A 57,671-nucleotide genomic window follows, 5' to 3' on the forward strand; every position below is an offset into this window, starting at 1 on the left:
GCCCGAGGTGCTCGACCGGCTGGGCGTCCCCGAGGTCCAGGGCATCCTGTTCGACCTCGGCGTCTCCTCCATGCAGCTGGACGAGGCCGACCGGGGATTCGCGTACGCCCAGGACGCACCGCTCGACATGCGGATGGACCAGACGACCGGCATGGGCGCCGCCGAGGTGCTCAACACCTACCCGCCGGGCGAACTGGTGCGGATCCTGCGTGCGTACGGCGAGGAGAAGCAGGCCAAGCGGATCGTCTCCGCCGTCGTCCGCGAGCGCGAGAAGGAACCCTTCAGCAACAGCGCCCGGCTCGTCGAGCTGATCCGCGACTCGCTGCCGCAGGCGGCCAAGCGCACCGGCGGCAACCCCGCCAAGCGCACCTTCCAGGCCCTGCGCATCGAGGTCAACGGCGAGCTGACCGTGCTGGAGCGGGCGATCCCGGCCGCAGTGCGCAGCCTCGCCGTCGGCGGGCGCATCGCCGTCCTCTCGTACCACTCGCTGGAGGACCGGCTGGTCAAGCAGGTGCTCGCGGCGGGCGCCGCCAACACCGCCCCGGCCGGGCTGCCGGTCGTCCCCGAGCGCTACCAGCCCCGGCTGAAGCTGCTGACCCGGGGCGCCGAGCTGCCCACCGAGGAGGAGGTCGCCGACAACCGGCGGGCCGCGCCCGCCCGGCTGCGCGGCGCCCAGCGGATCCGGGCGGAGGAGCGATGAGCCCCCGGGGCCCCGGCGGGCGGACGCGGGCGAGGGACGGGGCGGTGCGGTGAGCAAAGCGGCCGGGCAGTTGAAAGGACGTGCGGCACGGCTCAGCCGGCTGATGCCGGCCGGGCCGAGCAAAGCCGCCCGGACCCCCTTCGTCCTGCTGGTCGTCCTGCTCCTGGGCGGCGGCCTGATCACCCTGCTCGTGCTGAACTCCGCGCTCAACGAAGGATCGTTCCGGCTGAGCGAGCTGAAGAAGCGGACCACCGACCTCACCGACGAGCAGCAGGCCCTCCAGCACGACGTCGACAGCTCCGCCGAGCCCGACGCGCTGGCCCGCCGGGCCCGGGAACTGGGCATGGTCCCCGGCGGCAGCCCCGTCTTCCTCGGCCCCGACGGCAAGCTCCGGGGCGTGCCCTCGGCCGCCACCGCCGAACCGGCCCCCGCGCCGCCGCCACAGAGGACCACCGCGCCGCCGCAGGCCCCCGCGAGCGCGCCGCCGCAGCCCCCCGCCACGTCCGGCCCGACCCCCTCGGGCAGCACGTCAGCCCCGGCCGGCACCACCACCGCCGGACCGGGCACCTCCGCAGCCACTCCCGACGCGGCCGGACCGGGCGCACCGGCGGCCCCGCGAACCCCGTCAGACCAGCCCTCCACGAGCCCCGGCAGGTGACGCAGTGCCTTCCAAGGAACCACCGCGCCGCCGGGTCCCCGGCCCGGCGCGCCCCCGCTCCGCGGCCCCCCGTACCGGCCGCCCCCGCCCCGACGCGCGACGGCGGCCCTCCTCCTCCCCGGCCGCGCGCAGGCCGGTGCCGCGCGGCCGCTCCGGCCGTCCGCTGCGGCTCGGCAGCCCGCGCCCCCGGCTGCGGCTGGTCAGCCTCGCCCTGACGCTCGTCATGATCGCGTTCGTCGTCCGGCTCCTCCAGGTCCAGGCGGTCGACGCCAACGCGTACGCGGCCAAGGCCGACAAGAACCGCTACCTCAGCTACACCGTCGCCGCCGAGCGCGGGGAGATCACCGACCGCAGCGGCATCGCGCTGGCCACCAGCGTCGACGCGTACGACATCACCGCCGACCCCAAGATGTTCACCCCGGCCGACAGCAAGGCCCCGGACGCCCCCCAGCAGGCGGCCGCCCTGCTCGCGCCCATCCTCGGCGCCGACGCGGCCGAGCTGACCAAGAAGCTCGCGAAGCCGAAGAGCCGGTACGCGGTGCTCGCCCGCCGGCAGACCCCGCAGGTCTGGAAGCAGATCAAGGACCTCAAGTCGGTCTTCGCGGAGAAGGCCGCCAAGGACAAGGCGGCCGGCGGCCCCGGAGCCAACGTGCTCGCCGGTGTCTTCCAGGAGTCGACCACCAAGAGGGTCTACCCCAACGGCGGCCTCGCCGCCGGGATACTGGGTTACGTCAACGCCGAGGGCAAGGGCGCCGGCGGCCTGGAATCGCAGCTGGACAAGGAGCTGGCGGGCGAGGACGGCACGATCAAGTACGCCCAGTCCGGTGGCCGCCGGGTGCCCACGGCCGGCACCAAGGAGGTCCCGGCCGTCGCGGGCTCCGACATCGAGCTGACCATCGACCGCGACATCCAGTGGGCGGCCCAGAAGGCCATCTCCGAACAGGTGAAGAAGTCCAAGGCGGACCGGGGCTACGTCGTCGTCCAGAACACCCGGACCGGCGAGGTCCTCGCCATGGCCAACGCGCCCGGGTTCGACCCCAACGACCTCTCGCAGGCCGACGCGGCGTCCCTGGGCAACGCGGCCCTCCAGGACGTGTACGAGCCCGGCTCCACCAGCAAGGTCATGTCCATGGCCGCGGTGCTGGAGGAAGGCGCCGCCACCCCCGGCACCCACGTCACCGTCCCCAACCGGCTGCACCGGGGCGACCGGCTCTTCAAGGACGACATCGACCACCCCACCTGGTACCTGACGCTCAACGGCGTACTGGCCAAGTCCAGCAACATCGGCACCATCCTGGCCGCCGGACAGCTCGGCAGGACCCAGGCCCAGGCCAACAAGACGCTCTACTCCTACCTGCGCAAGTTCGGCATCGGCTCACCGACCGGACTCGGCTACCCGGGTGAGACCCCGGGCATCCTCGCCAAGCCGCAGGACTGGTCGACCTCGCAGCAGTACACGATCCCGTTCGGCCAGGGGCTCTCGCTCAACGCCATGCAGGCCGCCTCGATCTACTCCACCATCGCCAACGGCGGGGTCCGGATCGCCCCGACCCTGGTGCGCGGCACCAAGGGGGCCGACGGCCGCTTCACCGCCGCCGACGCCCCCGCACAGTCCCGGGTGGTCAGCGAGAAGACGGCGAAGACACTCGCGAAGATGCTGGAGTCGGTGGTCGGCGACCAGGAGGGCACCGGCACCAAGGCGAAGATCCCCGGCTACCGGGTCGCGGGCAAGACCGGTACGGCCAACCGGGTCGATCCGGTACGCGGCGGCTACCACGGCTACACCGCCTCCTTCGCCGGCTTCGCCCCCGCCGACAACCCCCAGATCACCGTCTACTGTGCGATCCAGAACCCCACCAAGGGCGGCTACTTCGGCGGCCAGATCTGCGGACCCATCTACAAGCAGGTCATGGAATTCGCCCTCAAGACCCTTCAGACCGCGCCCTCCGGCAGCGAGCCGGCCAGGCTGCCGGTGTCCTTCAAACCCGGCGAGTGAACTCGGGGAGACCATCCGTGACAACCATCACCCCTGATCCCGGGAACCGGAACGGGAACCACCACGACCCCGGCCCCTCACTTCGCGAGAGGCCGGGTGCTCCCGGTACGCTCACCGCCGTGCCCCACGCTGAACAGTCCCGAACCACCCAGAAGGACGCCCCTGTGAACTACCCGGGAGCGCCCCGCCCGGATCGGCTGCGGCCGACCACCCTGGCCACCCTGGCAGCCCGGCTGGGAGTCGAACCGCCCGGCACCGGCGAAGTCACCGGCATCACCCACGATTCCAGGGCCGTACGCCCCGGAGACGTGTACGCCGCTCTGCCGGGTGCCCGCCTGCACGGCGCCGACTTCACCGCCCAGGCGGCCGGCCTTGGCGCCGCCGCCATCCTCACCGACCCGGCGGGCGCCGAACGCGCCGCCGCCACCGGCCTCCCGGTGCTGGTCACCGAGGACCCGCGCGGCCGGATGGGCGAACTCGCCGCCGAGATCTACGGACAACCCGGCACCGACCTGCTCCGGATCGGCATCACCGGAACCTCCGGCAAGACCACCACCGCCTACCTCATCGAGGGCGGCTTCCGCGGCGCAGGGCGCAGCACCGGTCTGATCGGCACCGTGGAGATGCGCATCGGCGACGAGCGCATCAAGTCCGAACGGACCACCCCCGAGGCCACCGACCTGCAGGCCCTGTTCGCGGTGATGCGCGAGCGCGGCGTGGACGCGGTGACCATGGAGGTCTCCAGCCACGCCCTGGTGCTCGGCCGGGTGGACGGCTGCACGTTCGACGTGGCCGTCTTCAACAACCTCAGCCCGGAGCACATGGAGTTCCACTCCGGCATGGAGGACTACTTCCAGGCCAAGGCGCGGCTGTTCACCCCGCAGCGCAGCAGGCAGGGCGTCGTCAACTTCGACGACGAGTACGGCCGCAGGCTGATCACCGAGGCCTCCGTGCCGATCACCACCTTCTCCGCCGAGGGCCACCCGGACGCCGACTGGCGGGCCGAGGACGTCGAGGTCGGCCAGCTCGGCTCCACCTTCACCGTCATCGGCCCCAAGGACGAGCGGGCCACCGCGAAGGCCCCGCTGCCGGGACCGTTCAACGTCGCCAACACCCTGGCCGCGATCGTCACCCTCGCCGTCGCGGGCATCGACCCGCAGATCGCGGCCGACGGCGTCGCCGCCGTGCCCGGGGTGCCCGGCCGGCTGGAGCGGATCGACGCCGGACAGCCGTACCTCGCACTCGTCGACTACGCGCACAAGACCGACGCCGTCGAATCGGTGCTCCGCTCCCTCCAGAAGGTCACCGAGGGCAAACTGCACATCGTCCTCGGCTGCGGCGGCGACCGCGACACCACCAAGCGCGGCCCGATGGGAGCGGCCGCCGCCCGGCTCTCCGACACCGCTGTCCTGACCTCGGACAACCCCCGCTCCGAGGACCCGCTCGGCATCCTCGCGGCCATGCTCGCGGGTGCCGCGGAAGTGCCCGTCCACGAACGCGGCGACGTCCTGGTCGACGCGGACCGGGCCGCCGCCATCGCGGCCGCGGTCGGCCGGGCCGGCCCCGGCGACACCGTGATCGTCGCGGGCAAGGGCCACGAGCAGGGCCAGGACATCCACGGCGTCGTGCGCCCCTTCGACGACCGGGTGGTCCTGCGCGAGGCCATCGAGCGGTCCCTGGGACACGAGAGCGCCGCCCACCGCGCCCCCACCCACGAGAACAACAGTCAGGGATGACCAAGTGATCGCCCTTTCCCTCGCCGAGATCGCCGAAATCGTCGGCGGGCAGTCGTACGACATACCGGATCCGGCAGCAACCGTCAGCGGGCCAGTCGTCATCGACTCCCGGGCGGTGAAGCAAGGCAGCCTCTTCGTCGCCTTCGCCGGCGAACGCGTCGACGGCCACGACTACGCGCGGCGCGCCGTCGAGGCGGGCGCGGCAGTCGTGCTGGCCGCCCGCCCCGTCGGCGTTCCCGCGATCGTCGTGGACGACGTGGTGGCGGCGCTCGGCGCGCTCTCCCGTGCCGTCGTCGGACGCCTGGGCACCACCGTGGTCGCCCTCACCGGCTCCGCCGGCAAGACCTCCACCAAGGACCTGATCGCCCAGCTCCTGGAGCGCAAGGGCCCCACCGTCTATCCGGAGGGCAACCTCAACAACGAGATCGGACTGCCGCTCACCGCGCTGCGCGCCACCGAGGAGACCCAGCACCTGGTCCTCGAAATGGGCGCACGCTACATCGGCGACATCTGCTACCTCACCGGCCTGGTCCCGCCCCGGATCGGCCTCGTGCTGAACGTCGGCACCGCCCACATCGGCGAGTTCGGCGGCCGCGAGCAGATCGCCCAGGCCAAGGGCGAGATGGTCGAGTCCCTCCCCCCGGAGGGGCTCGCCGTACTCAACGCCGACGACCCGCTCGTCCGCGCCATGTCCTCCCGCACCAAGGCCCGGGTGCTGCTCTTCGGCGAAGCCGCGGAAGCGGACGTACGGGGAGAGAACGTGCGGCTCACCGACGACGGCCGCCCCGCTTTCCGCCTCCACACACCCACCGGGTGCAGCGATGTGACCATGCGCCTGTACGGTGAGCACCACGTGTCGAACGCGCTCGCCGCGGCCGCCGTCGCCCATGAGTTGGGCCTGTCCGCAGACGAGATCGCCGATGCGCTCTCCGAGGCGGGCACCCTCTCCCGCTGGCGCATGGAGGTCACCGAGCGTCCGGACGGCGTGACGTTCGTCAATGACGCCTACAACGCCAACCCCGAATCCATGAGAGCCGCGCTGCGCGCGCTGGCCGCCATGGGGAAGGGGCGTCGTACGTGGGCGGTGCTCGGCCAGATGGCCGAGCTCGGCGACGCCTCGCTCACCGAGCACGACGCGGTCGGACGGCTTGCCGTCCGGCTCAACGTCAGCAAGCTCGTCGCGGTCGGGGGCAGAGAAGCCTCCTGGCTGCAACTGGGCGCATACAACGAGGGTTCGTGGGGTGAGGAGTCGGTGCATGTGTCCGACACACAGGCTGCCGTCGACCTGCTGCGCAGTGAACTGCGCCCGGGAGACGTCGTGCTGGTGAAGGCTTCCCGGTCGGTCGGCCTGGAGCAGGTCGTCACGGCGCTGCTGGACAGTGCGGCCGAGGGCGAGGTCGCCGGCCGATGAGGCAGATCCTCTTCGCGGGGGCCATCGGGCTCTTCCTGACCCTGGTCGGTACCCCGCTGCTGATCAAGCTGCTGGCCCGCAAGGGATACGGGCAGTTCATCCGGGACGACGGCCCGCGCAGCCACGGATCGAAGAAGGGCACGCCCACCATGGGCGGCATCGCCTTCATCCTGGCGACGATCATCGCGTACGTGGTCTCGAAGCTGATCACCGGCGAGGACATGCGCTTCTCCGGCGTGCTGGTCCTCTTCCTGATGGCCGGCATGGGACTCGTCGGTTTCCTCGACGACTACATCAAGATCGTCAAGCAGCGCTCGCTGGGCCTGCGGGCCAAGGCCAAGATGGCCGGCCAGCTGATCGTCGGCATCGCCTTCGCGGTGCTCTCGCTCCAGTTCGCCGACGCCCGCGGCAACACCCCCGCCTCCGACAAGCTCTCGTTCGTCGAGGACTTCGGCTGGTCGATCGGCCCGGTGCTCTTCGTGCTCTGGGCGCTCTTCATGATTCTCGCCATGTCCAACGGCGTGAACCTGACGGACGGTCTGGACGGCCTCGCCACCGGTGCGTCGGTGATGGTCTTCGGCGCGTACACCTTCATCGGGCTCTGGCAGTTCCAGGAGTCCTGCGCCAACGCGGCCACCCTCACCAACCCGAGCGCCTGTTTCGAAGTACGAGATCCACTCGACCTCGCGGTCGTGGCCTCCGCCCTGATGGGCTCCTGCTTCGGCTTCCTGTGGTGGAACACCTCGCCCGCCAAGATCTTCATGGGTGACACCGGTTCGCTCGCCCTCGGCGGCGCGCTCGCCGGTCTGGCGATCTGCTCCCGCACCGAGTTCCTGATGGCGGTGCTCGGCGGCCTCTTCGTGATGATCACGATGTCCGTCGTCATCCAGGTCGGCTCGTTCAAGATGACCGGCAAGCGGGTGTTCCGGATGGCGCCGCTCCAGCACCACTTCGAACTCAAGGGGTGGTCCGAAGTCCTTGTCGTGGTCCGCTTCTGGATCATCCAGGGCATGTGCGTGATCGTCGGACTCGGCCTCTTCTACGCAGGATGGGCAGCCAAGAAGTGAGCAGTACGGACTGGCGGGGCAAGCACGTCACGGTCGCCGGACTCGGGGTCTCCGGGATCCCGGCGGCCCGGGTGCTGCGCGGTCTCGGCGCCGTCGTCACCGTCGTCAACGACGGGGACGACGAGCGCTCCCGCACCCAGGCCGCGGAGCTGGAGGCGCAGGGCATCACCGTGCGCCTCGGCGACGGGGCCACCCTGCCCGAGTCCACCGAGCTCATCGTCACCACCCCGGGCTGGCAGCCCGACAAGCCGCTGTTCGCCGCGGCCGCCGAGGCGGGCGTCCCGGTCTGGGGCGACGTCGAACTCGCCTGGCGGCTGCGCGGACGGGACGGCAGGGAACCGGCACCCTGGCTCGCGGTCACCGGAACCAACGGCAAGACCACGACCGTCCGGATGCTCGCCTCGATCCTGGAGGCGGCCGGGCTGCGCACCGCCGCCGTCGGCAACATCGGCGTCTCGCTGCTGGACGCGGTCCTCGGCGACCAGGAGTACGACGTCCTGGCCGTCGAGCTCTCCAGCTACCAGCTGCACTGGTCGCCCTCGCTGCGCGCCCACTCCGCCGCCGTGCTCAACCTGGCCCCCGACCACCTCGACTGGCACGGCTCCATGGAGGCGTACGTCGCGGACAAGGGCCGGATCTACGAGGGCAACGGCGTCGCCTGCGTCTACAACGTGGCGGACCCCGCCACCGAGGACCTGGTGCGCGAGGCCGACGTCGAGGAGGGCTGCCGGGCGATCGGCTTCACCCTCGGAACCCCCGGGCCCTCCCAGCTCGGGGTCGTCGACGGCATCCTCGTCGACCGTGCCTTCGTGACGAACCGGCAGAAGCAGGCGCAGGAGCTGGCCGAGGTCGGGGACGTGAACCCGCCCGTCCCGCACAACATCGCCAACGCGCTGGCGGCCGCCGCGCTCGCCCGCGCCTTCGGCGTCGCCCCGGCCGCCGTGCGCGACGGGCTGCGCAACTTCCGCCCCGACCCGCACCGCATCGAGCATGTCGCGGACATCGCCGGGGTCGCGTACATCGACGACTCCAAGGCCACCAACACCCACGCCGCCGAGGCCTCCCTGGCCTCCTACGACCCCATCGTCTGGATCGCCGGCGGGCTGGCCAAGGGAGCCACCTTCGACGAGCTGGTGACCGGGTGCGCGAAGCGCCTGCGGGGCGTCGTACTGATGGGCGCCGACCGCGCCCTGATCCGCGAAGCCCTCGCGCGACACGCGCCCGAGGTCCCGGTGACCGACCTCGACCGGACCGACACTGGGGCGATGTCCGAGGCGGTCCGCGAGGCGGCACGGCTCGCCCGGCCGGGAGACACCGTACTGATGGCCCCGGCCTGCGCCTCGATGGACATGTTCACCAACTACAACAAGCGGGGCGAGGCCTTCGCGGACGCCGTCCGCGCACTCGCCGCCGAGAGCGCCTGACGGGCCCGGCCTCCGCGCCGTAACGTCCCGGAACAACCGGGTCGTACGGCAGTGCCGCGGGCGCGGGCCCTCGGCGCCGAAGCCCCGGGCACGAGCAGTGGAGGGGACAGGACCATGCCGGCCGAAGAGAGCCCTGCCGCACGCGGCAGGGACCGCTCACGGGCGACCGCGGCGATCAGCCGGGCGCTCCGTCCACCCCTCCCGGCGACCGCCGGCGCCCCGCTGCCGGACGGACTCGCGCTCCGTGTCCGGTCGGCTCCCGGCTCCCGGCGGCCCCCCGCCGTCCGCTCCAGGAGCACGGGCGGCCCCCGCACCCCGCGCGGCGGCGGTGTGCGCCGGCTCTACGAGCAGGCACGCCGGGCCTGGGACCGGCCGCTGACGGCGTACTACCTGATCCTGGGTGCCGGGCTGCTCATCACCGTGCTCGGGCTCGTCATGGTCTACTCCGCCTCGATGATCAAGGCGCTGGAGCTCGACAAGCCGGGCACCTACTTCTTCCGCAAGCAGTTCCTGGCCGCCGTCATCGGGGCCGGACTGATGGCGATCGCGGCCCGGATGCCGGTGAAGCTGCACCGTGCCATGTCCTACCCGCTGCTGATGGGCGCGGTCTTCCTGATGGTGCTGGTCCAGGTGCCGGGGATAGGGATGTCGGTCAACGGCAACCGCAACTGGCTCTACCTGGGCGGCCCCTTCCAGCTCCAGCCCAGCGAGTTCGGCAAGCTCGCCCTCGTCCTGTGGGGGGCAGACCTGCTCGCCCGCAAACAGGACAAGCGGCTGCTCAACCAGTGGAAGCACATGCTGGTGCCGCTGGTGCCGGTCGCCTTCATGCTGCTCGGGCTGATCATGCTCGGCGGTGACATGGGCACTGCGATCATTCTCACTGCGATCCTGTTCGGGCTGCTCTGGCTGGCCGGAGCCCCCACCCGGCTGTTCGCCGGGGTGCTCGCCACCGCCGGGCTGATCGGTTTCGTACTGATCAAGACCAGTCCGAACCGGATGGCCAGGCTCGACTGCATGGGCGCGAGCGAACCGGGGCCCGGCGGCTCGTGCTGGCAGGCCGTGCACGGTATCTACGCTCTGGCGTCCGGCGGCTGGTTCGGATCCGGGCTCGGTGCGAGTGTGGAAAAATGGGGGCAACTCCCCGAACCCCACACCGACTTCATCTTCGCCATCACGGGGGAGGAACTGGGGTTGGCGGGGACGCTGTCGGTACTCGCCCTCTTCGCGGCTCTAGGCTATGCGGGTATCCGCGTGGCCGGACGCACGGAGGACCCCTTCGTGAGGTATGCCGCGGGAGGTGTGACCACCTGGATCACGGCTCAGGCAGTGATCAACATCGGTGCGGTGCTCGGTCTGCTTCCGATCGCCGGTGTCCCGCTCCCGCTGTTCTCCTACGGAGGGTCGGCCCTGCTGCCGACCATGTTCGCTGTCGGGCTGCTGATCGCGTTCGCGCGGGAGGATCCCGCCGCGAAGGCCGCCCTGGCCATGCGGAGGCCCGGGGTGAGATGGAAGACGATGAGACGGCGCATCAAGAAGCGTTCGTCCGGAGAGCGGTGAATTTCGGTGCATGTCGTACTCGCCGGTGGGGGGACCGCCGGCCACATCGAGCCCGCGCTCGCCCTCGCGGACGCCCTGCGCAGGCAGGACCCGAGCGTGGGAATCACCGCTCTCGGCACGGAGCGCGGACTCGAGACGAGACTCGTACCCGAGCGGGGGTACGAACTCGCCCTGATCCCGGCCGTCCCGCTGCCGCGCAAGCCCACCCCCGAACTCATCACCGTCCCGGGCAGGCTGCGCGGCACCATCAAGGCGGCCGAGCAGATCCTGGAGCGCACCAAGGCGGACTGTGTGATCGGGTTCGGCGGCTACGTCGCGCTGCCCGGCTACCTCGCCGCCAAGCGCGCCGGGGTGCCGATCGTGGTGCACGAGGCCAACGCCCGGCCGGGCCTGGCCAACAAGATCGGCTCGCGGTACGCGCACGGGGTCGCCGTCTCGACCCCCGACAGCAAGCTCCGCGGTGCCCGCTACATCGGTATCCCGCTGCGCCGCACCATCGCCACCCTGGACCGGGCCCGGGTCCGTCCCGAGGCGCGTGCCGCCTTCGGGCTCGATCCCAACCTGCCGACGCTGCTGGTCTCCGGCGGCTCGCAGGGCGCCCGCCATCTCAACGAGGTGGTCCAGCGGGTCGCCCCGCTGCTGCAGCGCTCCGGAATCCAGATCCTGCACGTGGTCGGCCCGAAGAACGAAATGCCGCGCGTGGACAACATGCCCGGTATGCCGCCCTATATCCCGGTACCGTATGTGGACCGGATGGACCTCGCGTACGCCGCGGCCGACATGATGCTCTGCCGCGCGGGCGCGATGACCGTGGCGGAGCTCTCCGCCGTCGGGCTGCCCGCCGCCTATGTCCCGTTGCCGATCGGCAACGGCGAACAGCGGCTCAACGCCCAGCCGCTGATCAACGCCGGCGGCGGTCTGCTGGTGGACGACGCGGCGCTCACCCCCGAGTGGGTGCAGGGCAACGTCCTTCCGGTACTGGCGGATCCGCACCGACTGTATGAAATGTCCCGCGCTGCCGCCGAGTTCGGCCGCCGGGACGCCGACGACCTGCTGGTCGGCATGGTGTACGAGGCGATTGCCGCACGCCGAGGCGCGTGAGGCGGACGGGTCCGGGGGCGGCGCCCCCGGACCCGGCATAAGGAGCGAGCGTGGCCGGACCGACGACCGCCCAGCGCGGTGCAGGGCAGCAGGAGGACACCCCGGACCGGCCGCCGCGCCCGGGTGCCGAAGGGCGCCGGATGTCCCGGCGGACCAGGCTGATCGTGATCGCGGCGGCCGTGCTGCTGCTCGGCTCGGGCGCCGTCTGGGCGCTCTACGGCTCGTCCTGGCTCCGGACCGAACAGGTCCGGATCACCGGTGTCGACGTACTGTCACCGGCCGAGGTGGAGTCCGCCGCCGCGGTGCCGATGGGGGCTCCGCTGGTCTCCGTGGACACGGACGCCATCGCCGGCAGATTGCGCCAGAAGTTGCCTCGTATCGACTCGGTGGATGTCGTACGGTCATGGCCGCACGGCATCGGACTTAAGGTGACCGAACGAAAGCCGGTCCTGTTGGTGAAAAAGGGCGCGAAGTTCATCGAAGTGGACGCCAAAGGCGTGCGCTTCGCCACGGTGGACAAAGCACCCGGGCGCGTACCCCTGCTGGAACTGACCCCTGGTCAGTCGGCGAGCCTGCGCCGCTTCGGCAGTGACCGGCTGGTGCGGGAGGCGGTCCGGGTCGCGGGCGATCTCCCGGCCGGTGTCGCCGGGGACACCGAGGTCGTGCGGGTCACCTCGTACGATTCGGTCTCCTTGCGGCTCACCGGGGACCGTGAGGTGATCTGGGGGAGCGGTGAAGAAGGTGCTGTGAAGGCGAAAGTCCTCACCGCGCTCATGAAAGCCGCTCCCAAAGCAGGACACTTCGACGTGAGTGCACCCACCGCTCCTGCGGTGTCGGGCAGTTGACGCACATTCGGCCTGGCCAGCACCCTGGTTGGTCAGCGCTACGGGTGATCACATAGGGTGAAAAGAAAAACGGGAGGTTCGGCGTGTTCGTTGAACGTGCGCCACTTGTCGACTTAGTGTCCTGTTCGGAAGAGTCCATGAAGCAGACACACTGGTAACCCTAAACTTCAACGTTAGGGTTTGGGTCGGCGTTCGGACCGTCCCAATCGGCATCCGTCGTCGCGGCGGGACTACCGCCAAGCGACGACACGTAACTCGAGGCGAGAGGCCTTCGACGTGGCAGCACCGCAGAACTACCTCGCAGTCATCAAGGTCATCGGTGTCGGCGGCGGTGGTGTCAATGCCATCAACCGAATGATCGAGGTCGGTCTCAAGGGCGTCGAGTTCATCGCGATCAACACTGATGCGCAAGCCCTGTTGATGAGCGACGCCGACGTCAAGCTCGACGTCGGCCGTGAACTCACCCGTGGCCTCGGCGCCGGGGCGAACCCGGCCGTCGGTCGCAAGGCGGCAGAGGACCACCGTGAAGAGATCGAGGAGGTCCTCAAGGGGGCCGACATGGTCTTCGTCACCGCAGGCGAAGGCGGTGGCACCGGCACCGGTGGCGCCCCCGTCGTCGCCAATATCGCGCGCTCGCTCGGCGCCCTGACGATCGGTGTGGTCACCCGCCCGTTCACCTTCGAGGGCCGGCGTCGCGCGAACCAGGCGGAGGACGGCATCGCCGAACTCCGCGAAGAGGTCGACACCCTCATCGTCATCCCCAACGACCGACTGCTGTCCATCTCGGACCGCCAGGTCAGCGTGCTCGACGCGTTCAAGTCGGCCGACCAGGTGCTGCTCTCGGGCGTCCAGGGCATCACCGACCTCATCACCACCCCGGGCCTGATCAACCTCGACTTCGCCGACGTCAAGTCGGTCATGTCCGAGGCCGGATCGGCGCTCATGGGCATCGGCTCGGCGCGCGGCGACGACCGTGCGGTGGCGGCGGCCGAGATGGCGATCTCCTCGCCGCTCCTGGAGGCGTCCATCGACGGCGCCCGAGGTGTCCTGCTCTCCATCTCCGGCGGCAGCGACCTCGGTCTCTTCGAGATCAACGAGGCCGCCCAGCTGGTGAGCGAGGCGGCGCACCCGGAGGCGAACATCATCTTCGGTGCGGTCATCGACGACGCACTGGGCGACGAGGTACGGGTCACCGTGATCGCCGCGGGCTTCGACGGCGGACAGCCGCCGGCCCGCCGCGAGAACGTCCTGGGTGCGAACTCCGCCAAGCGCGAGGAGTCCGCCCCGCCGGTCCGGGCCGCCGAGCCCGTGCGCCAGTCGGGCGGACTGGGCTCCGTGCCCCCGCGCGAGGAGACCCCGGTCCAGGCCGATCCGGTGCCGGTGGCCAACGAGAGCCACCTTCCGCCGGTCGCTCCGCCGCACGTCCCGCCGGCCCGTCCCTACCAGGACTCCCAGGCCGAAGAGCTGGATGTTCCGGATTTCTTGAAGTGATAGATCCGCACGACGCAGTGAGCGAAGAGAATTCCGTCTCTTCGGGGGGCGGCGCCCACTTCTCCTTCACCGACAGGTGGGGAGGGGTGAGCGCCGCCCCGTATGCGGAGCTCAACCTCGGCGGCGCGGTCGGTGACGACCCCGCCGCCGTTCTCGCCAACCGGGAGCGCGCCGCCCGCGGTCGCGGGCTCGACCCGGCCCGGGTCGTCTGGATGAACCAGGTCCACGGCCGGGACGTAGCCGTGGTCGACGGACCGTGGGGCGCCGCCGCCCGGATTCCCGCCGTGGACGCGGTGGTGACCGCGCGGCGCGGGCTCCCGCTCGCCGTCCTCACCGCGGACTGCACCCCCGTACTCCTCGCCGACCCGGTCGCCGCAATCGCCGCGGCGGCGCACGCCGGCCGCCCCGGCCTGGTCGCCGGAGTGGTGCCCGCCGCGGTCGGGGCCATGGTCCGGCTCGGCGCGGACCCCTCACGGATCGTCGCCCACACCGGGCCGGCCGTCTGCGGACGGTGTTACGAGGTCCCGGCCGCCATGCGGGACGAGGTCGCCGCGAGCGTCCCCGCCTCCTGGTCCGAGACCAGCTGGGGAACCCCGGCCGTGGATGTCACCGCCGGAGTCCATGCCCAGCTCGAAGCCCTCGGAATCACGGACCGGCACAAGTCGCCCGTCTGCACGATCGAGTCCGGCGACCATTTCTCGTACCGACGCGACCGCACCACCGGGCGGCTCGCCGGATATGTCTGGCTGGACGGATAGGGCATGACAGACCGTAAGGCTCAACTCGCAGCGAATCTCGCACAGGTGGAGGAACGCATCGCTTCCGCCTGCGCCACCGCCGGTCGCAAGCGGGAGGAGGTGACCCTCATCGTGGTCACCAAGACCTACCCCGCGAGCGATGTGCGGATCCTGCACGAACTCGGCGTGCGGCAGGTGGCGGAGAACCGCGACCAGGACGCGGCCCCCAAGGCCGCCGCATGTGCGGATCTGTCCCTCACATGGCATTTTGTCGGCCAATTGCAGACGAATAAGGTTCGTTCTGTGGTGAGTTATGCCGATATCGTACAGTCGGTGGACCGGGCCAAGCTGGTGACGGCACTCTCCGCACCGGCCGCGCTCGACGCGCGCGACGGGCGTGAACTCGGGTGTCTCATCCAGGTCGCGCTCGACGCGGAGAGCGGTGAACGGGGCGAGCGGGGCGGCGTCGCCCCCGACGGCGTCGAGGAGTTGGCCGCCGCGATCGAATCGGCCCCGGGGCTGCGGCCTGCCGGTCTGATGACCGTCGCGCCGCTCGCCGGACCGTTCGCCGGTAGGCAACGGGCGGCGTTCGACCGGTTGATGGAAATCTCATCCCGGCTGCGCGGGAACCATCCGGCTGCCACCATGGTCTCTGCAGGGATGAGTGCGGACCTCGAGGACGCGGTCGCGGCCGGAGCGACACATGTGCGCGTCGGTACTGCGGTACTCGGAGTCCGACCCGGGCTCGGGTAACGTCGCCAAGCAAGTCGGACCACAGCAGAAAATATGGTCATTACCGCCCACGGCGGATAGACCACAGTGGATCGCGGGCACTTGGTGACAGATGCCGATCCACCACAGAGCGGAGGACTCAGAGCATGGCCGGCGCGATGCGCAAGATGGCGGTCTACCTCGGCCTCGTGGAGGACGATGGGTACGACGGTCCGGGGTTCGACCCCGACGACGAATTCGAACCCGAGCCGGAGCCCGAGCGGGACCGGCGCCGGCACCAGCCCGCGCATCAGGTGGAGCGGGAACGGGACGAACCGGTACGAGCGGTACAGCCTCCGGCGCAGCGGGAGCCGGTTCAGATCCCGGCCGAGCGAGAGCGACCCGCCCGAATCGCCCCCGTGGCATCCATCACACCTGAACGCTCGAACTTGGAGAAGAACGCACCGGTGATCATGCCCAAGGTTGTGTCCGAGCGGGAGCCCTACCGCATCACCACGCTGCACCCCAGGACCTACAACGAGGCCCGTACCATCGGGGAACACTTCCGTGAGGGCACTCCGGTGATCATGAATCTCACGGAGATGGACGACACGGACGCGAAGCGACTTGTCGACTTTGCCGCGGGACTCGTCTTCGGTCTCCATGGCAGCATTGAGCGAGTGACGCAGAAGGTCTTTCTGTTGTCGCCTGCTAACGTCGATGTCACGGCGGAGGACAAGGCCCGCATTGCAGAGGGCGGATTCTTCAACCAGAGCTGAGAACACGACACCGGGAACAACCCGGCCGAGAGGCCGGAGCTACGAGAGCCAGGGGAGAGGGAAGCGCGAGGATGGGCGTCGCTCAAAGTGTTGTCTACATCGCGTTGATGTGTTTCCTCATCGTGCTGATCTTCCGGCTGGTCATGGACTACGTCTTCCAGTTCGCACGTTCATGGCAGCCGGGGAAGCCGATGGTGGTCGTCCTTGAGGCCACTTACACGGTCACTGACCCACCACTCAAGCTCCTGCGGCGGTTCATTCCGCCGCTGCGTCTCGGGGGCGTGGCACTCGACCTGTCCTTCTTCGTTCTGATGATCATCGTTTCCATCCTGATCAGCGTCGTGATCAGGTTGTGAGCGATACGGTCTTGCCGACTGCCGACGACTACGTAGAGGTGAAGAAGAGATGCCGCTGACCCCCGAGGACGTGCGGAACAAGCAGTTCACGACGGTCCGCCTCCGAGAAGGCTATGACGAGGACGAGGTTGACGCCTTCCTTGACGAGGTCGAATCGGAGCTGACCCGCCTGCTCCGTGAGAACGAGGACCTGCGCGCCAAGCTGGCCGCCGCCACGCGTGCCGCCGCGCAGAACCAGCAGCAGCAAGGCATGCGCAAGCCGGAGCAGCAGGACCGGCCCGGCGCACCGGTGCCGGCCGCCATATCTGGTCCGCCGGTCCAGCAGCAGCAGCCTCCGCAGATGGGTCCGCCCCAGCTGCCCGGTGGCGCTCCGCAGCTGCCCGCCGGTCCCAGCGGCCACGGACCCCAGGGTCAGCACGGCCCCGGTCCGCAGGGCCAGCACGGCCCCGGCCCGATGCAGGGCGGTCCCATGGGTGGCCCGATGGGCGGTCCCATGGGCGGTCACAACCCCCAGCAGCAGATGCAGCAGATGCAGCAGCAGCCGCCGCAGATGCAGCAGCAGCAGGGCCCCGGCGGCGACAGCGCCGCCCGTGTCCTCTCCCTGGCGCAGCAGACCGCCGACCAGGCGATCGCGGAGGCCCGTTCCGAGGCCAACAAGATCGTCGGCGAGGCGCGCAGCCGTGCCGAGGGCCTGGAGCGCGACGCACGTGCCAAGGCGGACGCCCTGGAGCGGGACGCGCAGGAGAAGCACCGCGTGGCGATGGGCTCCCTGGAGTCGGCCCGCGCGACGCTTGAGCGCAAGGTCGAGGACCTGCGCGGCTTCGAGCGCGAGTACCGCACGCGTCTGAAGTCCTACCTGGAGAGCCAGCTGCGTCAGCTGGAGACCCAGGCGGACGACTCGCTCGCCCCGCCGCGGACCCCGGCGACCGCTTCGCTGCCGCCGTCGCCCTCGCTGGCTCCGGCCGGTGCGGGCGCCATGGGCCACACCATGGGCGGCAACCACGGCGGTCACGGCGGCCCGCAGATGGGCGGCAACCCGTCCATGGGCGGTGCGCCCTCGTACGGTGGCCAGCAGCAGATGTCACCGGCGATGACCCAGCCGATGGCGCCGGTGCGGCCGCAGGCGCCGCAGCCGATGCAGCAGGCGCCCTCGCCGATGCGCGGGTTCCTCATCGACGAGGACGACAACTGAGCGGCTGTCGCGCGCTGAGCGCGTAGCCGTCGGCAGGCTGAGGGCCGGGCCCCGGGGATTTCCCCGGGGCCCGGCCCTTTTCCGTACCGGGCCGTCCGTACCCGGGGGCTCAGCCCCCGGACCTCCGCGCCTCAATCGCCGGCGGGGCCGGAATGCGGGCTGAGCGCCCGGGGTACGGAGCCGGGTACGCGAAGGGCCCGGCCGGAGCGGTCCGGCCGGGCCCCTTCGTCGGGAGGGTCAGTTCATGCGGCGGAGGCGGAACGTGAGGGACAGGCCCTCGTCCTCGAAGGGCTCGCCGTACGCTTCGTCCGCCTCGCCCTTTGCGTAGTCCAGGGCGAGGACCTCGTCCGCGATCAGGGAGGCGTGCTCGGTCAGCGCCTCGGCCGTCGCGGGCGATGTGGACGTCCAGCGGACGGCGATGCGGTCCGCCACGTCCAGGCCGCTGTTCTTGCGGGCCTCCTGGATCAGGCGGATCGCGTCACGGGCCAGGCCCGCACGCCGCAGCTCCGGGGTGATCTCCAGGTCCAGGGCGACCGTGGCACCCGAGTCGGACGCGACCGACCAGCCCTCGCGCGGGGTCTCCGTGATGATGACCTCGTCCGGGGCCAGCGACACCGTCTCGCCGTCGACCTCGACCGAGGCCGTGCCCTCGCGCAGGGCCAGCGACAGTGCGGCGGCGTCGGCGTTCGCGACGGCCTTGGCCACCGCCTGGACGCCCTTGCCGAACCGCTTGCCCAGCGCCCGGAAGTTGGCCTTCGCCGTCGTGTCGACCAGCGAACCGCCGACCTCGGAGAGGGAGGCCACCGAGGAGACGTTCAGCTCCTCCGTGATCTGGGCCTGCAGCGCGGGGGACAGACGCTCGAAGCCCGAGGCCGCGACCAGCGCACGGGACAGCGGCTGGCGGGTCTTGACGCCCGACTCGGCACGTGTGGCCCGCCCCAGCTCGACCAACCGGCGCACCAGTGCCATCTGCGTCGAGAGCGCGGGGTCGATCGCCGACAGGTCGGCCTTCGGCCACTCGGAGAGGTGGACCGACTCCGGGGCGTCCGGGGTGACCGGCGCGATCAGGTCCTGCCAGACCCGCTCGGTGATGAACGGCGTCAGCGGGGCCATCAGCCGGGTGACCGTCTCGATGACCTCGTGCAGGGTCCGCAGCGCCGCCTTGTCGCCCTGCCAGAAGCGGCGACGGGAGCGGCGTACGTACCAGTTGGACAGATCGTCGACGAAGCCCGAGAGCAGCTTGCCGGCGCGCTGGGTGTCGTAGCTCTCCAGCGCCTGGGTGACCTGGTCCACCAGGGCGTTGAGCTCGCTCAGCAGCCAGCGGTCCAGGACCGTGCGGTCGGCCGGGGCCGGATCGGCCGCAGAGGGAGCCCAGTTCGACGTGCGGGCGTACAGCGCCTGGAAGGCGACCGTGTTCCAGTACGTGAGGAGCGTCTTGCGGACGACCTCCTGGATCGTGCCGTGGCCGACGCGCCGCGCCGCCCACGGGGAGCCGCCGGCCGCCATGAACCAGCGCACGGCGTCGGCGCCGTGCTGGTCCATCAGCGGGACGGGTTCGAGGGTGTTGCCCAGGTGCTTGGACATCTTGCGGCCGTCCTCGGCGAGGATGTGGCCGAGGCAGACCACATTCTCGTAGGACGACTTGTCGAAGACCAGGGTGCCGATCGCCATCAGCGTGTAGAACCAGCCGCGCGTCTGGTCGATGGCCTCCGAGATGAACTGCGCCGGGTAGCGGCTCTCGAAGATCTCCTTGTTCTTGTGCGGGTAGCCCCACTGCGCGAACGGCATCGAGCCCGAGTCGTACCAGGCGTCGATGACCTCGGGGACGCGGTACGCCTCCAGTTGGCAGCTCTCGTGCGAGCAGGTGAACGTGACCTCGTCGATGAACGGCCGGTGCGGGTCCAGGTCCGAGAGGTCGGTCCCGGTCAGCTCGCTCAGCTCGGCGCGCGAGCCGACACAGGTGAGGTGGCCCTCCTCGCAGCGCCAGATCGGCAGCGGCGTTCCCCAGTAGCGGTTGCGGGACAGCGCCCAGTCGACGTTGTTGTTCAGCCAGTCGCCGAAGCGGCCGTTCTTGACCGACTCGGGGAACCAGTTGGTCTTCTGGTTCTCCTCCAGGAGACGGTCCTTGACGGCCGTCGTGCGGATGTACCAGGACGGCTGCGCGTAGTAGAGCAGCGCGGTGTGGCAGCGCCAGCAGTGCGGGTAGCTGTGCTCGTACGGGACGTGCCGGAAGAGCAGGCCCCGGTCGGCGAGGTCCTCGGTGAGCGCCTCGTCGGCCTTCTTGAAGAAGACGCCGCCGACCAGCGGCACGTCCTCCTCGAAGGTGCCGTCGGGGCGGACCGGGTTGACCACCGGCAGTCCGTACGCCTTGCAGACCAGCAGGTCGTCGGCGCCGAAGGCGGGGGACTGGTGGACCAGACCCGTACCGTCCTCGGTCGTCACGTACTCGGCGTTGACGATGTAGTGCGCCGGGGCCGGGAAGTCGATGAGGGCGAACGGACGCTCGTACGTCCAGCGCTCCATCTCGCGGCCGGTGAACGAGTCGCCGGTCAGCTCCCAGCCCTCGCCGAGGGCCTTCTCCACGAGCGGCCGGGCGACGACGAGCTTCTCCTCGCCGTTCGTCGCGACGACGTACTCGACCTCGGGGTGCGCGGCGACGGCGGTGTTGGAGACCAGGGTCCAGGGGGTCGTCGTCCAGACCAGGAGCGCGGCCTCGCCGGCCAGCGGGCCGGAGGTGAGCGGGAAGCGTACGAAGACGGACGGGTCGACGACCGTCTCGTAGCCCTGGGCCAGCTCGTGGTCGGACAGGCCGGTGCCGCAGCGCGGACACCAGGGGGCGACGCGGTGGTCCTGGACCAGCAGGTCCTTGTTGAAGATCTCCTTCAGCGACCACCAGACCGACTCGACGTACTCGGGGTCCATCGTGCGGTAGGCGTCGTCCAGGTCGACCCAGTAGCCCATCCGGGTCGTGAGCTCGGTGAAGGCGTCGGTGTGCCGGGTCACGGACTCGCGGCACTTGGCGTTGAACTCGGCGATGCCGTACGCCTCGATGTCCTTCTTGCCGTTGAAGCCCAGCTCCTTCTCGACCGCGAGCTCGACCGGCAGTCCGTGGCAGTCCCAGCCGGCCTTGCGGCCGACGTGGTAGCCCTGCATGGTGCGGAAGCGCGGGAAGACGTCCTTGAAGACGCGGGCCTCGATGTGGTGGGCGCCGGGCATGCCGTTGGCGGTGGGCGGGCCCTCGTAGAAGACCCACTCGGGGCGGCCCTCGGACTGCTCCAGGCTCTTGTCGAAGACCTTGCGCTCGCGCCAGAAGTCGAGCACTGCGTGCTCCAGTGCGGGCAGGTCGACCTGGGCGGGTACCTGGTGGTACTGCGGCGATGTCATGTGCGGGCTTCCTCCGGCGGACGTGTTCCACTTCCGTCGGAGGGACGAGAACCGGTCGGGTTCCCGCGGTACCACCCTCCTTGGCCCCGGGCTGGTGCCCGTGGCCCCCTCATTAGGGGTGCGAAGCCGGTTCTACTCGCCTTGCGTCCGTGGGCGCGGCCCACTGTCCGAGGCTTTCCTCCGGCGGCTCCGGGTGATCTTCACGACGCGCTCGCCCCCGGGCTCCCACCGTCCCCGGGTCGCTCCTGGCTGCGTACGACGCTACTCGTCCCATCCACGCCTCTCGCTGCGGCCAGTGTACGGGGCCCGGGACGCATGGGCCGACCGGTTTACCGGCGGGCTCCGGCGTGACCCGAATGGCCAGACGCGGCGCGCGGGGTCCCGGCGGCTCCCGGCGGGGGAGGCGGGGACGGATTACCCGGCGGGGAGCTGGGCACAACGGATTGAGGCGGGCTGTGATCCGGACACGGGGAGGGGCGAACCGGCGGCGTGCCCCGTTGCCGCGGGGCTGGGGTCGACTTATCGTCCCAGCACGACTCGCGAGCAAGATCACAATGTGTGAAGGGGCCGCGGCCATGGTGGCGAAGAAGACCGCCGCAAAGAAGACGGCGTCAGCGCGATCCACGGGCGCGGCGGCCGGGGAGAAGGCGGCGGAGGCCGAGGAGAAGGCCACGAAGAAGGCTGCCGAGAAGGCGGCGCCCAGAAAATCGGCGACCAAGAAGGCGGCGGCGAAGAAGGCCGCTCCGAAGAAGGCCACGGCTGCGAAGACCGTGGCCGAGAAGGCTTCGAAGAAGGCCGCCGCTGCGGCCACCGGGGCGGCCGAGGCCGCCGAGCAGACGGGAGCCCACAGGGTGGTAGCCAAGAAGAGCGCGGCCAGGACCCGGACCGCCGGACGGAGCACGGCACCCGTGCCGCCGGCCCGTGCCGCCGCGACCACGCCGGGGGAGCTGGCCGTACGGCCGGGCGAGGACCCCTGGACGCAGGAGGAGGTCTCGGCCGCCCGGTCCGAGCTGACCGGCGAGATCGCCCGGCTGCGCACCGAGCTGGAGACCTCGGGCGCGGCGCTGGCCGGGCTGATGCGGGACTCGGGCGACGGGGCGGGTGACGACGAGGCGGACACCGGCACCAAGAACATCACCCGCGAGCACGAGATGTCGCTCGCCGCGCACGCCCAGGAGACGCTGGAGCAGACCGAGCGCGCGCTGGCCCGGCTCGACGCCGGGACGTACGGGCTCTGCGAGATCTGCGGCAATCCGATCGGCAAGGCGCGGATGCAGGCGTTCCCCCGGGCCACGCTGTGTGTCGAGGACAAACAGAAGCAGGAGCGGCGAGGCTGATCCCCGCCGCCGTGTCGTACCCTCGTCCTCAGTCGGGAACTAGGTTGAGGGACTCACGTGGCAGAGGCGGAGAGCATCATCGGTACGCCGGACATCCCTGAGGCTGAGGGACACGAAGGAGCCGAGCCGGAGCGTGGCGAGGGAGCCGGTTCCCCGGACGGGCGGGCGGTGGATCCCACCGCCGCCGAGGACGGGGACGGCGAGGCGGTGGTCGACCGTTCGGCGGCCACCCGCCGGCGCCGGATCATCCTGCTCTTCTGCGTCGCGGTCCTCGCGTACCTGCTCGACCTGGGCAGCAAGATGCTCGTGGTGGCGAAGCTGGAGCACCAGGAGCCGGTCGAGATCTTCGGCAGCTGGCTCAGGCTCGACGCGATCCGCAACGCGGGCGCCGCGTTCGGGCTCGGCGAGGCCTTCACGATCATCTTCACGATCATCGCGGCGACCGTCATCGTGGTGATCGCCCGCCTGGCGCGCAAGCTCTACAGCCTGCCGTGGGCCATCGCGCTCGGGCTGCTGCTCGGCGGTGCGCTGGGCAACCTCACCGACCGCATCTTCCGTGCGCCGGGTGTCTTCGAGGGCGCGGTGGTGGACTTCATCGCCCCCGCGCACTTCGCCGTCTTCAACCTGGCGGACTCCGCGATCGTCTGCGGCGGCATCCTGATCGTGATCCTTTCCTTCAAGGGCCTGGACCCCGACGGCACCGTGCACAAGGACTAGGGCGCGCAAGGCATACTCGACAGGTGAGTACGCATCCCGAGATCCGAACCCTGCCCGTACCCGACGGCCTGGAAGGCGAGCGTGTCGACGCCGCCATTTCCCGCATGTTCGGTTTCTCCCGCACCAAGGCCGCAGAACTGGCCGCCGCCGGGAAGGTGCAGGTGGACGGTTCGGTGGCCGGGAAGTCCGAGCGGGTGCACGGCGGGGCCTGGCTGGAGGTCGAGATGCCGCAAGCGCCCGCGCCGGTGCAGATCGTCGCCGAGCCGGTCGAGGGCATGGAGATCGTCCACGACGACGACGACATCGTCGTGATCATGAAGCCGGTCGGTGTCGCCGCGCACCCGAGCCCCGGCTGGACCGGCACCACCGTCATCGGCGGCCTCGCCGCGGCCGGGTACCGGATCTCCACCTCGGGCGCCGCCGAGCGCCAGGGCATCGTGCACCGGCTCGACGTCGGCACCTCGGGGCTGATGGTCGTCGCCAAGTCCGAGCGGGCCTACACGCTGCTGAAGGCCCAGTTCCGCGACCGGATCGTCGACAAGAAGTACCACGCGCTGGTCCAGGGCCACCCGGACCCGATGAGCGGCACCATCGACGCCCCCATCGGGCGCCACCCCACCCACGACTACAAGTGGGCGGTCGTCGCCGAGGGCAAGCCCTCGGTCACGCACTACGACCTGATCGAGGCGTACCGCGCCGCCAGCCTCCTGGACATCAAGCTGGAGACCGGCCGTACGCACCAGATCCGGGTGCACATGTCCGCCCACCGCCACCCCTGCGTCGGTGACCTCACCTATGGCGCCGACCCGACGATGGCCAAGCGGCTGGGGCTGACCCGGCAGTGGCTGCACGCCGTCCGGCTCGGCTTCGAGCACCCCTCGGACGGCCGCTGGGTGGAGTTCTCCAGCACCTACCCGGACGACCTCCAGCAGGCCCTGGACCGGATCGCGGCGGAGAGCGAATGATCGCCTTCACCACCCGCACCGTCACCGGTGAGCAGGACCGCGCCGCCTGCTTCCAGGTCCGCAAGGACGTCTTCGTCGGCGAGCAGAACGTGCCCGAGGAGATCGAGTACGACGCCTACGACGCGGACGCGGTGCACGTCATCGCTGTAGCGGCGGACGGTACGGCGCTGGGCACCGGACGGCTGCTGCACGGCCCCGGCACGGAGGCGAAGACCGGCGGCGACCTCACGGTCGGCTCGCTCGGCCGGCTCGCGGTGACCAGCGGGGCGCGCGGCCTCGGGGTCGGCGCCGCGCTGGTGCGGGCCATCGAGGACGCCGGCCGTGAGCTGGGCCTGGCCGCTGTCGACCTGCACGCCCAGACCCACGCGCTCGGCTTCTACGAGCGGCTCGGCTACGTCGCGTACGGCCCCGAGTTCCCGGACGCCGGCATCGCGCACCGGGCGATGCGCCGCACGCTGAACGGCTGAGTCCGCCGGCCACCGCGCCCGGTCAGCCCGGCAGGCCCCACTTCGTCCAGGCCCCGTTCGACGGCACGTCGCGCGGGCCCGTCGCGCTCCGCCGGGCGCCCCTCGGGGTGATCACCGCGGTGGCCCCGCGCGGGAGGGCGAGCGTGATCCGGCCCGGCCCGCTCTCCCGCCAGCGCAGCGGGCGGCCCCGGCTGTCCCGTACCTCGACCGGGCCCCGCACCGAGTGGTCCAGGGTCAGCGGGGCGCCCGCCTCGCTGTGGACCCGTACCCAGCGCGTGGCACCGGCCGAGCGGTCGGCGTCCACCAGGAAGGCGCCCTGGGTGCGCAGTGACGCGAACGAGGCGTCGGCCCAGCGTTCCGAGACGGACGGGAAGACCTTCACCACGCCCTCGTGTCCCTGCACCACCATGTCGAGCATCGACTGGGCCGCGGACAGCGGGCTCTCCAGGGCGAGGTTCCTGCCCTCGCGGTACATCGTGTTGACCGTCATCCGGCAGTCCGCGACCACCTTCAGATCGGTGAAGAAGGTCAGGAAGTCGAGGGCCTTCTCCGGTTCGGACATCACCGAGTACATCGACGAGGCGGTCGCGTAGCTGTACCCGTGCCACAACTCCTGCATCGAGACCCAGTGGTCCATGGAGCGCCGCATGACCTCGCGGTCCGCGGCCCGGTCCCAGTTCCGTTCGCGCAGCGGGTACAGCCAGAGCAGGTGCGAGTGGTGGCGGTGCGAACCGGCCAGCGGGACGTCCTTGCCGATCATCACACCGGCCGCCGGGTCCTCGGCGTACGGGGTGAGGCGGCGCTCGATGTCCCGCCAGCGCGCGAGCCGCGGGTCGTTGTTCCGCAGCAGCTCCGTCGACGCGATCAGGGTGCGCACGCCCCAGCGGACGAGCGAGAGGTCGTAGGTGCAGTCCTCGGCGTTGGCGTACTCGGGGGAGCGCGTCTCCAGCAGGTGCAGTTGGCCGTCCGGGCCCTCGTGCAGGAAGTGCGCGTAGAAGTTGACGGCCTTGGCGAGGACCGGGTGCACGACATCGCGCAGGACGGACAGGTCCATCGAGTGTTTGTAGGACTGCCAGACGTTGTGCAGCGCCCAGATGAGGTTGCCGAAGTTGTCGGAGACGTGGTCGGAGCCGGGGGCGCCGACGTCGTAGGTGTCGCCCGCGCGCAGCTGCCAGTCGGAGGGGTGGCCCAGCGCGTAGCTCTCGCCGTCGCGGTAGGCGGCCGGGACGGAGGCCGGGAGGTTGTGCTCGAAGCTGCGGAACGTGCTGGTCACCGAGTCGAGTTCGGGGTGGTTGGAACCGTGCACCGGTGCCATGCCTATCTGCACGTTCAGATTCCACCAGACGGCGGTCCAGTTGTTGCCGACCTCGGGGAACCAGGGACCCCACTCGGAGATCGTCGGCCCCCCGGCCCTGGTCGAGGCGGCGAGCTTGTAGAGCTGGATGACGTAGAAGCTCTGCAGCCGCTTGTCCGGTACGGAGAGGAAGCTGCGCCGGTAGTAGGCGTGCCACCAGCGCCGGTGACGGTCCACCAGCCGGTCCGGGCCTTCGGCCAGGGTGCGGTCCACGGCCCGCAGCGCATCCGCCGTCGCCTGCGACACCTGGCCGGGGAAGCGGTACACCAGGTGGGCGGCGAGCAGCCGGCCGGTGCCCTCGCGCCGCTCGCGCCAGGCGGTGGTCCAGCCGCCGCCGGCCAGCAGCGGCTGCTCGACGAAGCCGTCGCCGGTCCGGGGGTCCGGGTTGGGCGTGTAGTCCTCGGGCTTCCCGCTGCTGCGGGTGGTGGCGGCCGGCAGCCACTGGAAGGTCCAGGCTGCGGACTCCTCGCCCGGGGTGGGCCGGGTGGAGACCAGCAGCGCGCTCGTGTCGTTCTGGACGAGGGCGGAGAAGGCGAGGGAGCCGCGGGTGGTGGTGACGGTGCCGCGCAGCTCGGCGTCGTACGGGTCCAGGGTCCAGTCGACGCCGGTGATCTCCCCGGCCAGGGTCAGCGTGAAGTACCCGACGGGCAGCCGGGAGAAGCCGATGCCGCCGCGCCACTGGCCGCGCTGGTCCTGCACCTGGCTGTGGCTGATCATCAGCTTCAGGGTGTTGGCGGACCCGCCCGCGTACAACTGGGCGCCGAGGTAGCCGTTGGCGAGGAACGGGGCCTCCTGCCAGCCGGTGGGGAGGGTGCGCCAGGTCATAGCGGCGTCCCGGACGGTCTTCTCGTGGACGTCGGAGCCCGGCCGGCCGGCGGACGCGGTGGTGGCCGAGGCCCATGCGGTGGGGGAGCCGGCGAGCCAGAACGCGGAAGTGCCGGCTGCGGCCGTGCCGACGAAATGCCTTCGGGAGAACGCGGTCACGTGGTCTCTCCTGCCAGTCATGTATGTGGTGAGAGTTCTCGTCCCTGAATACGCACGCCGCATACTGCCCCTCCGACGCGAGCAGCGGAAGAGGGCTGACCGCAGAAACATCGGAGGAATGCGGCGTCAGCAGCGCTGCGTGGCGGGGGTGTTGCCCACATCGCGCACCTCGCATGGCAGGCTGGAACTCCGGATCGGCCGATCACCGAGGCCGGCTCGCCGCGCTCCGGAAGGCACCTCGTGGACCAAATGGCCCTGTTGCTCCTGCTGTTGCTCGGGGCAGTGGTCACCGTGCCACTGGGGGACCGGCTGGGGCTGCCCGCGCCCGTGCTGATGACGCTCGCGGGCGTCGCGATGGCCTTCCTCAGCTTCGTCCCGAACGTGGACATCCCGCCCGAGATCATCCTTCCCGCGCTGCTTCCGCCGCTGCTCTACGCCTCCGTGCAGCGCACCTCCTGGCGGCAGTTCGCCGCCAACAAACGACCGATCTTTCTGCTGGCCGTGGCGCTCGTCTTTCTGACGACGGCGGCCGTGGCCGCTGTCGCCAACGCCATCGTCCCCGGCCTGCCCCTCGCCGCCGCCGTCGCACTCGGCGCGCTCGTCGCACCGCCCGACCCGGTCGCGGCGACCGCCGTCGCCGGCTCGGTCGGGCTGCCCCGCAGGCTCGTCTCCATCCTGGAGGGCGAGGGGCTGTTCAACGACGTGACCGCGATCGTGCTGTACCACGTGGCGATCGCGGCCGCGGTGAGCGGCACCTTCTCGCTGCCGGAGGCCTTCGGGCTGCTGGCCCTCTCCGCGGTCGTCGCCGTGGCCGTGGGCCTCGCCCTGGGCTGGCTCACCATCAAACTCATGGGCCTGCTGGGAGACGCCACACTCCAGGTCGGGCTCACCCTGCTGGTGCCGTTCGTCAGCTACGTCCTCGCCGAGGAGCTGAAGGGCTCGGGCGTCCTCGCCGTCCTCACCACGGCACTCTTCCTCGCCGAGCACACCGCCGACGCCGACGACGTGCTCGGCCGGCTCACCGGCCGCACCTTCTGGGAGATCGTCGACACCCTCGTCACCGGCGTCGCCTTCGGGCTGATCGGCCTCGAACTGCACAGCGTGTTCGGGACCGCCGACGGACGGCTGCTGCAGATGACCGGCTGGGGCCTGGCCGTCGTCGGCGTCGTGGCCGGTGTCCGGCTGCTCTACCTGCTGCCCGCGACCTGGCTGGCCAAGCGGCTGCACACCCGCCGCGACGTCAGCGAGGAGATCCCCACCGGCTGGCGGGAGACCGTCGTCATGTGGTGGGCGGGGATGCGCGGGGTGGCGTCGGTGGCGCTGGCACTCGCGATCCCGCTCACGACGGACGGCGGGAAACCGTTCCCCGGCCGCGACGAGATCGTCTTCATCGCCTTCACCGTGATCATGGTCACCCTGGTCTTCCAGGGGCTGACCCTCCCCTGGCTGGTGCGCCGCCTCGGCGTCCGCGCCGACACCGATGTGGAGGCGGCGCTCGAACGGGACCTCGCGATCCGGGCCGCCAAGGCCGCCCGGCAGCGGCTCAAGGAGATCCAGGAGGTCGAGGAGTTCCCCGAGGACGTCGTGGAGCGGCTCCAGCGCCTGGCCTACGACGTGGGGGCGCGGATCAGCCCCGACATGGTCGACAGCGAGCGCCGCGAGGCGTACGCGAAACGCGCCGAGCGGTTCAAGGCGGTCAGCCGCATCCAGCGCGAGATGCTGTCGGCCGCCCGCCACGCGGTGCTCTCCGCGCGCAGCGAGGCCGGGGCCGACCCCGAGATCGTCGACCGGGTGCTGCGACAGCTGGACGTACGGAGTCTGCGCTGACCCGCGCCCGCGCCCGCCCCTCCCGTGCCGGGCCGGTCAGCCACGTCCGGTGCGCGGGGCCCTGCCCCGGTCCGTCGCCTTCCCGTTCGGGTGGGTGGCGACCGGCCACCCGTCCTCGGGCGGCAGCGCCGCGGGCGCCGTCGCGATGCGCGGGAGCGCGTACGGGTGGTGATCGCTCAGCCAGCCGATCAGCTGCTCCCGGACCGCACAGCGCACCGTCCAGATGTCGTCCGCGTCCTTGGCCGTGACCACCGCGCGCACCACGACGGTGGAGGGGGTGGTGTCGGTGACGGCCAGCGACCAGTTCCGGCCGTCCCACGCGGCGCAGTCGCCCAGGATGTCCCGCAGCTGGTCGCGCATCGCGGCGACCGGCGCCGAGTGGTCCAGGTGGAAGAAGACCGAACCCGTCATCTGGGCCCCGCCGCGCGACCAGTTCTCGAAGGGCTGGCTGGTGAAGTACGAGACCGGCATCGTGATCCGCCGCTCGTCCCAGGTCCGTACCGCGAGGAAGGTCAGGGTGATCTCCTCGATCGTGCCCCACTCCTCGTCCACCACCACCGTGTCGCCGATCCGCACCATGTCACCGAAGGCGATCTGCAGGCCCGCGAAGAGGTTGCCGAGCGTCGACTGGGCGGCGACACCGGCGACGATGCCGAGCACACCGGCCGAGGCCAGCATCGAGGTGCCGACCGTCCGCATGGCCGGGAACGTCAGCAGCATCGCGGCGACGGCGATCGTCGTCACGACCGCGGTGACCACCCGCTGGATCAGCGTCACCTGCGTCCGGACCCGCCGCACCCGCGCCGGGTCCAGGGTGTTCGCCGCGTAGCGCGCGTACACCGAGTCCACCACGGCGATGGCGATGCGCAGCACCAGCCAGGCCGATGCGCCGATCATCACCAGTGTCAGCGCCTGGCCGATGCCCTCGCGGTGGTCGGTGATCAGGTCGAGCCCGGTGTGGGTGTAGCCGGCCCGCAGCAGCGCGGTGCACAAGGTGAGCTGGAAGGGAATGCCGCAACGCCGCAGCAGACCCCACAGAGGTGTCTCGTGATGCCGCCCGTCGGCCCTTCTGAGCAGCAGGTCCACCAGCCAGCCCACCAGCAGCGCGATCGCCACCGAACCGCCGAGGGTGATCAGCGGACGCAGTAGGTTCTCCATCCTGTCGTTCTCCAAGCTTTCGACGGCAACTGGCACCATGGGCCTTATGAACATCATGCTTTTCCACTCGACATACGGTCTGCGCCCCGCGGTGCACGCGGCCGCCGACCGGCTGCGTGCAGCCGGGCACGAGGTGCGCGTTCCCGATATCTTCGCGGGGCACACCTTCGAAACCGTCGAGGAAGGACTGGCCTTCCAGCAGGAGACGGGCAAGGAGGAGCTGCTCAAGCGGGCCGTGCTGGCCGCCGCGCCCTACTCCGACTCCGGACTGGTCTACGCCGGCTTCTCGTTCGGCGCTTCCGTCGCCCAGACGCTGGCGCTCGGGGATGCGAAGGCGCGCGGGCTGCTGATGTTCCACGGTACGTCGGACATCGCGGAGAGCGCCTCGGTGGACGAGCTGCCCGTACAACTGCACGTCGCGGACCCGGACCCGTACGAGACGCATGACTGGCTCAACTCCTGGTACCTCCAGATGCAGCGGACCGGCGCCGACGTCGAGGTCTACCGCTACCCCGGCGCGGGGCACCTGTTCACCGACGCCGAGCTGCCCGACTTCGACCAGGCCTCGGCCGAGCTGGCCTGGAAGGTCGCGATCGGCTTTCTCGCCACGCTGTGACGGGCACGCTGTGACGGACAGGGTGTGACGGGCACGCTGTGACGGGCCGGCCGTGAACACGCCGAAGGGCCCCGCGCGGAACGCTGCGCGGGGCCCTTCGGGGGTGCGGATCGCGGTGCTGGTCCCGGGGCCGGTCAGCCCTTCAGCGCTGCGGTGACGGCGGTGTTGAAGTCCTCCACGGACATCGGCGCGTTCTTGTTGTCCGAGCCGGTCAGCGTCTTGCCGTCCATCTTGAGCGTCGGGGTGCCCTGGACGCCGCTCTTGTCGAAGGTCGCGGACATCTTCATCGCCCAGCTGTCGAACTTGCCGTCCTTGACGTTCTTCTCGAACCCGCTGTTGCCCTTCAGCGCGTCCACCGTGTCGGCGACCTTGAGCAGGTAGGAGTCGTCCTTGAACTTGTCCTCGGTCTCCGAGGGGTGGTACTTCGCCGAGTAGAGCGCGTACTTGTAGTCGAGGAAGGCCTCGGGGCTCACGTCGAGGGCGGCACCCAGCGCGCTCAGCGCGTTCTTCGAGCCCTCGCCGTTGTCGCTGTTGTCGATGAACGTGGCACCGACGTACTTGACCTTGTACTTGCCGGCGTCGACGTCCTTGTGGACCGTCTCACCGACCGTCTGCTCGAACGTGGCGCAGATCGGGCAGCGGGAGTCCTCGTACAGCTCCAGGGTCTTCTTGGCGGTCGACTTGCCGACGACGACGGTCGTGCCGTCCTTGCCCGAGGTGTTCTTCGGCACGGTGACGCTCTTCGCGTCGGCCACGTCGTCCCAGTGGCCCGGCTTGTTCAGCTGCATCACGCCGTAGCTGACGCCCGCGGCGATCGCGAGGACGGCGACGATCGAGACGCCTACGACGACCTGGCGGCGGGTCTTGTCCTTCTTGGCCTGGCGGTCGCGTTCGGCGCGCAGCCGCTCGCGGGCGGCGGACTTGTTGGCCTGGCTGTTGCGGTTGCTCATGGTCGGTTCTCCGTGGGGTGTGTGGGTCGTGCGCTGTCAGGGACTCGGGTGCTCAGGCGGTGGCGCAGGCCGAGCGCGGCGGTCCCCTCCGTCCCACGGAGTGCACGAGGAGGCGGGCGGGTGCGTGCGCGTGCGGGCCGCGGGGCGCGGGCCGCACCGGGCGGCGCACGCGGTGCCGGGCCGTGCCCGCCACGGCGACCGCCACCAGCAGCGGCCGGAACGCCAGCAGTGCGAAGGCCCCCAGCAGCCCGGCGAGCGCCAGCTCACCGCGGTGCAGCCAGGCCGCCGCGAGCAGCCCGACCGTGACATGCGCGGCCAGCAGCAGCCAGGGCACCAGGGGCCCCGGGGAGGCGAGCAGCGCGGCGGCGCCGTGCCCGGAACCGGTCACCGACGCCAGCGGGGTGCCGACGCCGGCGAACGGTGTCGCGCCCGCGCCCACGTCGCCGCCGCCGCAGAACACATCGACGCCCACCGAGCGCAGCGGACCGGTGATCGGACCGCCCGCGGCGCCGTAACAGAGGTGCTGGCCGGTGGTGAAGACGGTGTCGGCGGCCAGCTCCAGCGGCACCAGCAGCCCGGCGATCGCCCCGAAGCCGCGCTCCCGGCCGGCCAGCGCGTAGGCGACGGCGAAGACCCCGCCGGCCAGTACGGCGAGGAGCGGCAGCGGCAGCGGGACCTGGGAGAGCAGCACATGGGACGCAGCAGACAGCGTCACGACGAGCGCTGTGAAGAGCGCCGCGCGCACGAGCCTGAGCTGCGTCCCGGATATGTCCATCGTCGAGGAGTGTCGCATGCGAACCTGTAGGCGAGCCCTAAAGTCGCAGGCTCCCTCTGCTCACAACCCCGGGATCCGGCCGTTGCGGAACAGGTCCACGAAGATCTGGTGGTCGGCGCGCGCCCTGGCACCGTAACTGTGGGCGAAGTCCACCAGCAGGTCCCCGAAGCCCTCCTCGTCCGCCGCGATCGCCGCGTCGATCGCCCGCTCGGTGGAGAACGGCACCAGCGAGTGACCGCTCTCGTCGTCCGCCGCGGAGTGCATCGTCGCCGTCGCCCGGCCGAGGTCGGCCACGACCGCCGCGATCTCCTCGGGCTCGTCGATGTCGGACCAGTCCAGGTCGACCGCGTACGGCGACACCTCGGCCACCAGCTGGCCGGAGCCGTCCAGCTCGGTCCAGCCCAGCCACGGGTCGGCGTGCGCCTGGAGGGCGCGCTGCGAGATCACCGTGCGGTGCCCCTCGTGCTGGAAGTACTCCCGCACGGCGGCGTCCGTGATGTGCCGGGAGACCGCGGGGGTCTGCGCCTGCTTGAGGTAGATCACCACATCGTTCTCCAGGGCGTCGCTGTTGCCCTCCAGAAGGATGTTGTACGAGGGCAGCCCGGCCGATCCGATGCCGATCCCGCGCCTGCCGACGACGTCCTTGACCCGGTAGGAGTCGGGGCGGGTCAGGCTCGACTCCGGCAGCGTCTCCAGATAGCCGTCGAACGCCGCCAGGACCTTGTAGCGCGTCGCCGCGTCCAGGTCGATCGCACCGCCGCCGTCCGCGAAGCGGCGCTCGAAGTCACGGATCTCGGTCATCGAGTCGAGCAGCGAGAACCGGGTCAGCGCGCGGGCGTCACGCAGGGCGCCCAGCAGCGGGCCCTCGGCGGTGTCCAGCGTGAAGGGCGGCACCTCGTCGTTCTTCGCGCCCGTCGCCAGCGCGTGGATCCGCTCGCGGTAGGCCGCGGCGTAGACCCGGACGAGCTCGGTGATCTGGTCGTCGCCCAGCGCCTTCGCGTAACCGATCAGGGCGACGGAGGCGGCGAAGCGCTTGAGGTCCCAGGTGAACGGGCCTACGTACGCCTCGTCGAAGTCGTTCACATTGAAGACCAGCCGGCCGTTGGCGTCCATGTACGTGCCGAAATTCTCCGCGTGCAGATCGCCGTGGATCCACACCCGGCCGGTGCGCTCGTCGAGATACGGGCCGCCGTGCCGCTCCCGCTCCAGGTCGCCGTAGAACAGGCACGCCGTGCCCCGGTAGAAGGCGAAGGCCGAGCCCGCCATCTTGCGGAACTTGACCCGGAAGGCAGCCGGATCGGCGGCCAGCAGCTCACCGAACGCCGTGTCGAAGACCTCAAGGATCTGCTCCCCGCGCTGCGCTGCGCCGGTCTGCGTTTCCGACATCTCTGGGTGCCTCCTGGTACCTGGCGTGCGTGACGACGTACATGACAAATGGGACGGGCGTCCCAGCTCTTCCAACGCGCGACCGTATCCCGTAGTGCCCGTCACTCGTGACCCGGGAGACGTAGACTTCCACGACTTCCACGCTGTCCGGCCCTGACCGGCGGGACGGCCCCACCCGACACCCTCAGTTCCCCCGGAGGCACAGCGCCGTGACCAAGCCGCCCTTCACGCACCTTCACGTCCACACCCAGTACTCGCTGCTGGACGGTGCCGCGCGGCTCAAGGACATGTTCGAGGCGGCGAACACGATGGGCATGTCGCACATCGCGATGACCGACCACGGCAACCTGCACGGCGCCTACGACTTCTTCCATTCGGCCAAGAAGGCGAATGTGACGCCGATCATCGGGATCGAGGCCTACGTCGCCCCGGAGTCGCGCAAGCACAAGCGGAAGATCCAGTGGGGCCAGCCGCACCAGAAGCGCGACGACGTCTCCGGCTCCGGCGGTTACACCCACAAGACGATCTGGGCGTCCAACGCCAAGGGCCTGCACAACCTCTTCAAGCTGTCCTCCGACGCCTACGCCGAGGGCTGGCTGCAGAAGTGGCCGAGGATGGACAAGGAGACGATCTCCCAGTGGTCCGAGGGCCTGATCGCCTCCACCGGCTGCCCCTCCGGCGAGGTGCAGACCCGGCTCCGGCTCGGGCAGTTCGACGAGGCCGTGCAGGCCGCCTCCGACTACAAGGACATCTTCGGCGAGGGCAAGTACTTCCTGGAGCTGATGGATCACGGCATCGAGATCGAGCGCCGGGTCCGTGACGGGCTCCTGGAGATCGGCCGGAAGCTCGACATCCCGCCGCTGGTCACGAACGACTCGCACTACACCTACGCCAACGAGGCGACCGCGCACGACGCGCTGCTGTGCATCCAGACCGGCAAGAACCTCTCCGACCCGGACCGCTTCCGCTTCGACGGCACCGGCTACTACCTGAAGACGACGGACGAGATGTACGCCGTCGACTCCTCGGACGCCTGGCAGCAGGGCTGCGCCAACACCCTGCTGGTCGCGCAGCAGATCGACACCACCGGGATGTTCGAGAAGCGCGACCTGATGCCGAAGTTCGACATCCCCGAGGGCTTCACGGAGATCACCTGGTTCCAGGAGGAGGTCCGGGTCGGCATGAACCGCCGTTTCCCGGGCGGTGTCCCCGACGACCGGCAGAAGCAGGTCGAGTACGAGATGGACATCATCATCCAGATGGGGTTCCCGGGGTACTTCCTGGTCGTCGCGGACTTCATCATGTGGGCGAAGAACAACGGCATCGCGGTGGGCCCCGGCCGTGGTTCCGCCGCCGGTTCGATCGTCTCGTACGCGATGGGCATCACCGACCTCGACCCGATCGAGCACGGGCTGATCTTCGAGCGGTTCCTCAACCCCGAGCGTGTCTCCATGCCCGACGTCGACATCGACTTCGACGAGCGCAGGCGCGTCGAGGTGATCAGGTACGTGACCGAGAAGTACGGCGCCGACAAGGTCGCCATGATCGGCACCTACGGCAAGATCAAGGCCAAGAACGCGATCAAGGACTCCGCCCGCGTCCTCGGCTACCCGTACGCGATGGGCGACCGGCTCACCAAGGCCATGCCCGCCGACGTCCTCGGCAAGGGCATCGACCTCAACGGCATCACCGACCCCAAGCACCCGCGCTACAGCGAGGCGGGCGAGATCCGGGGGATGTACGAGAACGAGCCGGACGTCCAGAAGGTCATCGACACCGCGAAGGGCGTCGAGGGCCTGGTCCGGCAGATGGGCGTGCACGCCGCCGGCGTCATCATGTCCAGCGAGCCCATCGTCGACCACGCCCCGGTCTGGGTGCGGCACTCCGACGGCGTCACCATCACGCAGTGGGACTACCCGCAGTGCGAGTCGCTCGGCCTGCTCAAGATGGACTTCCTGGGGCTGCGCAACCTGACGATCATGGACGACGCCATCAAGATGGTGAAGTCCAACAAGGGCATCGACCTGGAGATGCTCGCCCTCCCGCTCGACGACCCCAAGACCTACGAGCTGCTGTGCCGAGGCGACACGCTCGGCGTCTTCCAGTTCGACGGCGGGCCGATGCGTTCGCTGCTGCGCCAGATGCAGCCCGACAACTTCGAGGACATCTCCGCCGTCTCGGCCCTGTACCGGCCGGGCCCGATGGGCATGAACTCGCACACGAACTACGCCGAGCGCAAGAACGGTCGCCAGGAGATCACCCCGATCCACCCGGAGCTGGAGGAGCCGCTCAAGGAGGTCCTCGGCCTCACCTACGGACTCATCGTCTACCAGGAGCAGGTCCAGAAGGCCGCCCAGATCGTCGCCGGGTACTCGCTCGGCGAGGCCGACATCCTGCGCCGCGTGATGGGCAAGAAGAAGGCCGACGAGCTGGCGAAGAACTTCGTCCTGTTCGAGGCCGGGGCCAAGAAGAACGGGTTCTCCGACGCCGCGATCAAGGCCCTGTGGGACGTGCTGGTCCCGTTCGCCGGGTACGCCTTCAACAAGGCGCACTCCTCCGCGTACGGCCTGGTCACCTACTGGACGGGCTACCTCAAGGCCAACTACCCCGCCGAGTACATGGCGGCGCTGCTGACCTCGGTCAAGGACGACAAGGACAAGTCCGCGGTCTACCTCAACGAGTGCCGCCGCATGGGCATCAAGGTGCTCCCGCCGAACGTCAACGAGTCCGAGTCGAACTTCGCCGCCCAGGGTGACGACGTCATCCTCTTCGGGCTGACGGCCATCCGTAACGTCGGACAGAACGTCGTGGACTCGATCATCCGGTGCCGCAAGACGAAGGGGAAGTACAGCACCTTCCCCGACTTCCTCGACAAGGTCGAGGCGGTCGTCTGCAACAAGCGGACCGTGGAGTCCCTCATCAAGGCAGGCGCCTTCGACGAGATGGGCCACACCCGCAAGGGGCTCGTCGCCCACCACGAACCCATGATCGACAACGTGGTGCAGGTCAAGCGCAAGGAGGCCGAGGGGCAGTTCGACCTCTTCGGCGGCGGTGAGGAGGACAGCGGCGAGCCGGGCTTCGGGCTCGACGTGGAGTTCTCGGACATCGAGTGGGAGAAGTCCTACCTGCTGGCGCAGGAGCGCGAGATGCTCGGGCTCTACGTCTCCGACCACCCGCTCTTCGGCATCGAGCACGTACTGAGCGACAAGTCAGACGCCGCGATCTCCCAGCTCATGGGCGGCGAGCACAGCGACGGCGCGATCGTCACCGTGGGCGGCATCATCTCCGGCCTCCAGCGCAAGATGACCAAGCAGGGCAACGCCTGGGCCATCGCCACCGTCGAGGACCTCGCCGGTTCCATCGAGTGCATGTTCTTCCCCGCCACCTACCAGCTGGTCTCCACCCAGCTCGTCGAGGACACGGTCGTCTTCGTCAAGGGGCGGCTCGACAAGCGCGAGGACGTGCCCCGGCTCGTCGCCATGGAGATGCAGGTCCCCGACATCTCGAACGCGGGCACCAACGCCCCCGTGATCCTGACCATCCCCACGGTCAAGATCACCCCGCCCATGGTCAGCCGGCTCGGCGAGGTGCTCAGCAGCCACCGCGGCGACACGGAGGTCCGGATCAGGCTCCAGGGCCCCCGCAAGACCACGGTGCTCCGGCTGGACCGGCACCGGGTGAAGGCCGATCCGGCGCTCTTCGGAGACCTGAAGGTGCTGCTCGGCCCGTCCTGCCTGGCCGGCTGAGCGGTCGTCCGCGCACGCCCGATCCGTACACGCACGCACGATCCGCGCACGCACGAGAGGGGCGCTCCCGCAACAGCGGGTGCGCCCCTCTCGGCTACCGGCCGGTGGCCGTACCGGAGAAGTCCGGTCAGTTGTGGCCGAAGCGCCGCTGATGCTTACGCGCAACATCGGCAGGGCTGCCCTGGGACTGGGCCTGAGGCTGGTTCTGCGACTCGAAAGCCGTGGACCGTGCCTCCTGCGCACCGCGCTCCGACTCGGTAGCGCGGTCCTGCGGGCTGCCCTGCTTGCGGTTCTTGTTCTTGGCCATGGTGTTCCTCCTTGGGGGGACTCTCGGGGCCAGGACCGATGTCAGATTCACATAATCGGATAAACATCGCATGTTGGATCATTACCGTGCGTAGCGAGGGGGTATGATGCGCCGTTTTCCGGATCCGCCACGCCGATGATCGAGTTCCGGCCGTTAACCCCCGCGTGGTCGGGCAGACTCGAAGGAAACCCCTGACCTGAGTGGACCCGTTCCCGAATTCCTGGAAGAGGGTGGAACGCGTGGACCGTTGCGTCGTCCTGGTGGACGCCGGATACCTGCTGGGCGCGGCCGCGAGCCTGCTGGCCGGAGAGCCCGCCCGTTCCCGCATCACCGTCGACCACGCGGCCCTGATCCAGGGGCTGAGGGAGCGCGCGGAGGCCGATACGGAGCAGCCGCTGCTGCGGATCTACTGGTTCGACGGGGCCCCCGACCGCGTACCCCAGCCCGAGCACCGCAGGCTGCGCGTCATGTCCCGGGTGACGGTTCGCCTGGGGGCCCTCACCCGCAGTGACGGCCGCTGGGCGCAGAAGGGGGTCGACGCGGCGATGCACGCCGAGCTCACCGAGCTCGCCAGGAACCGCGCCTGCTCCGACGTGGTCCTGGTGACCGGCGACGGCGATCTGCTGCCCGGCCTGATGTCCGCCAAGGAACACGGCGTGGCCGTCCACCTCTGGGCGGTCCAGGCCGCCGACGGCGACTACAACCAGTCCGAGGACCTCGTCGCCGAGGCCGACGAGCGGCGCGTGCTCGACCGGGCCTGGATCACCCGCGCGGTACGCGCCAAGGAGACCGGCGGTCCGTGCGCCCCGCCGCCCGTCGCCCGGAACGCCGAGATCGCCGCGATCCTCTCCGCCCCGCTGCCCGAGGCGGCCCTCGCGGCCTCCGCCGAGCGGGCCACCGAGGCCCAGGCCGAGGCCGCCCGCGACGGCGCTCCGGACCCCTCCGACGCATCGTCAGCGCACACCCCGCACAGCCACCCCGGCCGCGGCGTCCCCACCCCCAAGGACCTGGCCGGCACCCTGCGCGGCCCCGGCGCCCAGCCCGCCCAGCACCCCGCCCCGCCGCCCGCCAACGCCACCCTGCGCTGGTCCTCGGACCGGGGCTGGGTGGAGCGCGGCGGCCCCCTCGGCGAACCCCCGGAAACCGCGTCCCTCCCGACGCTGGCCCAGATCACCAGCGCGGAGCAGCGCTGGGCGGACCGCGAGGAGGACATCACCACGGTGGGCGGCGACCCGTTCGAGGTGGGCCAGGTCTTCGCCCGGCGCTGGATGGAACGGCTGCCGGAGACCGTCCATCTCCAGAAGCTGTCCACCATGTACCCCCGCGTCCCGCACCGCATCGACGGCGAACTGCTCCGGTACGCCGCCCGGTTCGGCCTCCTCGCGCACAAGGACGACCAGATCGACGAGCACGACCGGTACGCGATCCGGGCGGGCTTCTGGCGCGAGATCGACGTACGCGCGGCAGCGGAGCACGCCCCGCCACTCCAGGAGAAGCCCGCCCCGTCGGCGGCACGCACGGAGAAGCCGGCGCCGGCGGGGGACTGAGAGCGCATCCCGGGCCGGACCGAGGGCGGTGCGGGGCGGCGTACCGTGGCAGCGTGGCAGACGAAGACCCGCGCGAAGCCCCTGGGCGGGCGACTTGATCCGTGACGAGGATGCCCGACGGCTCGGCATCGTCACCGGCGTACGGGGCGGCACCGTGTGGGTTCTGCGGCCGGAGCACGGAGGGGGCCGGTGGACCTCGGACCGGCCTGACCGCCTGACGGTCGTGACGCCGCGCGAGGAGATGCGGCACCGACTGCGGATGCGCGCAAAGCCCCGGGCGTCATGAGGGCGCCCGGACCCCGTACTCTCGTACCTCGTGAGTACGGGCACAGCACAGGCGCAGACGGCGAGCGGCACCGTGTGCGCGGTGCGGGACCTGGTCAAGACCTACCCCGCTGCCCGGGGGCGGCGCGGGACGCCCGCCACTCCCGAGGTACGCGCCACCGACGGCATCAGCCTCGACGTCCGGCGCGGTGAGATCTTCGGACTGCTCGGGCCCAACGGCGCCGGCAAGTCCACCCTCGTACGGCAGCTCACCGGGCTGATGCGGCCCGACTCCGGCAGCGTCGACATGCTCGGCCACGACCTGGTGCGCCACCCCGAGCGGGCCTCGCGGCTGATCGGCTACCTGGGTCAGGAGTCGACCGCGCTGGACGAGCTGACCGTGGCGCTCGCGGCCGAGACCACCGGGCGGCTGCGCGGACTGCCGGTACGGGACGCCCGTGCCGAGCGCGATGCCGTACTCGACGAACTCGGCCTCGGCGAACTCGCCGGCCGGCCGCTCAAGAAGCTATCCGGCGGGCAGCGGCGGCTCGCCTGCTTCGCGGCCGCGCTGGTCGGGGAGCGGCCGGTGCTCATCCTCGACGAGCCGACCACCGGCATGGACCCCGTCGCCCGGCGCGCCGTCTGGGCGGCCGTCGACCGGCGGCGGGCCGAGCGGGGTGCGACGGTGCTGCTGGTCACCCACAACGTCATCGAGGCCGAGACCGTACTGGACCGGGTCGCCGTCATCGACCGGGGCAAGGTCATCGCCTGCGACACCCCGGCCGGGCTCAAGGAGCAGGTCGCCGGCGAGGTCAGGGTGGAGCTGGTGTGGCGCGAGCGGGCACCGCTGGACGTGCCCGAGGTCGCGGCGCTGCGGGCGTCCGCGCAGGAGTCCGGGCGCCGCTGGGTGCTGCGGCTGGGGCCCGACGAGGCGCGGGCGGCGGTCGCCGCCGTGACCGGCGGGGAGGCCTTCGCCGCGCTCGACGACTTCACCCTGGCGACGCCCAGCCTGGAGGATGTCTATCTGGCGCTCGGCGGGGGCGCGACCAAGGGGCTGGTGAAGTCATGACCGCGACGCGTGCGGCCGGGCAGGGACCGAACAGGAGCAGCGCCAGGTGACGAGCATCGTTCGTACGGAGGCGGTGTCCGGGCAGTCCGGGCGGCCGGCACACCCCGGGCCGTCGGACAGCACCGGCCGGGAACCCCTCGCCGACGGCCGGAGCGCCCAGCCCGCCGAGCTCGCCCCGAGGGCCCGGCTCTTCCCCTCGCTCGCGGCGGTCTACCGGGCCCAGCTCTCCCGGGCCAGGGTCGCCCGCATCCCGCTGCTCTTCGTGGCGACCTTCCAGTCCGTCGGGATCATGATCCTGATGCGCGGGGTCGTCGACGGCGGCTCGGAGGCGCGGGCCGTCGTGGCCGGGTCCAGCGTCCTGGTCGTCGCCTTCGTCGCGCTGAACCTGCTCGCCCAGTACTTCGGGCAGCTCCGGGCCGGCGGCGGGCTCGACCACTACGCGACGCTGCCCGTGCCGCCCGCCTCCGTGGTGCTCGGGGCGGCCGGGGCGTACGCCTCCTTCACCGTGCCCGGCACGGTCGTCACGGCGGTGGCGGGCAGCGTGCTCTTCGGGCTGCCGGTGACCCACCTGTGGGTGCTCGTCGCGGTCATCCCGCTGTCCGGCGCGGCCCTCTCGGGGCTCGGCGCCGCGCTCGGGCTGCTCGCGCCCCGGCAGGAGCTGGCCACGCTCCTGGGCCAGCTGGGCATGTCCGCGGCCCTGCTGCTGGGCGTCCTCCCGGCGAACCGGCTGCCGGAGCCGATCGGCTGGGCGCGCGACCTGCTGCCTTCCACCTACGGGGTCGAGGCGCTCGCCCGCTCCTTCGACGCCCACCCCGACTGGGCCCTCGTCACCCTCGACCTCGCCGTCTGCGCCGTCGTGGGCGTGCTCTCGCTGGCCGTGGCGACCTGGGCGTACCGCAGGGCAGCGGTCCGGTGAGGCGCGGCACGGGGACGCCTGGCACGATGGCACGGTGACAGCACCTCTGACGCCGCCGCACCAGCCTTCCCCCCACGAGCCGTGGCAGACGCCGCAGAAGGGGGGCGGACCCGGCGGCTCCCATCCCCGGAACCTGCTGGAGTCACCGCAGGAGCGGGACCTCCGTACGGATCTGCGCCGGGCCGGGATCGTCTGCGCGGCCGTGACGGTCGCCGGGGTCGCGCTCGGGCTGCTGTGGCTGTGGCTGGCGCCCCGGGTGCCGCTGATCTCCGACAACACCGCCGTCTTCCTGAGCGACAGCGAGGGCGAGGAGGCGATCGGGGCCGACGGAACGTTTGCGCTGCTCGCGCTGGCGTTCGGCGCGGTCTCCGCGGTCTTCGCCTTCCTCTTCCACCGGCGGGGCGGGATCGCTCTCGTCGTGGGCCTCGCGGTGGGCGGCATGCTCGGCTCGGTCCTGGCGTGGCAGCTCGGGACCCGGCTCGGGCCGACCGACGATGTCGTCGCCCACGCCCGCGAGGTCGGCAAGGGCGTGATCTTCGACGCGCCGCTCGAACTGCACGCGAAGGGGGCGTTGCTGGCGTGGTCGCTGGCGGCGATGGCCGTGCATCTGGGGATGACGGCCATGTTCGGGCCGAGGGATCCGGAGCCGGAGTGGGGGGTCTACCACGGGCCGGGGGGCGCGCCGGTCTACGGGGCGAGCCCGTCGCCCACACCGTCGCCCTCGCCCGCGCCGCCTTCCGGGTCCTCGCCGGCCGCCGGGTCCTCGCCGTCCGGCGGGTCCGCGCCGTCGGAGCCGCCGTCGCCGGAGCCGCCCGCAGGGCCGTAGCGGGCCGGGAGCTCTGCGATTGGGGACGGAAACGGCCGGCCGGGAAGCAGCGCCCCTACGCGCCCCGGCCGATCGGCGCGAACACCGCGTCCGTCAGTGCTGCCAGGTCCGCGGGGGACAGCTCGACCTCAAGGCCGCGGCGGCCCGCCGAGACGCAGACCGTGGTGTGGGACCGCGCCGACGCGTCCAGCACCGTGGGCAGCCGCTTGCGCTGGCCCAGCGGGGAGATGCCGCCCAGGACGTAGCCCGTGGTGCGCTCCGCCGCCGCCGGGTCGGCCATGGTGGCCCGCTTGCCGCCCGCTGCCGTCGCGAGGGCCTTGAGGTCCAGGGAACCGGCGACCGGGACGACCGCGACCGTCAGGTGACCGTCCACGTCGGCCACCAGGGTCTTGAAGACGCGGTCGGGGGAGACGCCCAGTGCCTCGGCCGCCTCCTCGCCGTAGGAGGCGGCGGCCGGGTCGTGCTCGTAGGCGTGCACCGTGAAGACCGCGCCGGCCGCGGTCAGCGCGACCGTGGCGGGGGTGGAGCCGGACTGGGACTGCTTCTTCGGCTTCTTCGCCACGGGGGAGTGGCCCTCCGGTCGCTCAGTTGGGGTGGGTCGGGGCGCGGGTCAGCTCGACCGCAGGCAGCGACGGCAGGTGCCGGATGACGGCCGTCTCGGAACGCAGCAGCGTCAGCTCCTCGCGGAGCCGGGTCGCGGTGTCCGGGGCCTGCAGCAGCCGCTGCTTGGCGGGGATGTCCAGTACGGCCGCGGCGGCGACCAGGTACGAGATGACGGACGGGTCGTCGGGGAGGTCCGCACCGGTGGTGAGGGAGCGTTCGCTCGCGCCCGCCAGCCGCTTCTGGTAGCTCCGGAAGGCCCGCAGGACGCCCTCGGCGAGCGCGCCCGCGTCCTCGCCCGGGTCCTCCTCCAGCTCTTCGAGCTCGGCCATCAGATACGGGCCGCTCGCGTCCACCGAGAGCAGCCGGACCCGGGTGGTGCCGGTGGCCAGGACCTCGAAGCTGCCGTCCGCCCGCTCCCGGATCTTCGCCGCGTCGGCGATGCAGCCCACCCGGTGGAACGTCTGGACGGGATCGGGGCCGAAGCCGTCCGCCGGGCCGCGCTCGACGGGCACGCGCCCGGGGTCCGGCATCCCGGTGGCCGTCGGGGCCGTTTCGCGGCCGTCGCGGATGGCGACCACGGCGAAGCGGCGCGGTTCGTCCTCATCGGTCTTCAGCAGTTCGCGCATCATGGCGCGATAACGCTCCTCGAAGACGTTCAGCGGCAGCACGAGGCCGGGGAACAGCACCGCGTTCAGCGGGAACAGAGGCAGGCGAGCGGTGGTCACAACGGTCAAGCGTAATGGCCGCGCGTCCGTCCTCGGTCGGCCCGGTGTCGCAAGGGCGTCACAGACGCCACCTGGAGCCGGGCGCCGTCGCGTGCGTCGAGGAACCGGCCGAGCGGATCGTCGGACACCGAGGACCACGGGAACGACGCCGCGTGGGGTCCGATCTGCCGGAACTGTTCCAGCGCCTCGTCCCACCGGCCCCGCGTGACCAGCACGTACGCGAGCAGATTGCGGACCTCGGCCGGCCACGGGTCGCCCGGGGCGAACGTGGCGGAGAGCGAGATCGCCAGATCCGCCGCCCGGTCGATCCGCTCCACCTGCACCGAGGTGGTCCGCACGTCCGGCCCCTCGGTCAGCACGGCGAAGGCCGCCCGCAGCGGCAGCGCCTGCACCAGGGAACTGGACAGCGAGTCCTCGGCGGCCCGCTCGGCGAAGTCGAAGCACTCGCGGTGCGAGCCGTACCAGGCGGCGGAGAGGTACTGGAGGGCGGCGACATGGCAGCCGTAGTGGTGCGTGGAGCGCTGTATGGCCTGCTCCCACAGCGCCTCGAACGTGGTGTGCGTGGCACGGGTGCCGCGCGCGTGGTCGAGCGCGAGGCGCCAGGGCACCGGATCACGCGGATCGCACTCCGCGGCGGCCGTGATCATCGGCCCCACCTCGCGCAGCTGCTCCGCGCGGGCGGGCGACTCCCAGGCGCGCAACAGGGCGAGCTGGGCCTTGACGAGCAGCGCGTCGGGGTCGTGCGGGGCGACGGCCAGCCAGTCGCCCAGCCACCCGTCCCGGTTGCGGGCGAAGGCCACGAGCCGCTTCAGGTAGCGGTCCCGGCTCTCCCACTCGCTCGCGTCCCGGGTGGTGGCCAGCAGTTTCGCGGCCGGTTCGTGCTCCCCGAGTGCGGCGGCGACCAGCGCGGGCGACAGCCTCTCGTCGGGGGCGTCGAGCATCACCACATGGTCCGCGGGCAACCCGGTCGACAGTTCCGGGGTGTGCCGGACCATGCGCGCGGTACGGAGCAGAGCACGGAGGAAAGGCATGGTGCAGACCATTGAAAAGCGCTGGTCGGGGCGGCGCCAGAGGGGCGCTGTGAAACTTTGGTGCCGAGTGCAGGGGTTGCCCGACAGATGGCCAAGAAAGAGTAAAGGAAATCGTGGAATCTGGCCGGTTTCTGTCGTTCCCCAGGCGTGCGGGTCGGTGGCCGGGTGGTGCGGACGAGGCGGCGGGGGGCGCGTTCCGGCGCCCCCTCCACCCGCTCGTGGAGCGGGTGGAGGCCAGGTGGGCCGGGTGTGCCGGAGCGCGCGGTGGTCAGCTGCGGCGCAGCAGCCGGGAGGTGCCGGCCGCCACGGTGGTGGCCAGTATCCAACCCAGCAGGATCAGCGCGGCCGCCACCCACTGCCAGCCGCCCTCCATCCGCCAGTAGCCGTCCTGGCCCAGGTTGATCACCGGGACCAGCAGATCCAGCGCGTACAGCGCGGGGTTCCACTCCGGATGCTCGCTGCCCTTGAGCGACGCGGGCCGGTACTGCGAGAAGGCCACCGCTCCCGCCGCCCACAGCACCGCCATCCACACCGCGGCCCGCCCCGGCCGGTAGCCGTACGCCACCGTCCAGTCCTGGAGGTAGCCCCAGAGCTTCGCGGCGGGCGGCAGGGTCTCCCGGCGCCGCCGCTGCTTGGCGAGCAGCACCTCACGGGCGTCCGCGTCCTCGCCGCTGCTGCGGAGCACCGCGGCCAGCCGCTCGTACGGCTCCGGCACGTACTCCGGGGTCGCCGCCGCCACCCACTCCAGGCGCCGGGAGAGCGGGAAGTGCCCGTACGGGACGAGGTTCTCGTACACGAACCCGCCCATCGCCAGGCCGCCGGGACCGGGCCAGCTGGTGGACACGTCGATCAGCGTGACGATCTTCGCCCCGTTCAGCACCACCCGGCCCTGGGCCGGGCGCTCCGGGTTGAACCTCAGCTCCGGAGTCACTATCCGGCGCAGCGACAGCTCCTCGTGGCCGATGAGGACGAAGACGGCCTTGTGCAGGTCGACCGCGTCCCCGAACCGCCCGTCGTCCAGCCGCACCCCGCCCCGGCAGCGGAAGACCTGCGCCCGGGTGCCGTGCGCGGGCGTCGGGGACAGGACGATGCCGTACGGGGGCGTGTTGCCCTGGTTCCCGGTGTCCACGCTGACCCAGGCCTCGCTCATGTACAGCGTCCGCTCCACGCTCAGCTGCGGGGCGTTCAGCGCGCGGAGCCCCTGCGTGGCCCGGAGCCGGCTGCCGCGCAGGCTCAGTGAACCGCCGATCTTCGCCCCGCGCAGGCTCAGCTCGCCGAGCGTCTCGATCATCTCGGCCTGGAGGTCCTGGGCGACCGTCAGCCCGTCGCCGATGAACGCCCGGCCCTGCCGGTCGGGGCCGATGCCGATCTGGTTGATCAGCAGATCCGTACCGATCTGCGCGTCCGTGAGCCGGATGCCGCGCTCGACCCGGCAGCGCGGCAGATGGAGATCGCCCTCGGTGTGCAGGCGGGCGGCGTCCAGCCGGGGGATCGCGCAGGCGACCAGCCGGAGTGTCGTGAAGTGGCACTCGGGCAGCACCACCTCCTGCTCGAAGCGGCAGTCGGTCAGCTCCACGTAGGGGTCGACCCGGCCGCCCGCGAGATCCAGCTTCCCGGTGACGCATACGCCCCGGAGCTTGAGCGCGGCCACCCGGCCGGGCCTGGCCTTGGGTCCGCTCAGCAGCAGCCGGGCGACGACCCGGGCGTCCACCGCGCGCTCCGGGCCCCAGGCGAGCGGGGCGAACGGATCGTTGAGGGCCGCGTCACGGGCGCGCAGATCGTAGGTGGTCCCGTTCCTGAATGACTGCCACATGCCCAGCTCGGCCGCGCTGAGGCCGTCCGGAAAATCCCCGTCCTGCGGTTCGCTCACCGACGCCCCTTCCACTCGGAGCCTTGGGCCGACCAGCACATCGAGGGTCGGTCCGTAGTCCCGTTATTCCCTCTGAGTGACCGAATGAACGCTAATAGTCAGCCGTGACAGCGAGGGCATGTATCAGCCAGTGATACGGGCGTCCGGGCCTCCGGGGCGGTCTGAGAGAATTGCGGTGTGATCTCTCGAATCGATCTGCGCGGCGATGCCCTCCCCGAGGGCGGCGCCCTGCGCGACCTGCTGCCCCGTGCCGAGTTCGACGTGGAAGCCGCCCTGGAGACGGTGCGGCCCATCTGCGAGGACGTACGCCATCGTGGCTCCGCGGCAGTGATCGACTGGGGGGCGAAATTCGACGGGGTGCGGAGCGGCTCGATCCGGGTCCCGGCCGAGGCGATCGGCGAGGCGCTGGAGCGGCTCGACCCCGCCGTGCGCGCCGCCCTGGAGGAGTCGATCCGCCGCGCCCGCCTCGTCCACCGCGAGCAGCGCCGCACCACGCACACCACCCAGGTCGTCCCCGGCGGCACCGTCACCGAGAAGTGGGTGCCGGTCGAGCGCGTCGGGCTGTACGTGCCGGGCGGGCGCTCCGTCTACCCCTCCTCCGTCGTGATGAACGTCGTTCCGGCCCAGGAGGCGGGCGTCGAGGGCGTCGCCGTCTCCTCCCCGCCGCAGAAGGAGTTCGGCGGACTGCCGCACCCGACGATCCTGGCCGCCTGCGCGCTGCTCGGTGTCGACGAGGTGTACGCCGCCGGCGGCGCCCAGGCCGTCGCGATGTTCGCGTACGGCACCGAGGACTGCCTGGCCGTGAACCTCGTCACCGGCCCCGGCAACATCTACGTCGCCGCCGCCAAGCGCCTCCTGAAGGGCCGCATCGGCATCGACGCCGAGGCCGGCCCCACCGAGATCGCGATCCTCGCGGACTCCACCGCCGACCCGGTGCACGTCGCCGCCGACCTGATCAGCCAGGCCGAGCACGACCCGATGGCCGCCGCGGTGCTGGTGACCGACTCCGAGGAGCTCGCCGCCGCCACCGAGGCCGAGCTGAAGGTCCAGGTCGCCGCGACCAAGCACGTCACCGACCGGATCGAGCCCGCGCTGGCCGGCCGCCAGTCCGCGATCGTCCTGGTCAGCGACCTGGAGGACGGGCTCAAGGTGGTCGACGCGTACGGCGCCGAGCACCTGGAGATCCAGACCGCCGACGCCCCGGCCCTCGCCGACCGCGTCCGCAACGCCGGAGCGATCTTCGTCGGCCCCTGGTCGCCGGTCTCGCTCGGCGACTACTGCGCCGGCTCCAACCACGTACTGCCCACCGGCGGCTGCGCCTGCCACTCCTCGGGCCTGTCCGTGCAGTCGTTCCTGCGCGGCATCCACATCGTCGACTACACCCGCGACGCCCTGGCCGAGGTCACCCACCACGTCGTGACGCTCGCGGAGGCGGAGGACCTGCCCGCCCACGGCGCCGCGCTGAAGGCCCGTTTCGCCGAAGGCGAACTGAACGAGCACAGTGGCCGGAAGGTTCCGCAGCAGTGAACGACAGCACCACGCGCAACACCGGCGAGGACACCCCCGCGCCGACCCGCATCGACGACCTCCCGATCCGGGACGAACTGCGCGGCCAGTCCCCGTACGGCGCCCCCCAGCTCGACGTACCGGTCCGGCTGAACACCAACGAGAACCCGTACCCGCTCCCCGACGCGCTGGTCGACCGGATCGCCGAACGGGTCCGCGAGGCCGCCCGCGACCTCAACCGCTACCCCGACCGGGAAGCCGTCGAGCTCCGCACCGAGCTGGCCCGCTACCTCACCCGCACCGCCGGGCACGAGGTCGCGACCGCCAACGTGTGGGCGGCCAACGGCTCCAACGAGGTGCTCCAGCAGCTGCTGCAGACCTTCGGCGGCCCGGGGCGCACTGCGATCGGCTTCGAGCCCTCGTACTCCATGCACGCCCTCATCGCCCGGGGCACCGGAACCGGCTGGATCTCCGGGCCGCGCAACGAGGACTTCACCATCGACGTGGACGCGGCCCGCGCGGTCATCGCGCGCGAGCGACCCGACGTCGTCTTCATCACCTCGCCCAACAACCCCACCGGCACCGCCGTCGACGCCGCGACCGTCCTCGCGCTGCACGACGCCGCGCAGGCCGCGAAGCCGTCGATGGTCGTGGTCGACGAGGCGTACGGCGAGTTCAGCCACCACGCCTCGCTGCTCCCGCTGATCCAGGGCCGCCCCCGCCTGGTGCTCTCGCGCACCATGTCCAAGGCGTTCGGCGCCGCCGGGCTGCGGCTCGGCTACCTCGCCGCGGACCCCGCCGTCGTGGACGCCGTCCAGCTGGTCCGGCTGCCGTACCACCTGTCCTCCGTCACCCAGGCCACCGCGCTCGCCGCCCTGGAGCACACCGATACGCTCCTCGGGTACGTCGCGCAGCTCAAGAGCGAGCGCGACCGGATCGTCACCGCGCTGCGCGCGCTCGGCTTCGACGTCACCGACTCGGACGCCAACTTCGTCCAGTTCGGCCGCTTCGCCGACAGCCACACCGCCTGGCAGCACATCCTCGACCGGGGCGTCCTGGTCCGGGACAACGGCGTACCGGGATGGCTGCGGGTCTCCGCAGGAACCCCGGCAGAGAACGACGCGTTCCTCGATGCGGTACGCGAACTGAAGAAGGAGCACGACGCATGACTCGCGAGGCCCGCGTAGGAAGAGTGGAGCGGACCACCAAGGAAACCTCCGTGCTCGTCGAGATCAACCTCGACGGCACCGGCAAGGTCGATGTCGCGACCGGCGTCGGCTTCTACGACCACATGCTCGACCAGCTCGGCCGCCACGGTCTGTTCGATCTCACGGTCAAGACCGACGGCGACCTGCACATCGACTCGCACCACACCATCGAGGACACCGCGCTCGCGCTGGGCGCCGCGTTCAAGCAGGCTCTCGGCGACAAGGTCGGCATCTACCGCTTCGGCAACTGCACCGTCCCGCTGGACGAGTCGCTCGCCCAGGTCACCGTCGACCTCTCCGGCCGCCCGTACCTGGTGCACACCGAGCCCGAGAACATGGCGCCGATGATCGGCGAGTACGACACGACGATGACCCGGCACATCCTGGAGTCCTTCGTCGCCCAGGCGCAGATCGCCCTGCACGTCCACGTCCCGTACGGGCGCAACGCCCACCACATCGTGGAGTGCCAGTTCAAGGCGCTCGCCCGCGCCCTGCGCTACGCCGCCGAGCACGACCCGCGCGCGGCCGGCATCCTCCCCTCCACGAAGGGCGCCCTGTGACCGGCCTCAACACCATCCTGATCCTGGTCGGCCTCTTCCTGGCCGGCGGGGTCTACTCCTTCTCGAAGCAGGGCATGCCCAAGGGCGTCATCGTGCTGCTCGGCATCGGATCCCTGATGTGCCTGGTCGCGGGCGTCATGCGGATCCAGGGACTCTGGGACTAGGGGAGCCGTGGACAACAAGAAGAAGGTCGTCGTCTTCGACTACGGCTTCGGCAACATCCGCTCCGCCGAGCGCGCCCTCGCCCGGGTCGGCGCCGAGGTCGAGATCACCCGCGACTTCGACACCGCGATGAACGCCGACGGGCTGCTGGTGCCCGGCGTCGGCGCGTTCTCCGCCTGCATGGAGGGGCTGAAGAAGGCCCGCGGTGAATGGATCATCGGCCGCAGGCTCGCCGGCGGGCGCCCCGTCATGGGCATCTGCGTCGGCATGCAGATCCTCTTCGAGCGCGGCATCGAGCACGGCGTGGAGACCGAAGGCCTCGACGAGTGGCCCGGCACCGTCGGCCCGCTCAAGGCCGACGTCGTCCCGCACATGGGGTGGAACACCGTCGAATCCCCCGAGGACTCCCGGCTGTTCGCCGGGCTCGACCCCGAGGCCCGGTACTACTTCGTGCACTCGTACGCGGCGCACGAGTGGTCACTCGAAGTCACCAACGCCAACATCCGCGCCCCCAGGGTCACCTGGGCCACGCACGGCGAACGGTTCGTGGCGGCCGTGGAGAACGGCGCGCTGTGGGCCACCCAGTTCCACCCCGAGAAGTCCGGCGACGCCGGCGCCCAGCTGCTGACCAACTGGATCGAGACGCTGTAATGCCGAAGCTTGAACTGCTCCCCGCCGTAGACGTACGCGACGGCCAGGCGGTCCGCCTGGTGCACGGCGAGTCCGGCTCCGAGACCTCCTACGGCTCCCCGCTGGAGGCCGCCCTCGCCTGGCAGCGCTCCGGCGCCGAGTGGCTGCACCTCGTCGACCTGGACGCCGCCTTCGGCACCGGCGACAACCGCGCCCTCATCGCCGAGGTGGCCGGCGCCATGGACATCAAGGTCGAGCTGTCCGGCGGCATCCGCGACGACGCCACGCTCGCCGCCGCCCTCGCCACCGGCTGCCGCCGCGTCAACCTCGGCACGGCCGCCCTGGAGACCCCCGAGTGGGTCGCCAAGGTGATCGCCGAGCACGGCGACAAGATCGCCGTCGGCCTCGACGTACGCGGCACCACGCTGCGCGGCCGGGGCTGGACGCGCGACGGCGGCGACCTCTACGAGACCCTCGCCCGCCTCGACGCCGAGGGCTGCGCCCGCTACGTCGTCACCGACATCGCCAAGGACGGCACGCTCCAGGGCCCCAACCTCGGCCTGCTGAGGGACGTCTGCGCGGCCACCGACCGCCCCGTCGTCGCCTCGGGCGGCGTCTCCTCGCTCGACGACCTGCGCGCGATCTCGCTCCTCGTCCCCGAAGGCGTCGAGGGCGCCATCGTCGGCAAGGCGCTCTACGCCGAGGCCTTCACCCTGGAAGAGGCACTCAAGGCGGTCGCCGCATGACGGACTCCGTCAACCGGATCTCCACCGGCGCCCCCTTCGAGGAGCGGTTCGGCTACTCCCGCGCGGTCGAACTCCCCAACGGGCTCGTCCTGGTGGCCGGCTGCACCTCCGTGGTCAACGGGGAGATCGCCGCCGGCAGCCCCTACGAACAGGCCGTCACCTCCTTCGACGTCGCCTTCTCGGCGCTGGCACAGCTCGGCCTGGGCCGCGAGGACGTCGTCCGTACCCGGATGTACATCACGCACGCCCGGGACGTGGACGAGGTCGGGCGCGCACACAAGGAGCTGTTCGACGACGTGCGACCCGCCGCATCCATGATCATCGTCTCCGGCTTCGTCGACCCGAGCCTGGTCGTCGAGGTCGAGGTCGAGGCCTACCGGGCAGGTGCGCGATGACCCTCGCCGTACGCGTCATCCCCTGCCTCGACGTGGACAACGGCCGCGTCGTCAAGGGCGTCAACTTCCAGAACCTGCGCGACGCCGGCGACCCCGTCGAGATGGCGAAGCTGTACGACGCCGAGGGCGCCGACGAGCTGACCTTCCTCGACATCACCGCGTCCAGCGGTGACCGCGAGACGACCTACGACGTGGTGCGCCGCACCGCCGAACAGGTCTTCATCCCGCTCACCGTCGGCGGCGGCGTCCGCACCACCGAGGACGTCGACAAGCTGCTGCGGGCCGGCGCGGACAAGGTCGGCGTCAACACCGCGGCCATCGCCCGCCCCGAGCTGATCCGGGAGATCGCGGAGCGCTTCGGCCGCCAGGTCCTGGTGCTCTCCGTGGACGCCCGGCGCACCCCCGCCGGCACCTTCGAGGTCACCACGCACGGCGGCCGCAAGGGCACCGGCATCGACGCCGTCGAATGGGCGCACCGGGCCGCCGAGCTCGGCGCGGGCGAGATCCTGCTCAACTCGATGGACGCCGACGGCACCAAGGACGGCTACGACACCGAGATGATCGCGGCCGTACGCGAGCACGTGAGCGTCCCCGTCATCGCCTCCGGCGGCGCGGGCCGGCTCGCGGACTTCGCGCCGGCCGTCGGTGCGGGAGCCGACGCGGTCCTGGCCGCGTCCGTCTTCCACTTCGGCGACCTGCGGATCTCCGAGGTCAAGGGCGCCCTGCGGGAGGCCGGGCACCCGGTCCGCTGAGCACGGGCCGAGGTGACCGGCCGCGAGGCCGGTGAAGTTGCCGATGCGTGGGCCCGGGGTGCACCGCGAAAGTGGCGACCGCCAGAGAAACACGGCGGTCTCCACGCGGTGCACCCCGAAGGCCCAAGGTGACGACGGGCCCCCGGACGCTGCCCGGCGTGGCTCCCGCCACGACCGAGAGGACCCCCCTCGTGCAGCAGCACCTCCCCTCCGGCGACATCTCCCCGCGCCACCGGATGTCCAAGAGCCGCTCCCGTGTCGTCAGGGGCCTGCTGGCCGCGACCGTCGCCGCCGCCGGCCTGTCCACCGCGCTGATGTCGGGCGCCCAGGCCGCCGACAACCCCTATGAGCGCGGCCCGGCCCCGAGCAATTCGAGTATTGAGGCGAGCCGGGGTTCGTACGCGGTCTCGCAGACCAGCGTCTCCTCGCTGAGCGTCAGCGGCTTCGGCGGCGGCACGATCTACTACCCGACGTCCACCGCGGACGGCACCTTCGGCGCGGTCGCCATCTCACCCGGCTTCACCGCCTACCAGTCCAGCATCGCCTGGCTCGGACCGCGGCTCGCCTCACAGGGCTTCGTCGTCTTCACCATCGACACCAACACCACACTGGACCAGCCCGACAGCCGGGGCCGCCAGCTCCTCGCCGCGCTCGACTACCTGACGAAGACCAGTTCGGTGCGCAGCCGGATCGACACCACCAGGCTCGGCGTGATGGGCCACTCCATGGGCGGCGGCGGCACGCTGGAGGCCGCGAAGAGCCGCACCTCGCTGAAGGCGGCGATCCCGCTGACCGGCTGGAACCTCGACACCACCTGGCCGGAGGTCCGTACCCCCACCCTGATCTTCGGCGCCGACGGCGACACGATCGCCCCCGTCGCCACCCACTCCGAGCCGTTCTACCAGTCGCTCCCGAGCACCCTGGACAAGGCCTACGTGGAGCTGCGCGGGGCCACGCACTTCACCCCGAACTCCTCCAACACCACGATCGCGAAGTACAGCGTCTCGTGGCTGAAGCGCTTCATCGACAACGACACCAGGTACGAGCAGTTCCTGTGCCCGCTGCCGGCGGTGAGCCTGACGGTCGCCGAGTCCCGGGGCAACTGCCCGCACACCTCCTAGGGTCTTTCGTCCGGATCAGGCCGGACACCGCGAACCCGGCATGATCCGAACGAGAGGCCCCAGCCCCTGACGGCCGTTGAGGGGCCGGACCGCGAACCGCGGTCCGGCCCCTTCGCACGGTCGGCCCCGGCTGTGCGCGCGCACAGCCGATCGCGGCCCGCCCTGGGAGGGCGCCCCGTGACCGGGCGGGAACGGACGCGCACCTTCCGAGCTTGTTAACGCGGAAGTAACGTGCCGGTCGTGACCCCGACGACGACCGTGCACAGTCCCCTCCGGCTGTACGGCCGCAGCGGTGAACTCGCCATCCTGGAAACGCTGTCGGCGCGACTTGGCGACGGTGACGGCGGGGCGCTGGTGCTGACCGCGCTGCCCGGCACCGGCCGCACCGCACTCCTCGCCGGAGCCGTCGCCGCGCACCGCGAGCGCCGCACCGGGCCCGTCCTGACCGCCACCGCCGCCCCCGCCGAACAACGGCTGCCCCACAGCGGGCTGCACGCGCTGCTCTGCTCCGCGCCGGGCCCGCTCCCGCCCGACCAGGTGCTGCGTGACGGCATCGGGCCGGCGGCCCTGCTCGTGCTGCTGCGACGGCTCGGCGCGGAACAACCGCTGCTGGTCTGTGTGGACGACGCGCACCTCTGGGACGCCGATTCGCGCGCCGCCCTCGGATTCGCCGCCCGCAGACTCGGCGCGGGCAGCCGGGTCGCCGTGGTGCTCGGCGCCGGGGACGGGGCGGAGTTCGCGGGTCTGCCCGCCCTCCGGCTCGGCCCGCTCGACGACGACGCGGCGGCCGCACTCCTGGACCGGCTCACCGGCACCACGGGCACCGCCGACCGGGTCGACCCGGTGGTCCGCGCCGAACTGCTGCGGGAAGCGGCCGGGAACCCGCGCCTGCTCACCGGGCTCACCGGCCGGCTCACCCCCGACCAGCTCGCCGGGCGGAGCGCGCTGCCCTCTCCGCTGCCCGGCGGCGAGGACGTCCTGGAGGCGCACGCCAGCTGCCTCGACGGGCTCCCGCCGGACACCCGCACGCTCCTGCTGCTCGCGGCGGCCGCGGAGGAGCACGAGCCCGAGGGCGCGGGCTGCGACGCGGCCCTGCTGCTGCGTGCCGCCCTCGCGGCCGGTCTCGGCCCGGCCGCGCTCGACCGCGCACTGCTCACCCGCGCGGGGACCGGGGGCGCGCTCCAACGGGCCGGCGGCCGGGTCCACTTCAGCCACCCGCTGCTGCGGCGGGCGGTCCTGCACCGCGCCACCCCGCACCGCCGCCGGGTGGTACACGGGCTGCTCGCCACCCTGCTGACAGCCCGGTCCCGGGCAGCCCCCGAGGCGGAGCCGGCCGCCCTCGCGGCGCTCGTCCAGCGGGCCGGTGCGGCCGCCGGCCCCGATGCCGCGCTCGCCGACGCCCTGGAGGCAGCGGCGGCGACGGTGCGGACGCACGCCGAGCGGGCCGCCGCGCTCGCCCGCGCCGCGATGCTCTCCACCGACGAGGCGCTGCGGGCCGGCCGGTTCGCCGAGGCCGCCGACTGCACCCGGCTCGCGGGCGACGCGGGACGGGCCCGTGCGCTGCTGGCCAGGGTCGGCGGACGGCCCCCGCACGGCGGCGCGCACCGCGTGCGCGGCCTGCTCGCCCTGCGGGACGGCTCGGCCGTCGACGCCCGCGAGGAACTGCTCACCGCCGCGTCGCTGCTCGCCCCCTACGATCCGCACCGCGCCCTCGACGCGCTGCTCGGCGCCGCCGAGGCCGCCTGGGCGGCGGGCGACGCCCCCGCCTACCTCGACGCGATGACCCGGATCGCCGTCCCCGTTCCCGACCGGGCCCTCGCCCGCTACATCGACGGGATGTGCGCGATGCTGCGTGGCCGGACCACCGAGGGCCACGCCCTGTTGCGCCAGTGCCTCGACGCCTCCGGCCGGGCGCGGGGCCCCGCCGGAATGCTGCGTGGCGCGGTGGCGGCGCTGGTGCTCGGCGACATCGACGCCGCGTGCCGGTCCGGCGCCGGGGCGCTGGCCGCCGTCCGCGCGAGCGGCCCGGACGTCCTGCTGCCGCAGGCGCTGGAGCACCTGGCGTACGCCGAACTCCGTGCCGGGCGCCATGCGCGGGCCCGCGCCCACGCCCTGGAGGGCCTGCGCGCCGCCCGCCGTACCGGACAGCCGAACACCGCCGCCCACCTGCACGCCGTGCTGGCACTGGCCGCCTCCGTGGAGGGCGGTACACAGTCCTGCGCCGCGCATGCCGACGCCGCGCTGGCGGGTGCCGGGCCGCGTGCCCTCGCCCAGGCCGAGACCCTCGCCGTCTGGGCCCTCGCCCGTGCGGACCTGGCCGCCGGACGCTCCGGCGAGGCGGCGGCCCGGCTCGGCCCCCTGGTCGGGCCCGGCCCCCGGCGCGGGCACTTCGCGGCCCGGATGCTCGCCGTGCCGTGCTTCGTCGAGGCGTCGGTCCTGGCGGGACGGGCGGCCCCGGGCGAGGGGGCGGACCCGGTCCGGGGCGCCGTCGCGGAGTTCGCCGTCTGGGTCACGTACACCACCGACCCGGCGGCCCCCGCGCTGCTGGCCCGCTGCCGCGCCCTGCTGGCACCGCCCGGGGAGGCGGCGGGACGGTACGAGGAGGCGCTCGTCCACCACGACCGCACGGGCGGCGACTTCGAACGCGCCCGCACCCAGCTGCTGTACGGGGCGTGGCTGCGCCGGCGGCGGCGCACCCGGGAGGCCAGGGGTCCGCTGCGGGACGCCCTGGTCGCCTTCGAACGGTGCGGCGCGCGGGCCTGGACCGACCGGGCGGGCGGCGAACTGCGGGCCGCCGGCGAGGCGGTGGACGGTTCGCCGGCCGGGGGAGCGGACCCGCTCTCCGTGCTGACCCCGCAACAGCAGCGGATCGCCCGCTGTGTCGCCGAGGGCGCCACCAACCGGGAGGTGGCGCTGCGGCTCTCGGTGAGCACCCGGACCGTCGACCATCATCTGCGCAATGTGTTCGCCGCGCTGGGAGTGCGCTCCAGGACGGAGCTGGCCGGGCTGCTGGGCCGCTGGAGCGGCTGACCCGGCGCCCCGGCGCAGGGCCGGAGCCGGGAGGTTGCAGGACCGTGATGAGAAGTACGCCGCAGACCCCTAGGTACCGACTGGGCGGTATGTCATTCTGCGGGCGTCAGGATCGTTCGGTGTGCTCATGCCCAACGGCGGGCCGGGCGATCCGGAGCCGGCCGATTCCCGGAGCCGGCCGAATCCCGGTGGAGGCCGCCATGCCGCAGGTCGTACGTTCACGGGTCAGGGCAGTGCACGGGCCGCCACCCGTCGCGCCGGTGCCACGCCGCTTCCGTTCGCTGGCCGACCGCGACGCCGTCGCCGCGCTGCACCGGGCCGCCCGGGTGCTGATCGAGGCGCTGCCCGAGCTGACGGACCGGCTCGTCGAGGCGTTGCGGGAGCAGGAACCCGCCTACCGCACGGCGATCGAGACGGACGCGGCGGAGATCTGGCAGGAGGTGCACCACTCGCTGCGGCACAACGTCGGATCGCTCATCCAGCCCCGGGAGTTCCGGGACGCCGCCCACCGCACCTCCCGGCGGATCGCGGAGGTCCGGGCCGCACAGGGCCTGCCCCTCGACGCCGTCCTGCACGCCTTCCGGATGGGCGGCGCGATGGTCTGGCAGGGCCTGGTGGACGAGACCGCGCGACGCCACCCCGACGACATCCGGTTGCTGGTCCACATCGCGGCGGACGTCTGGAACTTCGTGGACGAACACTGCGGTGTCGTCACCGACGCCTACCGGCAGACGGAACGCCGGCTGGCCTGGCGCCGGGAGAACCGCCGGCGCCTGATGACAGCGGCGCTGCTGGACGGCACCGCCCGGATCGCCGAACTGCCGGACGCCGCAGCCGTGCTGGGGCTGCCGGAGCACGGCAGGTACGCGGTGCTCGCGGTCTCCACCGCCCGCCGCGCCCCGCACGGCGCCGAGCACCCGCCGATGGCGCTGCCCACGGGCGCCGACCCGCTCTGGCACCCCGGCCCGGACGCGGA

At 71.6% G+C, this 57,671-nt stretch carries 49 protein-coding genes (2 of these 49 cut by a window edge); 38 read left to right on the forward strand and 11 right to left on the reverse strand.

Annotated features, from left to right (window positions below; genetic code table 11):
* The 16 genes from rsmH to EDD93_RS20855 form a co-directional block, all read left to right on the forward strand.
* Window positions 1-700, forward strand: the 3' portion of a protein-coding gene (rsmH, locus tag EDD93_RS20780; RefSeq protein WP_123526577.1) for a 16S rRNA (cytosine(1402)-N(4))-methyltransferase RsmH. The gene continues 266 nt to the left of window position 1, outside the view; only the last 700 of its 966 coding nucleotides appear in the window; the start codon falls outside the window, past its left edge; it ends in the stop codon at window positions 698-700.
* Window positions 701-749: 49 nt separating this feature from the next.
* Window positions 750-1,358 carry a septum formation initiator gene (locus EDD93_RS20785; protein ID WP_185092393.1) on the forward strand — a complete coding sequence of 203 codons (609 nt, stop codon included), beginning with the start codon at window positions 750-752 and terminating at the stop codon, window positions 1,356-1,358.
* 4 nt (window positions 1,359-1,362) lie between these two features.
* On the forward strand, window positions 1,363-3,354 hold the full coding sequence (locus tag EDD93_RS20790) for a penicillin-binding protein 2 (RefSeq protein ID WP_123526579.1): 1,992 nt from the start codon (window positions 1,363-1,365) through the stop codon (window positions 3,352-3,354).
* A gap of 17 nt (window positions 3,355-3,371) precedes the next feature.
* Complete coding sequence (locus EDD93_RS20795; protein WP_123526580.1) at window positions 3,372-5,090, forward strand: UDP-N-acetylmuramoyl-L-alanyl-D-glutamate--2,6-diaminopimelate ligase; 1,719 nt, start codon at window positions 3,372-3,374, stop codon at window positions 5,088-5,090.
* A gap of 4 nt (window positions 5,091-5,094) precedes the next feature.
* On the forward strand, window positions 5,095-6,501 hold the full coding sequence (gene murF, locus EDD93_RS20800) for a UDP-N-acetylmuramoyl-tripeptide--D-alanyl-D-alanine ligase (protein WP_123526581.1): 1,407 nt from the start codon (window positions 5,095-5,097) through the stop codon (window positions 6,499-6,501).
* Complete coding sequence (gene mraY / locus EDD93_RS20805) at window positions 6,498-7,568, forward strand: phospho-N-acetylmuramoyl-pentapeptide-transferase (protein WP_123526582.1); 1,071 nt, start codon at window positions 6,498-6,500, stop codon at window positions 7,566-7,568. The genes murF and mraY overlap by 4 nt, the downstream gene beginning before the upstream one ends.
* Window positions 7,565-8,992 carry a UDP-N-acetylmuramoyl-L-alanine--D-glutamate ligase gene (murD, locus tag EDD93_RS20810; protein ID WP_123526583.1) on the forward strand — a complete coding sequence of 476 codons (1,428 nt, stop codon included), beginning with the start codon at window positions 7,565-7,567 and terminating at the stop codon, window positions 8,990-8,992. Before mraY ends, murD begins: the two co-directional genes overlap by 4 nt.
* Window positions 8,993-9,106: 114 nt before the next feature.
* The gene (ftsW, locus tag EDD93_RS20815) at window positions 9,107-10,549 is read left to right on the forward strand and encodes a putative lipid II flippase FtsW (protein ID WP_185092394.1); all 1,443 of its coding nucleotides are present in this window, start codon (window positions 9,107-9,109) and stop codon (window positions 10,547-10,549) included.
* A gap of 6 nt (window positions 10,550-10,555) precedes the next feature.
* Window positions 10,556-11,650, forward strand: coding sequence for an undecaprenyldiphospho-muramoylpentapeptide beta-N-acetylglucosaminyltransferase (gene murG, locus EDD93_RS20820; protein WP_123526584.1), 1,095 nt, complete (start codon window positions 10,556-10,558; stop codon window positions 11,648-11,650).
* 50 nt (window positions 11,651-11,700) lie between these two features.
* Window positions 11,701-12,495, forward strand: coding sequence for a cell division protein FtsQ/DivIB (locus tag EDD93_RS20825; RefSeq protein WP_123526585.1), 795 nt, complete (start codon window positions 11,701-11,703; stop codon window positions 12,493-12,495).
* A 276-nt stretch (window positions 12,496-12,771) separates the two neighbouring features.
* On the forward strand, window positions 12,772-13,986 hold the full coding sequence (gene ftsZ, locus EDD93_RS20830; protein WP_123526586.1) for a cell division protein FtsZ: 1,215 nt from the start codon (window positions 12,772-12,774) through the stop codon (window positions 13,984-13,986).
* Window positions 13,987-14,003: 17 nt separating this feature from the next.
* Window positions 14,004-14,744 carry a peptidoglycan editing factor PgeF gene (gene pgeF / locus EDD93_RS20835; RefSeq protein WP_123526587.1) on the forward strand — a complete coding sequence of 247 codons (741 nt, stop codon included), beginning with the start codon at window positions 14,004-14,006 and terminating at the stop codon, window positions 14,742-14,744.
* A gap of 3 nt (window positions 14,745-14,747) precedes the next feature.
* The gene (locus EDD93_RS20840; protein WP_123526588.1) at window positions 14,748-15,476 is read left to right on the forward strand and encodes a YggS family pyridoxal phosphate-dependent enzyme; all 729 of its coding nucleotides are present in this window, start codon (window positions 14,748-14,750) and stop codon (window positions 15,474-15,476) included.
* Window positions 15,477-15,601: 125 nt separating this feature from the next.
* On the forward strand, window positions 15,602-16,213 hold the full coding sequence (locus EDD93_RS20845) for a cell division protein SepF (RefSeq protein ID WP_073735522.1): 612 nt from the start codon (window positions 15,602-15,604) through the stop codon (window positions 16,211-16,213).
* 71 nt (window positions 16,214-16,284) lie between these two features.
* Window positions 16,285-16,569 (forward strand): YggT family protein, encoded by a 285-nt coding sequence (locus tag EDD93_RS20850; RefSeq protein ID WP_073735521.1) that lies wholly within the window; start codon window positions 16,285-16,287, stop codon window positions 16,567-16,569.
* Window positions 16,570-16,618: 49 nt separating this feature from the next.
* The gene (locus EDD93_RS20855; RefSeq protein WP_123526589.1) at window positions 16,619-17,761 is read left to right on the forward strand and encodes a DivIVA domain-containing protein; all 1,143 of its coding nucleotides are present in this window, start codon (window positions 16,619-16,621) and stop codon (window positions 17,759-17,761) included.
* Between the two features lie 237 nt (window positions 17,762-17,998).
* On the opposite strand, the gene ileS is transcribed toward EDD93_RS20855, so the two are convergent.
* Window positions 17,999-21,145 (reverse strand): isoleucine--tRNA ligase, encoded by a 3,147-nt coding sequence (ileS, locus tag EDD93_RS20860; protein ID WP_123526590.1) that lies wholly within the window; start codon window positions 21,143-21,145, stop codon window positions 17,999-18,001.
* A 575-nt stretch (window positions 21,146-21,720) separates the two neighbouring features.
* On the opposite strand from ileS, the gene EDD93_RS20865 reads away from it, so the two are divergent.
* From EDD93_RS20865 to EDD93_RS20880, 4 genes are read left to right on the forward strand one after another with little or no spacing between them, the layout of a single operon-like run.
* The gene (locus EDD93_RS20865) at window positions 21,721-22,482 is read left to right on the forward strand and encodes a TraR/DksA C4-type zinc finger protein (RefSeq protein ID WP_123526591.1); all 762 of its coding nucleotides are present in this window, start codon (window positions 21,721-21,723) and stop codon (window positions 22,480-22,482) included.
* A gap of 57 nt (window positions 22,483-22,539) precedes the next feature.
* The gene (gene lspA, locus EDD93_RS20870) at window positions 22,540-23,199 is read left to right on the forward strand and encodes a signal peptidase II (RefSeq protein WP_123526592.1); all 660 of its coding nucleotides are present in this window, start codon (window positions 22,540-22,542) and stop codon (window positions 23,197-23,199) included.
* A gap of 23 nt (window positions 23,200-23,222) precedes the next feature.
* Window positions 23,223-24,164 carry an RluA family pseudouridine synthase gene (locus EDD93_RS20875; protein WP_123469968.1) on the forward strand — a complete coding sequence of 314 codons (942 nt, stop codon included), beginning with the start codon at window positions 23,223-23,225 and terminating at the stop codon, window positions 24,162-24,164.
* Window positions 24,161-24,631, forward strand: coding sequence for a GNAT family N-acetyltransferase (locus EDD93_RS20880; RefSeq protein ID WP_123526593.1), 471 nt, complete (start codon window positions 24,161-24,163; stop codon window positions 24,629-24,631). The genes EDD93_RS20875 and EDD93_RS20880 overlap by 4 nt, the downstream gene beginning before the upstream one ends.
* A 22-nt stretch (window positions 24,632-24,653) precedes the next feature.
* Here the strand turns inward: EDD93_RS20880 and EDD93_RS20885 are convergent, their stop codons facing one another.
* Entirely contained in the window at window positions 24,654-26,969 is a 2,316-nt protein-coding gene (locus EDD93_RS20885) for a glycosyl hydrolase family 95 catalytic domain-containing protein (protein ID WP_123526594.1), read from the reverse strand.
* A gap of 240 nt (window positions 26,970-27,209) precedes the next feature.
* On the opposite strand from EDD93_RS20885, the gene EDD93_RS20890 reads away from it, so the two are divergent.
* Complete coding sequence (locus EDD93_RS20890; RefSeq protein ID WP_123526595.1) at window positions 27,210-28,796, forward strand: Na+/H+ antiporter; 1,587 nt, start codon at window positions 27,210-27,212, stop codon at window positions 28,794-28,796.
* A gap of 36 nt (window positions 28,797-28,832) precedes the next feature.
* Here EDD93_RS20890 and EDD93_RS20895 read toward each other — a convergent pair whose 3' ends face one another.
* Window positions 28,833-29,954, reverse strand: a complete 1,122-nt coding sequence (locus EDD93_RS20895; RefSeq protein ID WP_123526596.1) for a mechanosensitive ion channel family protein — start codon at window positions 29,952-29,954, stop codon at window positions 28,833-28,835.
* A 37-nt stretch (window positions 29,955-29,991) separates the two neighbouring features.
* Here EDD93_RS20895 and EDD93_RS20900 point away from each other — a divergent pair, with 37 nt between their 5' ends.
* Window positions 29,992-30,570, forward strand: a complete 579-nt coding sequence (locus EDD93_RS20900) for a dienelactone hydrolase family protein (protein ID WP_123526597.1) — start codon at window positions 29,992-29,994, stop codon at window positions 30,568-30,570.
* 134 nt (window positions 30,571-30,704) lie between these two features.
* Here EDD93_RS20900 and EDD93_RS20905 read toward each other — a convergent pair whose 3' ends face one another.
* The 3 genes from EDD93_RS20905 to EDD93_RS20915 are packed head-to-tail and all read right to left on the reverse strand — an operon-like array spanning window position 30,705 to window position 33,681.
* Window positions 30,705-31,520: a DsbA family protein gene (locus tag EDD93_RS20905; RefSeq protein WP_123526598.1), complete on the reverse strand. Its 816-nt coding sequence runs from the start codon at window positions 31,518-31,520 to the stop codon at window positions 30,705-30,707.
* 52 nt (window positions 31,521-31,572) lie between these two features.
* Window positions 31,573-32,295, reverse strand: a complete 723-nt coding sequence (locus tag EDD93_RS20910) for a hypothetical protein (RefSeq protein WP_185092395.1) — start codon at window positions 32,293-32,295, stop codon at window positions 31,573-31,575.
* A gap of 60 nt (window positions 32,296-32,355) precedes the next feature.
* Window positions 32,356-33,681: a DUF2252 domain-containing protein gene (locus EDD93_RS20915; RefSeq protein ID WP_123526600.1), complete on the reverse strand. Its 1,326-nt coding sequence runs from the start codon at window positions 33,679-33,681 to the stop codon at window positions 32,356-32,358.
* Between the two features lie 209 nt (window positions 33,682-33,890).
* Between EDD93_RS20915 and dnaE the strand changes: the two genes are divergently transcribed.
* Window positions 33,891-37,427 (forward strand): DNA polymerase III subunit alpha, encoded by a 3,537-nt coding sequence (dnaE, locus tag EDD93_RS20920; protein ID WP_123526601.1) that lies wholly within the window; start codon window positions 33,891-33,893, stop codon window positions 37,425-37,427.
* A gap of 127 nt (window positions 37,428-37,554) precedes the next feature.
* Here dnaE and EDD93_RS20925 read toward each other — a convergent pair whose 3' ends face one another.
* On the reverse strand, window positions 37,555-37,734 hold the full coding sequence (locus tag EDD93_RS20925; protein ID WP_123526602.1) for a hypothetical protein: 180 nt from the start codon (window positions 37,732-37,734) through the stop codon (window positions 37,555-37,557).
* A 230-nt stretch (window positions 37,735-37,964) separates the two neighbouring features.
* On the opposite strand from EDD93_RS20925, the gene EDD93_RS20930 reads away from it, so the two are divergent.
* The 4 genes from EDD93_RS20930 to EDD93_RS20950 all read left to right on the forward strand — a co-directional run bounded on the left by EDD93_RS20930 (window position 37,965) and on the right by EDD93_RS20950 (window position 42,356).
* Entirely contained in the window at window positions 37,965-39,281 is a 1,317-nt protein-coding gene (locus EDD93_RS20930) for an NYN domain-containing protein (RefSeq protein WP_123527894.1), read from the forward strand.
* Between the two features lie 358 nt (window positions 39,282-39,639).
* Window positions 39,640-40,614, forward strand: coding sequence for an ABC transporter ATP-binding protein (locus tag EDD93_RS20940; RefSeq protein WP_123527895.1), 975 nt, complete (start codon window positions 39,640-39,642; stop codon window positions 40,612-40,614).
* A gap of 46 nt (window positions 40,615-40,660) precedes the next feature.
* A complete protein-coding gene (locus EDD93_RS20945) occupies window positions 40,661-41,530 on the forward strand; it encodes an ABC transporter permease (protein WP_123526604.1) in 870 nt (289 codons plus the stop codon).
* A 34-nt stretch (window positions 41,531-41,564) separates the two neighbouring features.
* Window positions 41,565-42,356 (forward strand): ABC transporter permease, encoded by a 792-nt coding sequence (locus EDD93_RS20950; RefSeq protein ID WP_123526605.1) that lies wholly within the window; start codon window positions 41,565-41,567, stop codon window positions 42,354-42,356.
* A 55-nt stretch (window positions 42,357-42,411) separates the two neighbouring features.
* Here the strand turns inward: EDD93_RS20950 and ybaK are convergent, their stop codons facing one another.
* The 4 genes from ybaK to EDD93_RS20970 form a co-directional block, all read right to left on the reverse strand.
* Entirely contained in the window at window positions 42,412-42,918 is a 507-nt protein-coding gene (ybaK, locus tag EDD93_RS20955; protein WP_123526606.1) for a Cys-tRNA(Pro) deacylase, read from the reverse strand.
* 22 nt (window positions 42,919-42,940) lie between these two features.
* Window positions 42,941-43,684, reverse strand: coding sequence for an LON peptidase substrate-binding domain-containing protein (locus tag EDD93_RS20960; RefSeq protein ID WP_123526607.1), 744 nt, complete (start codon window positions 43,682-43,684; stop codon window positions 42,941-42,943).
* 5 nt (window positions 43,685-43,689) lie between these two features.
* Window positions 43,690-44,727, reverse strand: coding sequence for a hypothetical protein (locus tag EDD93_RS20965; RefSeq protein WP_123526608.1), 1,038 nt, complete (start codon window positions 44,725-44,727; stop codon window positions 43,690-43,692).
* Window positions 44,728-44,983: 256 nt separating this feature from the next.
* Window positions 44,984-46,585, reverse strand: a complete 1,602-nt coding sequence (locus tag EDD93_RS20970) for an oxidoreductase (RefSeq protein WP_123526609.1) — start codon at window positions 46,583-46,585, stop codon at window positions 44,984-44,986.
* Window positions 46,586-46,762: 177 nt separating this feature from the next.
* On the opposite strand from EDD93_RS20970, the gene hisD reads away from it, so the two are divergent.
* The 11 genes from hisD to EDD93_RS21020 form a co-directional block, all read left to right on the forward strand.
* Window positions 46,763-48,112, forward strand: coding sequence for a histidinol dehydrogenase (gene hisD / locus EDD93_RS20975; RefSeq protein WP_123526610.1), 1,350 nt, complete (start codon window positions 46,763-46,765; stop codon window positions 48,110-48,112).
* Window positions 48,109-49,260, forward strand: a complete 1,152-nt coding sequence (locus EDD93_RS20980; RefSeq protein WP_398904354.1) for a histidinol-phosphate transaminase — start codon at window positions 48,109-48,111, stop codon at window positions 49,258-49,260. The genes hisD and EDD93_RS20980 overlap by 4 nt, the downstream gene beginning before the upstream one ends.
* On the forward strand, window positions 49,257-49,859 hold the full coding sequence (hisB, locus tag EDD93_RS20985; RefSeq protein WP_123526611.1) for an imidazoleglycerol-phosphate dehydratase HisB: 603 nt from the start codon (window positions 49,257-49,259) through the stop codon (window positions 49,857-49,859). Before EDD93_RS20980 ends, hisB begins: the two co-directional genes overlap by 4 nt.
* Window positions 49,856-50,023, forward strand: a complete 168-nt coding sequence (locus tag EDD93_RS39655) for a hypothetical protein (RefSeq protein ID WP_185092396.1) — start codon at window positions 49,856-49,858, stop codon at window positions 50,021-50,023. The genes hisB and EDD93_RS39655 overlap by 4 nt, the downstream gene beginning before the upstream one ends.
* Window positions 50,024-50,030: 7 nt before the next feature.
* Window positions 50,031-50,672 (forward strand): imidazole glycerol phosphate synthase subunit HisH, encoded by a 642-nt coding sequence (hisH, locus tag EDD93_RS20990; protein ID WP_123526612.1) that lies wholly within the window; start codon window positions 50,031-50,033, stop codon window positions 50,670-50,672.
* Entirely contained in the window at window positions 50,672-51,397 is a 726-nt protein-coding gene (gene priA, locus EDD93_RS20995; RefSeq protein ID WP_123526613.1) for a bifunctional 1-(5-phosphoribosyl)-5-((5-phosphoribosylamino)methylideneamino)imidazole-4-carboxamide isomerase/phosphoribosylanthranilate isomerase PriA, read from the forward strand. The genes hisH and priA overlap by 1 nt, the downstream gene beginning before the upstream one ends.
* Window positions 51,394-51,792 carry a RidA family protein gene (locus tag EDD93_RS21000; RefSeq protein WP_123526614.1) on the forward strand — a complete coding sequence of 133 codons (399 nt, stop codon included), beginning with the start codon at window positions 51,394-51,396 and terminating at the stop codon, window positions 51,790-51,792. The genes priA and EDD93_RS21000 overlap by 4 nt, the downstream gene beginning before the upstream one ends.
* The gene (gene hisF, locus EDD93_RS21005; RefSeq protein ID WP_073735495.1) at window positions 51,789-52,544 is read left to right on the forward strand and encodes an imidazole glycerol phosphate synthase subunit HisF; all 756 of its coding nucleotides are present in this window, start codon (window positions 51,789-51,791) and stop codon (window positions 52,542-52,544) included. The genes EDD93_RS21000 and hisF overlap by 4 nt, the downstream gene beginning before the upstream one ends.
* Window positions 52,545-52,735: 191 nt before the next feature.
* Window positions 52,736-53,665, forward strand: a complete 930-nt coding sequence (locus tag EDD93_RS21010; protein ID WP_123526615.1) for a dienelactone hydrolase family protein — start codon at window positions 52,736-52,738, stop codon at window positions 53,663-53,665.
* Between the two features lie 240 nt (window positions 53,666-53,905).
* Window positions 53,906-56,695 (forward strand): LuxR family transcriptional regulator, encoded by a 2,790-nt coding sequence (locus tag EDD93_RS21015; protein ID WP_260255799.1) that lies wholly within the window; start codon window positions 53,906-53,908, stop codon window positions 56,693-56,695.
* A gap of 200 nt (window positions 56,696-56,895) precedes the next feature.
* Window positions 56,896-57,671 carry the 5' portion of a helix-turn-helix domain-containing protein gene (locus tag EDD93_RS21020; protein WP_123527898.1) on the forward strand. It continues 574 nt past the right edge of the window, so 776 of the gene's 1,350 nt are visible here — the first part of the coding sequence; the start codon lies at window positions 56,896-56,898; its stop codon lies beyond the right edge, outside the window.

Source organism: Streptomyces sp. 840.1 (assembly GCF_003751445.1).
Classification (GTDB): Bacteria; Actinomycetota; Actinomycetes; order Streptomycetales; family Streptomycetaceae; genus Streptomyces.

Bases quoted from the DNA above. Each gene is read 5' to 3' on its own strand.
- mraY (WP_123526582.1), top strand. From the start codon at position 6,498: ATGAGGCAGATCCTCTTCGCGGGGGCCATCGGGCTCTTCCTGACCCTG.
- ftsW (WP_185092394.1), top strand. From the start codon at position 9,107: ATGCCGGCCGAAGAGAGCCCTGCCGCACGCGGCAGGGACCGCTCACGG.
- EDD93_RS20840 (WP_123526588.1), top strand. From the start codon at position 14,748: ATGACAGACCGTAAGGCTCAACTCGCAGCGAATCTCGCACAGGTGGAG.
- EDD93_RS20845 (WP_073735522.1), top strand. From the start codon at position 15,602: ATGGCCGGCGCGATGCGCAAGATGGCGGTCTACCTCGGCCTCGTGGAG.
- EDD93_RS20850 (WP_073735521.1), top strand. From the start codon at position 16,285: ATGGGCGTCGCTCAAAGTGTTGTCTACATCGCGTTGATGTGTTTCCTC.
- EDD93_RS20855 (WP_123526589.1), top strand. From the start codon at position 16,619: ATGCCGCTGACCCCCGAGGACGTGCGGAACAAGCAGTTCACGACGGTC.
- ileS (WP_123526590.1), bottom strand. From the start codon at position 21,145: ATGACATCGCCGCAGTACCACCAGGTACCCGCCCAGGTCGACCTGCCC.
- EDD93_RS20865 (WP_123526591.1), top strand. From the start codon at position 21,721: ATGGTGGCGAAGAAGACCGCCGCAAAGAAGACGGCGTCAGCGCGATCC.
- EDD93_RS20880 (WP_123526593.1), top strand. From the start codon at position 24,161: ATGATCGCCTTCACCACCCGCACCGTCACCGGTGAGCAGGACCGCGCC.
- EDD93_RS20895 (WP_123526596.1), bottom strand. From the start codon at position 29,954: ATGGAGAACCTACTGCGTCCGCTGATCACCCTCGGCGGTTCGGTGGCG.
- EDD93_RS20900 (WP_123526597.1), top strand. From the start codon at position 29,992: ATGGGCCTTATGAACATCATGCTTTTCCACTCGACATACGGTCTGCGC.
- EDD93_RS20905 (WP_123526598.1), bottom strand. From the start codon at position 31,520: ATGAGCAACCGCAACAGCCAGGCCAACAAGTCCGCCGCCCGCGAGCGG.
- EDD93_RS20910 (WP_185092395.1), bottom strand. From the start codon at position 32,295: ATGGACATATCCGGGACGCAGCTCAGGCTCGTGCGCGCGGCGCTCTTC.
- EDD93_RS20915 (WP_123526600.1), bottom strand. From the start codon at position 33,681: ATGTCGGAAACGCAGACCGGCGCAGCGCAGCGCGGGGAGCAGATCCTT.
- EDD93_RS20925 (WP_123526602.1), bottom strand. From the start codon at position 37,734: ATGGCCAAGAACAAGAACCGCAAGCAGGGCAGCCCGCAGGACCGCGCT.
- EDD93_RS20965 (WP_123526608.1), bottom strand. From the start codon at position 44,727: ATGGTCTGCACCATGCCTTTCCTCCGTGCTCTGCTCCGTACCGCGCGC.
- hisB (WP_123526611.1), top strand. From the start codon at position 49,257: ATGACTCGCGAGGCCCGCGTAGGAAGAGTGGAGCGGACCACCAAGGAA.
- priA (WP_123526613.1), top strand. From the start codon at position 50,672: ATGCCGAAGCTTGAACTGCTCCCCGCCGTAGACGTACGCGACGGCCAG.
- EDD93_RS21000 (WP_123526614.1), top strand. From the start codon at position 51,394: ATGACGGACTCCGTCAACCGGATCTCCACCGGCGCCCCCTTCGAGGAG.
- hisF (WP_073735495.1), top strand. From the start codon at position 51,789: ATGACCCTCGCCGTACGCGTCATCCCCTGCCTCGACGTGGACAACGGC.